The 57,671-nt window shown below is 56.0% G+C and carries 53 protein-coding genes, 1 tRNA gene, 1 other RNA gene and 6 pseudogenes (2 of these 61 only partly in view); 14 read left to right on the plus strand and 47 right to left on the minus strand.

Going from position 1 to position 57,671, the window contains the following annotated elements; translation table 11 throughout:
* The 23 genes from N6V40_RS13715 to argS form a co-directional block, all read right to left on the minus strand.
* A protein-coding gene (locus N6V40_RS13715; RefSeq protein ID WP_396267898.1) for an NAD-dependent epimerase/dehydratase family protein crosses the window boundary here: on the minus strand, positions 1-625 show its 5' portion. It extends 356 nt beyond the left edge of the window; only the first 625 of its 981 coding nucleotides appear in the window; the start codon lies at positions 623-625; the stop codon falls past the left edge of the window.
* Between the two features lie 252 nt (positions 626-877).
* Positions 878-1,306, minus strand: a complete 429-nt coding sequence (locus N6V40_RS13720; protein ID WP_262198011.1) for a DUF2550 domain-containing protein — start codon at positions 1,304-1,306, stop codon at positions 878-880.
* 8 nt (positions 1,307-1,314) lie between these two features.
* The gene (locus N6V40_RS13725; RefSeq protein ID WP_131087871.1) at positions 1,315-1,584 is read right to left on the minus strand and encodes a F0F1 ATP synthase subunit epsilon; all 270 of its coding nucleotides are present in this window, start codon (positions 1,582-1,584) and stop codon (positions 1,315-1,317) included.
* A gap of 2 nt (positions 1,585-1,586) precedes the next feature.
* Positions 1,587-3,032, minus strand: coding sequence for a F0F1 ATP synthase subunit beta (gene atpD, locus N6V40_RS13730; RefSeq protein ID WP_131087870.1), 1,446 nt, complete (start codon positions 3,030-3,032; stop codon positions 1,587-1,589).
* 35 nt (positions 3,033-3,067) lie between these two features.
* Positions 3,068-3,961: a F0F1 ATP synthase subunit gamma gene (locus tag N6V40_RS13735; protein ID WP_262198012.1), complete on the minus strand. Its 894-nt coding sequence runs from the start codon at positions 3,959-3,961 to the stop codon at positions 3,068-3,070.
* A 76-nt stretch (positions 3,962-4,037) separates the two neighbouring features.
* The gene (gene atpA, locus N6V40_RS13740; protein WP_131087868.1) at positions 4,038-5,675 is read right to left on the minus strand and encodes a F0F1 ATP synthase subunit alpha; all 1,638 of its coding nucleotides are present in this window, start codon (positions 5,673-5,675) and stop codon (positions 4,038-4,040) included.
* A gap of 123 nt (positions 5,676-5,798) precedes the next feature.
* Complete coding sequence (locus N6V40_RS13745; RefSeq protein ID WP_131087867.1) at positions 5,799-6,611, minus strand: F0F1 ATP synthase subunit delta; 813 nt, start codon at positions 6,609-6,611, stop codon at positions 5,799-5,801.
* On the minus strand, positions 6,611-7,165 hold the full coding sequence (locus N6V40_RS13750) for a F0F1 ATP synthase subunit B (RefSeq protein ID WP_131087866.1): 555 nt from the start codon (positions 7,163-7,165) through the stop codon (positions 6,611-6,613). Before N6V40_RS13750 ends, N6V40_RS13745 begins: the two co-directional genes overlap by 1 nt.
* Positions 7,166-7,245: 80 nt before the next feature.
* Positions 7,246-7,452: an ATP synthase subunit C-like protein gene (locus N6V40_RS13755; protein ID WP_022876338.1), complete on the minus strand. Its 207-nt coding sequence runs from the start codon at positions 7,450-7,452 to the stop codon at positions 7,246-7,248.
* Positions 7,453-7,557: 105 nt separating this feature from the next.
* A complete protein-coding gene (gene atpB / locus N6V40_RS13760) occupies positions 7,558-8,349 on the minus strand; it encodes a F0F1 ATP synthase subunit A (protein ID WP_131087865.1) in 792 nt (263 codons plus the stop codon).
* Positions 8,350-8,635: 286 nt separating this feature from the next.
* Positions 8,636-9,070: a hypothetical protein gene (locus N6V40_RS13765; protein WP_131087864.1), complete on the minus strand. Its 435-nt coding sequence runs from the start codon at positions 9,068-9,070 to the stop codon at positions 8,636-8,638.
* A gap of 166 nt (positions 9,071-9,236) precedes the next feature.
* Positions 9,237-10,355: an MraY family glycosyltransferase gene (locus tag N6V40_RS13770; RefSeq protein WP_131087863.1), complete on the minus strand. Its 1,119-nt coding sequence runs from the start codon at positions 10,353-10,355 to the stop codon at positions 9,237-9,239.
* A complete protein-coding gene (locus N6V40_RS17405) occupies positions 10,352-10,675 on the minus strand; it encodes an L-threonylcarbamoyladenylate synthase (RefSeq protein WP_315973693.1) in 324 nt (107 codons plus the stop codon). The genes N6V40_RS13770 and N6V40_RS17405 overlap by 4 nt, the downstream gene beginning before the upstream one ends.
* Positions 10,645-11,034 (minus strand): L-threonylcarbamoyladenylate synthase, encoded by a 390-nt coding sequence (locus N6V40_RS17410; protein ID WP_315973694.1) that lies wholly within the window; start codon positions 11,032-11,034, stop codon positions 10,645-10,647. The genes N6V40_RS17405 and N6V40_RS17410 overlap by 31 nt, the downstream gene beginning before the upstream one ends.
* A gap of 42 nt (positions 11,035-11,076) precedes the next feature.
* Positions 11,077-11,937, minus strand: a complete 861-nt coding sequence (gene prmC, locus N6V40_RS13780; protein ID WP_262198013.1) for a peptide chain release factor N(5)-glutamine methyltransferase — start codon at positions 11,935-11,937, stop codon at positions 11,077-11,079.
* Between the two features lie 8 nt (positions 11,938-11,945).
* On the minus strand, positions 11,946-13,019 hold the full coding sequence (gene prfA / locus N6V40_RS13785; RefSeq protein ID WP_131087860.1) for a peptide chain release factor 1: 1,074 nt from the start codon (positions 13,017-13,019) through the stop codon (positions 11,946-11,948).
* A 167-nt stretch (positions 13,020-13,186) separates the two neighbouring features.
* Complete coding sequence (gene rho / locus N6V40_RS13790; protein WP_262198014.1) at positions 13,187-15,091, minus strand: transcription termination factor Rho; 1,905 nt, start codon at positions 15,089-15,091, stop codon at positions 13,187-13,189.
* Positions 15,088-15,492, minus strand: a complete 405-nt coding sequence (locus tag N6V40_RS13795; protein WP_262198015.1) for a Rho termination factor N-terminal domain-containing protein — start codon at positions 15,490-15,492, stop codon at positions 15,088-15,090. Before N6V40_RS13795 ends, rho begins: the two co-directional genes overlap by 4 nt.
* Before the next feature lie 336 nt (positions 15,493-15,828).
* Positions 15,829-16,761 (minus strand): homoserine kinase, encoded by a 933-nt coding sequence (gene thrB / locus N6V40_RS13800; protein ID WP_262198016.1) that lies wholly within the window; start codon positions 16,759-16,761, stop codon positions 15,829-15,831.
* A 129-nt stretch (positions 16,762-16,890) separates the two neighbouring features.
* Entirely contained in the window at positions 16,891-17,991 is a 1,101-nt protein-coding gene (thrC, locus tag N6V40_RS13805; RefSeq protein WP_131087857.1) for a threonine synthase, read from the minus strand.
* Position 17,992: 1 nt separating this feature from the next.
* On the minus strand, positions 17,993-19,279 hold the full coding sequence (locus N6V40_RS13810) for a homoserine dehydrogenase (RefSeq protein ID WP_262198017.1): 1,287 nt from the start codon (positions 19,277-19,279) through the stop codon (positions 17,993-17,995).
* Entirely contained in the window at positions 19,280-20,701 is a 1,422-nt protein-coding gene (lysA, locus tag N6V40_RS13815) for a diaminopimelate decarboxylase (protein WP_262198018.1), read from the minus strand.
* A 5-nt stretch (positions 20,702-20,706) separates the two neighbouring features.
* Positions 20,707-22,350 (minus strand): arginine--tRNA ligase, encoded by a 1,644-nt coding sequence (gene argS / locus N6V40_RS13820; protein ID WP_262198019.1) that lies wholly within the window; start codon positions 22,348-22,350, stop codon positions 20,707-20,709.
* A 166-nt stretch (positions 22,351-22,516) separates the two neighbouring features.
* Here argS and N6V40_RS13825 point away from each other — a divergent pair.
* The 3 genes from N6V40_RS13825 (at position 22,517) to N6V40_RS13835 (ending at position 24,015) form a co-directional block, all read left to right on the plus strand.
* Positions 22,517-22,592 (plus strand) — tRNA-Arg (locus N6V40_RS13825).
* 120 nt (positions 22,593-22,712) lie between these two features.
* On the plus strand, positions 22,713-23,435 hold the full coding sequence (locus N6V40_RS13830) for a VIT1/CCC1 transporter family protein (RefSeq protein WP_131087853.1): 723 nt from the start codon (positions 22,713-22,715) through the stop codon (positions 23,433-23,435).
* A gap of 85 nt (positions 23,436-23,520) precedes the next feature.
* On the plus strand, positions 23,521-24,015 hold the full coding sequence (locus N6V40_RS13835) for a GNAT family N-acetyltransferase (protein WP_262198020.1): 495 nt from the start codon (positions 23,521-23,523) through the stop codon (positions 24,013-24,015).
* 60 nt (positions 24,016-24,075) lie between these two features.
* Here the strand turns inward: N6V40_RS13835 and N6V40_RS13840 are convergent, their stop codons facing one another.
* From N6V40_RS13840 to N6V40_RS13850, 3 genes and pseudogenes are all read right to left on the minus strand, one after another.
* Entirely contained in the window at positions 24,076-24,867 is a 792-nt protein-coding gene (locus N6V40_RS13840) for an ABC transporter ATP-binding protein (RefSeq protein ID WP_262198021.1), read from the minus strand.
* Positions 24,860-25,776 (minus strand): annotated as a pseudogene (locus N6V40_RS13845) (ABC transporter permease). The gene N6V40_RS13840 and the pseudogene N6V40_RS13845 overlap by 8 nt, the downstream one beginning before the upstream one ends.
* An 85-nt stretch (positions 25,777-25,861) precedes the next feature.
* Entirely contained in the window at positions 25,862-26,857 is a 996-nt protein-coding gene (locus N6V40_RS13850) for an ABC transporter substrate-binding protein (protein ID WP_131087848.1), read from the minus strand.
* A gap of 399 nt (positions 26,858-27,256) precedes the next feature.
* Between N6V40_RS13850 and hrpA the strand changes: the two are divergent.
* Positions 27,257-31,203: pseudogene (gene hrpA, locus N6V40_RS13855) on the plus strand (ATP-dependent RNA helicase HrpA).
* Positions 31,204-31,323: 120 nt separating this feature from the next.
* On the opposite strand, the gene N6V40_RS13860 reads toward hrpA, so the two are convergent.
* The 4 genes from N6V40_RS13860 to N6V40_RS13875 are packed head-to-tail and all read right to left on the minus strand — an operon-like array spanning position 31,324 to position 33,702.
* Positions 31,324-31,725 (minus strand): hypothetical protein, encoded by a 402-nt coding sequence (locus tag N6V40_RS13860; RefSeq protein ID WP_242632421.1) that lies wholly within the window; start codon positions 31,723-31,725, stop codon positions 31,324-31,326.
* Entirely contained in the window at positions 31,709-32,137 is a 429-nt protein-coding gene (locus tag N6V40_RS13865) for an HIT family protein (protein WP_262198022.1), read from the minus strand. The genes N6V40_RS13860 and N6V40_RS13865 overlap by 17 nt, the downstream gene beginning before the upstream one ends.
* 27 nt (positions 32,138-32,164) lie before the next feature.
* Positions 32,165-33,001 (minus strand): sulfurtransferase, encoded by an 837-nt coding sequence (locus N6V40_RS13870; RefSeq protein WP_262198023.1) that lies wholly within the window; start codon positions 32,999-33,001, stop codon positions 32,165-32,167.
* A gap of 5 nt (positions 33,002-33,006) precedes the next feature.
* The gene (locus N6V40_RS13875; RefSeq protein WP_262198024.1) at positions 33,007-33,702 is read right to left on the minus strand and encodes an MBL fold metallo-hydrolase; all 696 of its coding nucleotides are present in this window, start codon (positions 33,700-33,702) and stop codon (positions 33,007-33,009) included.
* 152 nt (positions 33,703-33,854) lie between these two features.
* Between N6V40_RS13875 and N6V40_RS13880 the strand changes: the two genes are divergently transcribed.
* Positions 33,855-34,262 (plus strand): Fur family transcriptional regulator, encoded by a 408-nt coding sequence (locus N6V40_RS13880; protein ID WP_131087842.1) that lies wholly within the window; start codon positions 33,855-33,857, stop codon positions 34,260-34,262.
* Positions 34,263-34,346: 84 nt separating this feature from the next.
* Here N6V40_RS13880 and N6V40_RS13885 read toward each other — a convergent pair whose 3' ends face one another.
* From N6V40_RS13885 to N6V40_RS13900, 4 genes and pseudogenes are all read right to left on the minus strand, one after another.
* Positions 34,347-35,207: a metal ABC transporter permease gene (locus tag N6V40_RS13885; RefSeq protein WP_262198025.1), complete on the minus strand. Its 861-nt coding sequence runs from the start codon at positions 35,205-35,207 to the stop codon at positions 34,347-34,349.
* An 8-nt stretch (positions 35,208-35,215) separates the two neighbouring features.
* The gene (locus tag N6V40_RS13890) at positions 35,216-36,049 is read right to left on the minus strand and encodes a metal ABC transporter ATP-binding protein (protein WP_262198026.1); all 834 of its coding nucleotides are present in this window, start codon (positions 36,047-36,049) and stop codon (positions 35,216-35,218) included.
* 130 nt (positions 36,050-36,179) lie between these two features.
* The gene (locus N6V40_RS13895) at positions 36,180-37,172 is read right to left on the minus strand and encodes a hemolysin family protein (protein ID WP_315973695.1); all 993 of its coding nucleotides are present in this window, start codon (positions 37,170-37,172) and stop codon (positions 36,180-36,182) included.
* Between the two features lie 72 nt (positions 37,173-37,244).
* A pseudogene (locus N6V40_RS13900) lies at positions 37,245-38,566 on the minus strand (hemolysin family protein).
* A 429-nt stretch (positions 38,567-38,995) separates the two neighbouring features.
* Between N6V40_RS13900 and N6V40_RS13905 the strand changes: the two are divergent.
* The 3 genes and pseudogenes from N6V40_RS13905 (at position 38,996) to N6V40_RS17770 (ending at position 43,750) form a co-directional block, all read left to right on the plus strand.
* Positions 38,996-42,759 (plus strand): annotated as a pseudogene (locus N6V40_RS13905) (multifunctional oxoglutarate decarboxylase/oxoglutarate dehydrogenase thiamine pyrophosphate-binding subunit/dihydrolipoyllysine-residue succinyltransferase subunit).
* 213 nt (positions 42,760-42,972) lie between these two features.
* Positions 42,973-43,577 (plus strand): annotated as a pseudogene (locus tag N6V40_RS13910) (GDSL-type esterase/lipase family protein).
* 98 nt (positions 43,578-43,675) lie between these two features.
* The gene (locus N6V40_RS17770; protein ID WP_369299107.1) at positions 43,676-43,750 is read left to right on the plus strand and encodes a 50S ribosomal protein bL37; all 75 of its coding nucleotides are present in this window, start codon (positions 43,676-43,678) and stop codon (positions 43,748-43,750) included.
* 73 nt (positions 43,751-43,823) lie between these two features.
* On the opposite strand, the gene rsrA is transcribed toward N6V40_RS17770, so the two are convergent.
* On the minus strand, positions 43,824-44,084 hold the full coding sequence (rsrA, locus tag N6V40_RS13915; protein ID WP_131087836.1) for a mycothiol system anti-sigma-R factor: 261 nt from the start codon (positions 44,082-44,084) through the stop codon (positions 43,824-43,826).
* Between the two features lies 1 nt (position 44,085).
* Positions 44,086-44,739, minus strand: coding sequence for a sigma-70 family RNA polymerase sigma factor (locus N6V40_RS13920; RefSeq protein WP_131087835.1), 654 nt, complete (start codon positions 44,737-44,739; stop codon positions 44,086-44,088).
* A 335-nt stretch (positions 44,740-45,074) separates the two neighbouring features.
* Here N6V40_RS13920 and aroA point away from each other — a divergent pair.
* The 6 genes and pseudogenes from aroA to crcB all read left to right on the plus strand — a co-directional run bounded on the left by aroA (position 45,075) and on the right by crcB (position 49,711).
* Positions 45,075-46,339, plus strand: a pseudogene (gene aroA, locus N6V40_RS13925) (3-phosphoshikimate 1-carboxyvinyltransferase).
* On the plus strand, positions 46,339-47,430 hold the full coding sequence (locus tag N6V40_RS13930) for a ribosome small subunit-dependent GTPase A (protein ID WP_131087833.1): 1,092 nt from the start codon (positions 46,339-46,341) through the stop codon (positions 47,428-47,430). Before aroA ends, N6V40_RS13930 begins: the two are co-directional and overlap by 1 nt.
* A 13-nt stretch (positions 47,431-47,443) precedes the next feature.
* Positions 47,444-48,247 (plus strand): inositol monophosphatase family protein, encoded by an 804-nt coding sequence (locus tag N6V40_RS13935; protein WP_262198027.1) that lies wholly within the window; start codon positions 47,444-47,446, stop codon positions 48,245-48,247.
* A complete protein-coding gene (locus tag N6V40_RS13940) occupies positions 48,247-48,882 on the plus strand; it encodes a metal-dependent transcriptional regulator (protein ID WP_262198028.1) in 636 nt (211 codons plus the stop codon). Before N6V40_RS13935 ends, N6V40_RS13940 begins: the two co-directional genes overlap by 1 nt.
* A gap of 6 nt (positions 48,883-48,888) precedes the next feature.
* Positions 48,889-49,326 (plus strand): fluoride efflux transporter FluC, encoded by a 438-nt coding sequence (locus tag N6V40_RS13945; RefSeq protein WP_262198029.1) that lies wholly within the window; start codon positions 48,889-48,891, stop codon positions 49,324-49,326.
* Between the two features lies 1 nt (position 49,327).
* Positions 49,328-49,711: a fluoride efflux transporter CrcB gene (crcB, locus tag N6V40_RS13950; protein ID WP_315973696.1), complete on the plus strand. Its 384-nt coding sequence runs from the start codon at positions 49,328-49,330 to the stop codon at positions 49,709-49,711.
* Positions 49,712-49,762: 51 nt separating this feature from the next.
* On the opposite strand, the gene N6V40_RS13955 is transcribed toward crcB, so the two are convergent.
* The 11 genes from N6V40_RS13955 to N6V40_RS14005 all read right to left on the minus strand — a co-directional run.
* The gene (locus N6V40_RS13955) at positions 49,763-50,236 is read right to left on the minus strand and encodes a DUF2568 domain-containing protein (protein WP_262198030.1); all 474 of its coding nucleotides are present in this window, start codon (positions 50,234-50,236) and stop codon (positions 49,763-49,765) included.
* Between the two features lie 230 nt (positions 50,237-50,466).
* Positions 50,467-50,836, minus strand: a transfer-messenger RNA (tmRNA) gene (ssrA, locus tag N6V40_RS13960).
* A 119-nt stretch (positions 50,837-50,955) separates the two neighbouring features.
* Positions 50,956-51,429, minus strand: coding sequence for an SsrA-binding protein SmpB (gene smpB / locus N6V40_RS13965; protein ID WP_131087828.1), 474 nt, complete (start codon positions 51,427-51,429; stop codon positions 50,956-50,958).
* Between the two features lie 54 nt (positions 51,430-51,483).
* A complete protein-coding gene (locus N6V40_RS13970) occupies positions 51,484-51,897 on the minus strand; it encodes a M23 family metallopeptidase (protein ID WP_262198031.1) in 414 nt (137 codons plus the stop codon).
* Complete coding sequence (locus N6V40_RS13975; protein WP_262198032.1) at positions 51,867-52,916, minus strand: coiled-coil domain-containing protein; 1,050 nt, start codon at positions 52,914-52,916, stop codon at positions 51,867-51,869. The genes N6V40_RS13970 and N6V40_RS13975 overlap by 31 nt, the downstream gene beginning before the upstream one ends.
* 55 nt (positions 52,917-52,971) lie before the next feature.
* The gene (gene ftsX, locus N6V40_RS13980) at positions 52,972-53,886 is read right to left on the minus strand and encodes a permease-like cell division protein FtsX (protein WP_262198033.1); all 915 of its coding nucleotides are present in this window, start codon (positions 53,884-53,886) and stop codon (positions 52,972-52,974) included.
* The gene (gene ftsE, locus N6V40_RS13985; RefSeq protein WP_131087825.1) at positions 53,883-54,680 is read right to left on the minus strand and encodes a cell division ATP-binding protein FtsE; all 798 of its coding nucleotides are present in this window, start codon (positions 54,678-54,680) and stop codon (positions 53,883-53,885) included. The genes ftsX and ftsE overlap by 4 nt, the downstream gene beginning before the upstream one ends.
* A gap of 280 nt (positions 54,681-54,960) precedes the next feature.
* Complete coding sequence (prfB, locus tag N6V40_RS13990; RefSeq protein ID WP_131087824.1) at positions 54,961-56,076, minus strand: peptide chain release factor 2; 1,116 nt, start codon at positions 56,074-56,076, stop codon at positions 54,961-54,963.
* 495 nt (positions 56,077-56,571) lie between these two features.
* Positions 56,572-57,018 (minus strand): TadE/TadG family type IV pilus assembly protein, encoded by a 447-nt coding sequence (locus N6V40_RS13995; RefSeq protein ID WP_262198034.1) that lies wholly within the window; start codon positions 57,016-57,018, stop codon positions 56,572-56,574.
* Positions 57,011-57,430 (minus strand): TadE/TadG family type IV pilus assembly protein, encoded by a 420-nt coding sequence (locus N6V40_RS14000; protein ID WP_315973697.1) that lies wholly within the window; start codon positions 57,428-57,430, stop codon positions 57,011-57,013. Before N6V40_RS14000 ends, N6V40_RS13995 begins: the two co-directional genes overlap by 8 nt.
* A 9-nt stretch (positions 57,431-57,439) precedes the next feature.
* Positions 57,440-57,671: the 3' portion of a hypothetical protein gene (locus N6V40_RS14005; protein WP_262198036.1), read on the minus strand. The gene runs 2 nt beyond the window's last position; 232 of the gene's 234 nt are visible here — the last part of the coding sequence; only part of the start codon is in view: it crosses the right edge, with 1 base visible at position 57,671; it ends in the stop codon at positions 57,440-57,442.

The following is a 57,671-nucleotide window of genomic DNA, read 5'->3' on the forward strand; positions in this document are numbered from 1 at the left end:
AGGTACCGGTCAATGAGCGCTCTGCGCCATCGATGATCCATGAGGCGAGATCTCTCACGTCAATCACCTGCACATAGCGGTTCTTGGTTCGCGGAACTAAAACTTGCCCGTCGCCTGCCAAAGCCAAGCGAGAGATCCAATAAGAAAAACGATCACTGGGATCTGCAGGTCCAGCGATCAATCCCGGACGAGCAATGAGCAGTCGCTCCCCTACTATGGCCGTGCTGACACGTTCTGCAGCAACTTTGGCGTGAGCGTAATCGCTCAGATCTACGGGATCATGCACTTCTGCTTCTTCATCCGCCCCGGGCTGCTGTTCATTGGCATAGACAGAAATCGAGGAGACTAGGGTCCAGTGTCCAGCGTTCTGCGAAAGTGCTGCCAACGCCTCCTGCACAAAGCGCTGGTCAAAGGAGAGCTCAATAACTTCATCAAAGTGTTCACTGCGCACCGCGTCATAAGCACCGGGTTGACTTCGATCAGAACGCACAAATCGCGCGGAGTCGACCACCTCACCTGACCTACCCCGGCTCAAACAGGTCACTTCATGACCACGTTGCACCAACTGGCCGGCGAGCTCACGTCCAAGCCAGGCAGTGCCTCCCAGTATCAAGGTTCGTTTCATAGCTACAGTCAACTACCGCGTGCGCTTCACGCCTAGCCTTTTCGCACAGGGCACAGTTGATGCAGGCCGTTACGGTCAGCCTTCTTGTGCGATCTACTTAATGGCCCGGATGATCCGCAGAATCCCAAGGATGCGGCATCCCTCCTAAATACTTGCGTCAGACCCTGCTCATACGAACAATCCAGCCTGGTCTAAAATACGCAAAAGCCGTCGTTACCCACTGGGTAACGACGGCTTTTGGTTTATGAAGATCTAGATCTGCCAGCTTCCGGCAATCGGCCCGGCTTCAAGCCAGGCCGAGAAACCGGTGTAGTCACGGTAATCCATGGCTAGCAGCAGTTCTTCTCCGTTTCGGGTGAGCATCACGATGATAAATCCTGGCGGAATACGCGAAGATTCATCATCGGTGGCCTTACGGGTCCCGGTAATGTCTAAACCTCGACGGTTCAGCTGGAACCGCGGTACCGGCGAAACAGAGAAAAACCGCAACAGATCTACATGTCCCCCGCCATAGCGGGCAATGACCATCATCCATTTGCCCTGAGGCGTACAGATGGAGGCATCAAAGGTGCCCAGCGTGCGTCGCAATTGAATGCGGCGCACAGCCATGGCTCCAAAGAACATGGCGATGCCGATCAAGATCAGCAAAGCGACCAGAACTGGTGCGGTTATCTCAAACAATTCATCGCCTACGCTGCGGTACCAAGCACAGCGTTGTCAGCAACGATCACTACACGGTCCGATTCAACGGAGAAGAATCCCCCATCAACCTGAACCGAGAAGCGTGACTCGGAAACTGGATCGATTTCCAGATCCCCAGCGGCAAGCACCGACAGCATCGGAACGTGACCGGGCAGAACGCCGATCTCGCCGTCAACCGAGCGAGCCTTGACCAGCTTCGCAGCGCCTGACCACACAAAGTGGTCAGCCGCGACGATTTCGACCTGAAGCTCAGCCATAATTAGCTAGCCTTCTGGATTTCGGCCCACTGGCGCTCGACGTCGTCAAGTCCGCCAATGTTGAAGAACGCCTGCTCAGCAATGTGATCCAAGTCGCCATCGCAAATAGCCTTGAAGCCTTCGATGGTGTCCTTGATGGCCACGGTCGAACCCTCAACACCGGTGAACTGCTTTGCGGTGTAGGTGTTCTGCGAGAGGAACTGCTGGATACGACGTGCGCGAGCAACGACAATCTTGTCTTCTTCGCCCAGTTCGTCGATACCAAGAATCGCGATGATGTCCTGGAGTTCCTTGTTCTTCTGCAAAATAGCCTTCACGCGGATGGCAACATCGTAGTGAGCCTGGCCAATGTACTGAGGATCAAGGATTCGCGAGGTCGAGGTCAGCGGATCGATCGCTGGGTACAGACCACGCGACGCGATTTCACGCGAAAGCTCGGTGGTTGCATCCAAGTGAGCGAAGGTCGCTGCTGGAGCCGGGTCAGTGTAGTCATCGGCCGGGACGTAAACAGCCTGCATCGAGGTGATCGAGCGGCCCTTAGTCGAGGTGATGCGTTCCTGAAGCAGACCCATTTCATCGGCCAAGTTCGGCTGGTAACCCACGGCGGAAGGCATACGGCCCAACAGGGTCGACACCTCGGAACCGGCCTGGGTGAAGCGGAAGATGTTGTCGATGAACAGCAGCACGTCCTGGTTCTGAACATCGCGGAAGTATTCCGCCATGGTCAGTGCCGACAGTGCCACGCGCAAACGAGTTCCAGGTGGCTCATCCATCTGACCGAACACCAAGGCGGTGTCCTTCAGAACGTTAGCCTCATCCATTTCGACCCAGAGGTCGTTACCTTCACGGGTGCGCTCGCCAACACCGGCGAATACCGAAGTACCACCGAAGTTACGTGCAACACGGGTGATCATTTCCTGGATCAGAACGGTCTTGCCAACGCCAGCGCCGCCGAACAGGCCGATCTTTCCACCCTTGATGTATGGGGTAAGAAGGTCGATCGACTTGATGCCGGTTTCCAGCATTTCGGTCGAGCCCTCAAGTTCATGGAACTTAGGTGGCTGGCGGTGGATTGGCCAACGCTCGGTGACCTGAATCTCCGAGTTATCAACGTCCAGGGCCTCGCCCAATACGTTGAAGATGTGGCCCTTGACGCCGTCGCCTACTGGGACGGAGATAGCAGCGCCGGTGTCGGTCACGGAGGTGCCGCGTACCAGGCCGTCAGTGGCCTGAAGCGATACCGCACGAATCAGACCTTCACCGAGGTGCTGGCTGGTTTCGAAGGTGATCTTCTTGGTTTCGCCGTTGAGGGTCAGCTCAGCGGTCAGTGCGTTGTAGATAGCAGGCAGTGCGTCGGCTGGGAACTCGACGTCCACGACCGGGCCAGTCACACGCGCGATGCGACCGATGGCCCCTGCGGTAACCTGCTCGTTGAGTTGGGCAGTCATCTTTCTCACTTCTTGTCTGGTCGGAACTAGGGGAATTAGCCGTTCAGCGCGTCTGCGCCGGCGATAATTTCCGATAGCTCCTGGGTGATTTCAGCCTGACGGGCATTGTTGAGCAATCGTGTGTACTTCTTGATTAGTTCGCCTGCGTTGTCGCCTGCGGCCTTCATAGCGCGCTGACGTGCAGCAAGCTCGGAGGCTGCGGACTGCAGCTGGGCATTGAACAATCGAGATTCGATGTAGCGTGGAAGCAGTGCGTCAAGCACTTCTTCCGCCGATGGCTCAAACTCGTACAGTGGCAAAAGCTCGTCGGTTGCGGTCTCGGATTCATCCTCGACAACCTCCAACGGCAACAGACGGATGACCGTCGGTTCCTGCGTGACCATCGACTTGAACTGGGTGTAGACGACGTGAATTTCTTCTACGCCACCCGCTTCATAATCGGTGTCGAAGTCCTCTAGGAGAACGTCGCGCAGCTCGCGTGCGGTTTCGAAACGCGGAGAATCAGTTTCTCCGGTCCACACTCGTGCGTACTCACGTGAACGGAAATCAAAGTAAGCCTGAGCCTTACGGCCGACCAAGTAGGTCTTGACTTCTTTGCCTTCTTCACGAAGAAGTTCGACAAGGTGCTCTGCCTGCTTCAGAACGCTGGCGGAGTAGGACCCGGCAAGTCCTCGATCCGAGGTCAATACCAAGACCGCGGCGCGGCGTACCTGCGCCGGCTCGGTGGTCAGTGGATGCTCGACATCGGCCTGGGACGAGACGGCGGTTACTGCACGGGTAATCGCATTGGCGTATGGCAGTGAAGCCGCGACACGCGTACGTGCCTTACCAATGCGGGATGCAGCGATCAGTTCCATCGCCTTGAAGATCTTGCGCATCGACTTGGTCGATCCGATCTTCTGGCGGTAGACCCGAATCTGGGCTCCCATGTGTGTCCTTTCCTTATCCCCTGTGCTGTTGTTACGGCGCCGTTACCGGCGCCGCAACTTCAACACAAGAAGATTGTCAGCGCTTCTGCTTGACGATCTTTTCCTGGTCAACGGACTCGGCGTTCAGAGCGTCATGCTCTTCGTGGCCGGCGGCAACCAGCTGGTCGCTGCCTGCACCGAAGAAGCCAGCCTTGAAGTCGGCGACGCCGGCCTTCATAGCTTCCAGGGTCTCGTTCTCCAGCTTGCCGGTCTGGCCGATAACGGTCAGAACGTCAGTGCGGTGACGCAGGTAGTCGATGAATTCAGCTTCGAAGCGGCGTACGTCCTCAACTGGAACATCGTCCAGGTAGCCGTTGGTGCCGGCCCAGATCGAAACGACCTGATCCTCAACAGCGTAAGGGGTGTACTGACCCTGCTTGAGCAGTTCCATCAGACGTGCACCACGGGTCAGCTGCTGCTTGGAAGCGGCATCCAGATCCGAAGCGAACATAGCGAATGCCTGCATGTCGCGGTACTGAGCCAATTCAAGCTTCAAAGTACCGGAGACCTTCTTCATGGCCTTGACCTGTGCCGAACCACCAACGCGGGATACCGAGATACCCACGTCGACAGCTGGACGCTGGTTGGCGTTGAACAGGTCCGACTGCAAGAAGATCTGACCGTCGGTGATCGAGATAACGTTGGTCGGGATGAACGCGCCCACGTCGTTTGCCTTGGTTTCGATGATTGGAAGACCAGTCATCGAACCTGCACCGAGCTCGTCAGAAAGCTTGGCACAACGCTCAAGCAGACGGGAGTGTAGGTAGAAGACGTCGCCTGGGTATGCTTCGCGTCCTGGTGGACGGCGTAGCAACAGCGACACGGCGCGGTAAGCTTCAGCCTGCTTGGACAGATCATCAAAGACGATCAGTACGTGCTTGCCACCGTACATCCAGTGCTGGCCAATGGCCGAGCCTGCGTATGGTGCGAGGTACTTGAAGCCTGCTGGGTCAGATGCTGGGGAAGCCACGATGGTGGTGTATTCCAGTGCACCCTGCTCTTCGAGGGTCTGGCGTACGGCAGCGATGGTCGATGCCTTCTGGCCGATTGCCACGTAGATGCAACGAACCTGCTTGGTCTCGTCACCGGTTGCCCAGTTATCACGCTGGTTCAAGATGGTGTCAACCGCAATGGCGGTCTTACCTGTCTGGCGGTCACCAATGATCAGCTGACGCTGGCCACGGCCGATCGGGATCATGGCGTCGATAGCCTTCAGACCGGTCTGCATTGGTTCGTGAACGCTCTTGCGCTGAGTTACGCCAGGTGCCTGGAGTTCCAGTGCACGGCGGCTTTCAGCCTCGATTGGGCCAAGGTTATCCATTGGCTCGCCCAGTGGGTCAACAACGCGACCCAGGAAACCGTCGCCGACTGGAACCGAAAGGATCTCGCCGGTGCGCTCGACCTTCTGGCCGTCTTCGATGCCGGTGAAGTCACCAAGCACAACGACACCGATTTCACGGGTATCGAGGTTCTGGGCCAAGCCCAGGGTGCCATCTTCGAACTTCAGCAACTCGTTGGCCATGACGGAAGGAAGACCTTCCACCTTGGCGATGCCGTCGCTCGCGGCGACGACGCGTCCCACCTCGGTGCGCTCTGCCTTACCCGGTTCGTAGGAAGATGCGAACTCGTTTAGGGCATTGCGGACGTCGTTGGCATTGATGGTCAAATCGGCCATCTGCAGTCCCTGCTCTCCTAAATTGTGATCCACCCTCAAAAGCGGTGGATCGATGTGAATGAAGTCTGTGTTGGTCCCGGAAAGCCGGAACCTCTGCCAGGAGTAAGCCACCTGGCAAAAGTTCTAGCCAACCAGTGTGCGGCGCAAATGGGCCACACGTGATGCCACGGAAGCGTCGACTACTTCGTCGCCAACCTTTACTACTACTCCACCGATCAACGATGGATCAATAGTGGAGTTGAGCTTTAGCTGACGACCATATAGCTTGTTCAGGCTGGTCTGCAGACGTGAACGCTGAAGTTCCGAAAGCTCTACAGAGCTGGTCACCGAAGCGATCCAACGCTGCTGGCGCTTGGCCACAAGCTCAACAAAACGTTCTGCCAACGTTGCAGGCTTCAAACCACGTGGGTTTGAAACAGCCTGAGCGATCAAAACCTGCGAGGTCTGCGACGCGGTAGGCACAAGCTTCAGCGCAAGAGCGCGCTTAGCTTCAACTGGGGCCTGTGCATCATCCAACGCACGCTGTAGTTCGTGATTACCACGCACTACCTCGATGAAGGAGAACAGATCCTGCTCCAGCTTGTTCAGCCCTGAAGCGCCGTTCTGCTGTTCAGCTACTGCGGTAACCGCGGTAACTGCCAGCGTTTCAAGCGCATCGCTAATGCCGCGTTCCGAGCTCCAGCGGGTTGAAGCCAACTGAGCGAGGGTTTCCTCAGCAGTAGCCGAGACCTTTCCACGCAACAGCTGAGCCAAAAGGCCTGCCTTTTCGGCATCTTCACGGGCTGGATCAGTCAATGCTCGGCGAAGACCGGCATTTGCATCCAGTACTTCCAGGACCGCGAACAGTTCCTTTGGCAGCTCAATAGATGCCAGTGCCAACTTGGGTTCTAAGAACTCCAAGGCCTTTGCCAATGACTCGCTCGATACAGTTGCCATTAGTTCGATGCACCTGCGCTCTGCTGAGTCTCCAGATCATTCAGGAACTGATCAACCACGTGCTGTGCACGGGCATCGTCCTTCAGAGCTTCGTCAACAATCTTGCTTGCAAGCTCGGTGGCCAAAGTGCCCACGTCGTTGCGAAGCGACGACTGAGCAGCAACGCGCTCAGCCTGGATCTGACGCTGAGCCTGCTCGCTGATGCGAGTAGCCTCGTCGGTTGCTTTGGTCTTCAGATCTTCAAGGATCTGAGCGCCTTCGCTGCGAGCTTCCTCGCGGATGCGGTTCGCTTCAGTGCGTGCTTCCAGAAGCTGAGCCTTGTACTGTGCCAAGGTCTCCTCTGCTTCCTTCTGCGCTGCTTCGGCCTTCTCCAGACCACCTTCGATCGCGGTAACGCGATCTTCATAGGCCTGCTCGAACTTCGGAGCAATCACCTTGATGACGATGAACAGGAGCACCGCGAAGCCAACGCCTGTGGCGAGAATTTCCCACGGGTTAGGCAGCAGCGGATTGACCGATTCTTCCGCAGCGAGGATGAAGTCAGTGCTATTCATTCTCACCATTCCTTATCTAATAGTTTCCACTTGTGTGTATGCCTCGCGATAGTGGCGAGGCCACTACAGCCGGGAAGGACTTACTTGATAACGAAGGCGAAAACCAGGCCAAGGATGGCCAGTGCTTCGGCAAGTGCGAAGCCAAGCATTGCGATTGGCTGCAGGATACGCTGTGCTTCAGGCTGACGTGCAACGCCGTTGATGTAAGCAGCGAAGATCAAGCCCACGCCGATAGCCGAACCAATTGCTGCCAGACCGTAACCGATCATGTTCAGGGAGCCGCTCATGCGATTTTTCCTTTCAAGATACCGTGCTTCTTAGCCGGTAGGTTGTGAGGTTTTCCTTGAAGGATCCAAGGAAGAACTTTTGGGATTTAGTAAATAAGAAATGGCCTAGTGGGCGTCAGCTTCAATTGCACCCTGGATGTAGATCGCGGTCAGCAGCGTAAAGACGAACGCCTGCAGAACCATGATCAACAATTCAAGGAAGTACATTGCTACGTAACCGACGATTACCAGAACACCAACACCATTCAGTGCCAGCTGATCCTGGACGACAATCAAGTAACGAGCACCTGAGGCTGCCAGCATCACAATGATATGGCCTGCCAGCATCGTCGCCATCAAACGCAACGAGTGCGTCAGTGGGCGAACAATGAAGTTAGAAATGATTTCCAAAGGCACCAGCAGGATCAGCATCACTGGGCTGACACCTGGTGGGGTGACTGCCAACTTGAAGTAACGGATACCGTGGTTCTTCAGACCTACAGCAATCCAGGTGCCGTAGATAATGATGGCCATTGCGTATGCAGAACCAGCGTGTGAGAACGATGGAAGCTGCAGGAACGGAATCGCACCGAAGAGGTTGTTGAGCAGTACGAAGAAGAAAGTCGCGAACAGCAGCGGAATCCATGGGCGGAAGTTTTTCTCGCCAATGATGTCGCGGCCGATACCGTTACGCACAAAGGCGTAGCCGGATTCAGCGAGGTACTGCATCTTGCCTGGAACCAATTTCGGGTTCTTGATGGCCATGGTGAAGAACCAAGAGATAAGCACAACCGACAAAGCGATCATGAGCATCTGCTTGCCGAAACCAGTGCCGTACTCAGCCGCCCATGGGAAAATTTCCGGGAGGTGGGTATCGTGCACGGTTGGCGGAATGAAGCCGCCTTCTTCGGAGGCCATTGGGAGCGCAAACGCGAACAACGCGCTGTCCTCTCTGCAGTAACGGTCACGGGCAAAAGGCGGTGACTGGCGGAAACTGCCTCTCACCGTGTGAAGAAAAGATCAAACGGGATCTCATCGCAGCTGTTGCCGGAGGCATCAACCTTGATGAGGAGCCATCAGCAAGTTTCCCTGCGACAGCATTAACTATTCAGCCTCACGCTTTTGGGCGCTTAGCTAAAAATGACCCGTAGTAAGCTTATCAAACTCACAGCATCCCCTGAGACATATCGCCTTCGGGAACTCTCTAGTCCTCGTTGTAGATAGCTAGCCGAGCCTTCATGAAGGCTCGCACTTCACCAATCTGCCAGGCAACGAGTGAGATTGCTGCTGCAAGAACGAATCCCTGTCGGTTTACCCACTCGGGCAAACCCAGGTTCAACAACACGAAGGCGATACCAAAAACCTTGATGACATATGCGCCCAAAAACGCGGGCATAGCCCACGTGCGGCGAATTCGTCCCGCTACTTCGGCGATCAGGATGCCAATAGCAAAAAAGCTAATGACAATCACTGCCGCCAATGCGCCCGACTGTGCGTAACGAAGATCGGCGGCCAACCACGAAATCAGGAAAAATGCGGCTGTTGCGATCAACGAATACATCAGTGACAAAGCCAGAATCGGCAACCAGATGGATTTCGGAGCTGACGAAGTACTGATGCGGGCAGAACTAGAAGCCACGACCGCAACCTTTCTTCGTCAAATCCGAGGAACCATCAAGCACCCACGATGCTGATGAAACTTGAAACTTCCGCTCACCCAAAAGAGCGTCCGGAAGAAGATCCATACTGAATTCTACACGAGATAGAAAGACATTGCTCGCGAATTGCTTGGCCAATTGGCCGGGTTAGGCCTTGCGCAATCGTTTGAGTAATGCATTGATTCTGCGCAACACCAATGGCCACCATGTACCAATAGCCGCAGCAAGGAAGAGTACCAAGGCCACAGGGACCACCAGGGCCACTGGGATGAAGGCAATTGCGACCACGGACACAGCAATCACGGCGGCCCAAATATAGAGCAAGATCACTGCCCTGCGCACTGAGTGCCCCTGAGCCAACATGCGGTGATGGATGTGTTTGGAGTCCGGAGAAAAGGGTGAGCGTTTGTTAGCCAACCGGCGCAGTACTGAGAGTACAAGGTCTAGTACTGGTAGGAACACAATAACCATGGGCAAGACCACTGGCATGTACGCCGGGATGTTTCTGAACCGTTGAGCTTCCAGCCCACGCACGTCACCGGTGACCGCAATTGCTGATACCGAGAGGATCAACCCGATGGCTAGTACGCCACTCTCCCCCATGAAGATATTCGCGGGGTTGAAATTATGTGGCAAGAATCCGAGGCAAGCACCCAGGAGCAGTGCACACAACAAGGCGCCAACGTTCGCGTAATCATCCGCGCTGACATGTGTGGCCAGTACATAGGAATAGACGAAGAAGGTGGCAGCGCCAATGGCTGCGAGGCCGGCAGCTAGACCGTCAAGCCCATCGGAGAAGTTGATGGCATTCATGGTCAGTACAATCAAAAATACTGTCAGTACAATCTGTAGCCATTGTGCGTTGATATGCCACGACCCCACAGGCAGAGACTGAATCAGCACACCGTGAGTGGCCATGATGAATCCGACGAAGATCTGGCCTAAGAGTTTGATCCACCAGCGCAGATCAAACATGTCATCTGCCAGTCCAAGAATCAGGATGACAATTAAGGCGTAACTCAGACCTTGAGGTACGTAGCCGCTGAAGACTCCCCTGAAGAAGTGGAAATTACTGGCCAGCCATAACCCCATGGCAAAAGCGGCAATAATTGCCACGCCGCCAAACTTCACGATGGGTACCTGATGCTGATCGCGGTCACGCAACATCTGGTTGTTCGTAAACCTGTGTCCCACTGACCGAACAATCGGAGTCAGCAGGTAGGAAGCGGTGAAGCTAAAGGCGATAAGCAGTAGGTATATTCTCATGCGTCCTGGCCCGGGGCATCCTGTCCCAAGTCGAGCACTTCAGGAACTACAACGCGCAACTCCTCGATGGAAATCGTTCCAGCACGGACAACCTTGAGCTGTTCACCGGTGCAATCGATAATTGTTGACGCTGCTACGTCTTCGCCGGTTTCGCCGCGCGGACCACCATCGAGGTAGACGTCTACCGATTCACCAAGCTGATCCATCGCGGACTCAATATCCAAGGCTGCTGGTTTGCCGGTGCGGTTAGCCGAAGATACGGCCAATGGTCCGGTTTCGCGCAAAAGTTCTAGGGCGGTGTCATCGTTGGGAACACGCAATCCAACAGTTCCGCGGGTCTCCCCAGATCCCAGGTCAGCGAGGGCTGCGCTTGGAGGATCAGGGTCAGTCCGCCAGGCCAAAAAGCCTCAGCAAGTTTGCGGGCAGCATCTGGGATATCGCGAGCCAGCCCATCCATGGTGGCGCTTTGCGCGATCAGTACTGGAGGTGGCATGGTGCGGTTCCGGCCCTTGGCCGCCAACAACATGGCTACTCCCTGAGCGCTGAAGGCGTCAGCGCCAATCCCGTAAACGGTGTCCGTAGGCAAAACGATGCATCGTTTATCGGCCAGGGCAGCTTTAGCTGCTGCGATGCCGTCAGCGTGTTCTTGCTCGTTGCTTACCAAAAATCTTGTGCTCACGGGATCATTCTTTCATGCACTGTGCGTAGTAGGTGGTACTGGTTAGCGGTGTGGTGCGTACCCACAGGTGGCGCGGGCTCGTCCAGTGAGGTCTTCGTGACCGGAAACTTGGGTGAACCCTGCTTCTCTGAGCATCGTCGCCGCCGAGTCTTGCTGCACTTCAGCGTGCTCCATCACAAAATATCCACCGGGACGCAATAGCTTCATGGCCTGCCCTGCCACGGCACGCGGAATCTGCAGACCATCATCGCCTAGACCGTAGAGTGCCATGGCCGGATCATGGTCTCGAACTTCGGCCTCGCGCGGGATAGCGTTAGGCGGAATATACGGCGGATTTGAAACTACCAAATCCATGATGCCTTCCAAGTCCTCAGGAAGCGTGGTGGCATCTTGATGCAGGACGGTAACCTGATGTGGCAGGCAATTAGCTTTGGTGTACTGGATAGCATCATCGGAAAGCTCCACCGCCCAGACCTTGGAGCCGGGCAGTTCACTGGCCAATGCAGCAGCAATCGCTCCTGAGCCGGAGCACAGATCAATGCAATTTGGTGCTTCTAGTGCCTGTTGGACCACAAAATCCAGCCCCAACTGCACGACCGTTTCAGTCTCTGGACGCGGCGTAAATACACCAGGGCCAACTTTGAGCTCCAGGTAGCGGAAATGTGCCACCCCGGTGAGGTGTTGCAATGGGATGCGAGTGCGCCGGGCAGCCACTAGCTGTGTGAACTCTTCGCGGTGGCTAGCTTCAAAGCTATCCCCGCGTAGCTCGCGAAGCTTGAGTTCGGAACGACTAATGCCCAGGACATGGCAAAGCAGTAGGTCGACGTCGACGCCGGGGCTTGGCACCCCGGCGTCGGCCAATGCCGCGATCGCCTTGTGGCGGACGGCAGACAGTTCTTCCAAGACGATGCTTACTCGCCCAGCGCTGCCAAGCGCTCTTCTTCGTCCATCTGGATGCATGATTCGATCACTGGCTGCAGTTCGCCACTCATGACGGCATCCAAGTTGTACGCCTTGTAACCGGTGCGGTGATCAGCAATGCGGTTTTCTGGGTAGTTGTACGTACGGATACGCTCGGAACGATCCATGGTACGGATCTGGCTTGCACGAACTGCCGAGTTTTCGGCGTCGATGATTTCCTGCTGGTGAGCCAGCAAGCGTGAACGAAGCACACGCATGGCCGCTTCACGGTTCTGGATCTGCGACTTTTCGTTCTGCATGGCGACCACAATGCCGGTCGGGATGTGGGTCAGGCGAACCGCGGAGTCGGTGGTATTCACCGACTGGCCACCAGGACCTGAGGAACGGTATACGTCCACCTTCAGGTCGTTCGGGTGAATGTCGACTTCTTCGGGCTCGTCAACCTCGGGCAGGATCAGCACGCCGGCAGCCGACGTGTGGATACGTCCCTGAGATTCGGTCACTGGAACACGCTGCACACGGTGCACACCGCCTTCAAACTTCAGCTGTGCGTAAACACCCTCAGCTGGGTCATTGGACTTGCCCTTGATCGCAACCTGAGCATCTTTGTAACCGCCAAGGTCAGACTCGTTGAAGGAGATCATCTCCACCTTCCAGCCCTTGTTCTCAGCAAAGCGGGTGTACATGCGCAAGAGGTCAGCTGCGAACAGTGCTGCCTCATCACCACCTTCACCACCCTTAACTTCAAGGATCACGTCACGTGCATCGTTAGGGTCACGTGGGATCAGCAGGCGACGAAGCTTTTCTTCCAGCTCCGGAAGAGCTGCCTTGATGGTTTCGACTTCCTCGGCGAACTCTGGATCTTCATCCGCCATTTCCTGCGCAGCTTCCAAATCATCGGTAGCGGTGTGCCAGCGGTTGTAGGCTTCAACGATGCCGTTGAGCTGGGCAGAGCGGCGTCCGAGCTTGCGGGCCAGCGACTGGTCGGCGTACACCGCCGGATCCGAGAGCTGCGCCTGAATCTGGGCATGCTCTTCTAGTAGCGTCTTGACGGATTCGAACATGGTGATGTGCTTTCCTTGTCGGCGGTGCCCGCACAATCAGGCTCTTTTCGGGCCTGCGGGCTGCTGAGATTAAATTCTAGTGGGTTAAACGGTCACTACGCGCCGATGGCGTCCAGCCAGCTGCCCGGGTGGGGCAAACTGGCTGGACGCCATGGCGAGTAGGGCAACTAATCCTTGTTTGGGGTGGTCTTGTTGACCAGCATCAAGAATTCAGCGTTGGATTCGGTTTCGCGAATCTTTCCGGTCAGCACTTCCAGAGCCTGCTGTGGATCGATGCCCGAAAGCATACGACGCAGACGCCACATGATGCGTACCTCTTCGGCACTCATCAGCTGCTCTTCACGGCGGGTGGAGGATGCATTGACGTCCACCGCTGGGAAGATGCGCTTCTCGGCCAGCTGGCGTGAGAGGCGAAGCTCCATGTTGCCGGTGCCCTTGAATTCCTCGAAGATGACCTCGTCCATCTTGGACCCGGTCTCCACCAGTGCGGTGGCAAGGATGGTCAGCGAGCCACCGTTTTCGATGTTGCGAGCAGCACCGAAGAAACGCTTTGGTGGGTACAGTGCAGCCGAGTCGACACCACCGGAGAGGATACGGCCCGAGGCTGGAGCAGCCAGGTTGTAAGCACGGCCCAGACGGGTCATCGAGTCAAGCAGAACCACAACATCCATGCCCATTTCCACCAGGCGCTTAGCGCGCTCGATGGCTAGTTCAGCCACGGTGGTGTGGTCATCAGCTGGGCGGTCGAAGGTCGAAGCAATAACTTCGCCCTTGACGGTGCGCTGCATGTCGGTGACTTCTTCGGGACGTTCATCAACCAGCACCATCATCAGGTGTACTTCTGGGTTGTTGATGGTGATCGCGTTGGCGATCGCCTGAAGGATCAGGGTCTTACCGGCCTTTGGAGGCGATACGATCAGGCCACGCTGGCCCTTACCGATCGGGGCAACCAGATCGATAACACGTGGGCCGACCAGCTTTGGATCGGTTTCCAGGCGCAGGCGCTCGGTTGGGTACAGCGGAACGAGCTTGTTGAACTCAACACGTTCGCGGTTATCTTCTGGCTTCTTGCCGTTGACGCTGGTCAGCTGCACCAGTGCGTTGAACTTTTGGCGTGGGTTAGGGGTCTCGCCCTCGCGTGGCTGGCGGATCGCACCAACAATGGCGTCACCCTTGCGCAGGTTGTACTTCTTGACCTGGCCCAAGGTGACGTACACGTCGTTTGGACCTGGCAGGTAGCCGGAGGTGCGAACAAATGCGTAGTTCTCCAGCACGTCCAAGATACCGGCGATTGGCAACACAACATCGTCTTCGCTCAGCTGTGGCTCGTCTTCATCACGACGGTTGCGACGGTTGCGGTTGTTGCGATCGTTGTTGCGCTCGTTGCGGTCATTGTTGCGCTCGCGACGGTTGCTGCGATCATTACGATCGTTGTTGCGCTCACGACGGTTGCTGCGATCATTACGATCGTTGCTGCGTTCATCGGATTCGTTCTCTGACGCTTCGTTGCGCTCGTTACGATCGTTACGGTCGTTGTTGCGCTCATTGCGCTCGCCACGATCGTTATTGCGCTCGTTGCGGTCATTGTTGCGCTCGCGGCGATTGCCACGTTCACGACGCTCTTCGCGTGCTTCGCCGTTGGACTCAGACTCGCTGACTTCGTTGCGCTCGTTACGATCATTGTTGCGATCGTTGTTGCGCTCGCGGCGGTTGCCACGTTCACGACGCTCTTCGCGTGCTTCGCCGTTGGCCTCAGCCTCGTTGGCCTCGCCACGCTCAGTGCGCTCGCCACGGTCGTTGTTACGCTCACGACGGTTGTTGCGGTCACGACGGTTGTTATTGCGTTCGCGACGCTCTTCGCGTGGCTCAGCGTTGTTATCAGTAGCTTCGGTCTGTGGCTCAGCGTTCTGAGCTGCAGGCTGTTCAGCGTTGACTTCAGCCTTGGCCCTCGAGTTGCGGCGCTGGCGTGGTGCCTTCTGCTCAACTGGTGCGGCTTCAGTTTCAACTGTTGCTGCAGGTGCAGGTGCTTCAGTCTGCTCCTGCGCAACTGGAGCCTTGCCCGAGTCGGTCACTCGACGCGATGGGCGACGGGTGCGTGCAGGCTTCTGTCCTGCGGTCGAGTCGTTCGCTGCTTCGGTAGCTGGCTGCGCCTGTGGTGCAACTTCAGCTTCTGCTGCCGGTGCGTTTTTGGTGCACGGCGCGAGCGCGCCTTGGTTTCGGTTGGCTGCTGTTCGGCAGCTGGTGCTGCTTCGCTCTTAGCTGCCTTTGCTTCCTTCGCGGCGACAGATCCGCCACGCTGATGCTCGCCGATAGCCTTTACCAGGTCAGCTTTGCGCATTCGCGATCCGCCGGTAATTCCCAGCTGCGAAGCCAGCTGCTGAAGCTGGGTCATCTTCAAAGAGGCCAGACCGGCACTCTTGTTTTCGGAAGTCTTGGTGTCCACGCCTTCGTTGAGGCTCGTGGTTTCGGTCACGAAAGTTCCTTCTGACTCGTAGGATGGGCCGCTTCAAGGCAGGCCCACTATGCCGTTAATGTTTTGCCTTAGCCGAAGATTTCATGGCTAGTGCGCATTCCACCGAGCGAGCCCAAAAAGCAGGTCACTAAACTGCGGTGGAATATATAAGGAGACTGATATCTCGACGGCACGAGGCTGTGCATGAATGTGGGATATCAAAGTTGCTGCGACGGCAGGAAGAACCGGAACGACTGGACGGAGAAAGTAGGGTTCAAGAACCGAACCATTCCGTATCAACACTGGCCAATGGGATTTGAACCGGGTAACTACCCAACAATCCGGCCTGCCATAGTGTTACAGCACTTCTACTGTAACACCGTTGTTAGCCAGCGCAGGAACTTCAGCACGCCACGACACTGTAGATTCCGCAGAAAACTCTTCAATCTTGGCCAAGACTTGGGCCACCTGCTCTTCGCCCGCGACCAAGGTCAAAACCGTTGGGCCTGCCCCGGAAACCACAGCGGCCAGTCCTGCCTCACGCAATGAAGCGATCAAGGACGCACTTTCGGGCATAGCTACAGCACGGTAATCCTGGTGCAGATAGTCCTTGGTGCCTGCCAGCAAGACCGATGGATCGTTGCTGAGAGCATGAATAAGTAGGGCTGCACTGGCGCTATTGGCGGCCGCAATACTGTGATCAACCTGCGCTGGTAGTGCTCCACGCGCTACCTCGGTTGATAGCCCGTTGGAAGGAATGGCCAGTACAGCACGCAGCTGTGATTGCAACGGCACCTGAACCGAAGCAAAGCTACCGTCTGGTTGCGTTGATGAAATGCTCAGGCCACCGTAGACCGCCGGCGCTACGTTGTCTGGATGCCCCTCCCAGGCTGCCGCGGCTTGGAAAATTGCTTCGGTGCCACCGCGTGATTCTTCAGGCAGCAACGCATCGGCTGCTGCGTACGCGGCAACAATGGCTGCCGCGGAGGAACCCATACCGCGTGCGTGAGGAATATTGTTCTCTGCCTCGAGGTGAACACCAACCGGTTCAAAACCGGCACGGCTCCAGTAGCGGTGCATCTCCTTGATGATCAGATGTGATTCATCTTTGGGAAGATCCTCGGCACCTTCCCCGGTGATCTCAACGCAGCTCGTCGACGCAGTGCGCACCACAAGCCGGTCCCGGTATTCCAAAGCCAAGCCGAGGGAATCGAAGCCTGGGCCAAGGTTGGCGGAAGTGGCTGGTGGGCAAACAATTACGTGCTGGCCCAAGGCGATCTGCTGCGTCATAGTTCCTTCAGTTTCAGAACAGGAAATGTGAAAAATGGACAATGGCCCGTCACGGTTGACCTAACTCCCCTACGGGAACTTGCCAAGGCGCGACGGGCCATATTCAGCCGGCGAAATCCGGCAGAGGTTCTAGGCCAGGCCCAGTGCGCCGGCTACCTCGACAACGTCGAAGCCGACCTTCTTTGGGGTGACTGCTGAACCATCGGCCTGCTTCAAGGCCCAGTCTGGGTCCTTGAGTCCGTGTCCGGTGACGGTGATGACAATCTTCTTGCCGGTTGGCACATTGCCAGCAGCGTGGTGCTTCAGCAGACCGGCAACACCGGCAGCCGAAGCAGGCTCCACAAAAACGCCTTCACGGCTCGAAAGCCAACGGTGCGCTTCTAGGATCTGCTCGTCAGAGACCGAATCGATCTGTCCGCCGGACTCGTCCCGCGCTGCTTCAGCCTGTTCCCATGATGCTGGGTTACCAATGCGGATAGCGGTAGCGATGGTGTCTGGTTCGGTGATTGGGTGACCTGCAACGATTGGCGCCGCGCCTTCAGCCTGGAAGCCCCACATGATTGGAGTTTTGGTGGACACTGGTTCCAAAACCTTGCCGGCTTCATTGGTCCACTCGGAGGAGTACTCCTTGTAGCCCTTCCAGTACGCGGTGATGTTACCGGCGTTGCCAACTGGCAGCATGTGGTAATCCGGTGCGTCACCCAAGAAGTCAACCACTTCAAAGGCGCCGGTCTTCTGACCCTGAATACGGGCAGGGTTCACGGAGTTCACCAAGAAGACTGGGTAGTTTTCGCTCAGTTTGCGAGCAACCTCAAGGCAGTTATCAAAGTTGCCATCAATCTGAATGATGTCAGCACCGTGAGCGATAGCCTGGGACATCTTGCCCATGGAGATCTTGCCGTCCGGAACAAGCACCGCACACTTCAGGCCAGCCTGAGTTGCGTAGGCGGCAGCTGAAGCCGAGGTGTTACCGGTCGAAGCGCAAACCACAGCCTTGGCACCGGCGGCTACCGCGGCGGTCATTGCCATGGTCATGCCGCGGTCCTTGAAGGAGCCGGTTGGGTTCATGCCTTCAACCTTGAGGTACACATCGTTGCCGGTGTGTGCCGAAAGGGCCGGGGCGTAAACCAACGGGGTTCCACCCTCGCCCAAGGTGATGACCTTGGTGTTTTCGTCTACTGGTAAACGGTCGGCATATTCGCGGATTACTCCGCGCCACTGGTGAGCCACGTTAGTTTCCTTCAACTCGCATAACGGATAGAACTGAATGCACAGCGTCCAAGGCTTCGAGGGCCTCAACGGTGCTGGACAGGGCCGATTCGGTGCCCTGGTGGGTGAGGATACGCAACTGCGCACCAGAATCTGCGTCACCTTGTTGGCTCATCGATTCAATCGAGACCCCATGCTCACCAAAAACGGTGGCAATGGAAGCGAGCACACCGGACTGGTCCTTAACCGACAGGCCAATCCAGTAGCGGGTGGTGATCGCATCAAAGTCGAGCATCCGTGGGCTGCGCTGGATCGAACCATTGGGCAGTGGTGCACCGGCGGCGATCTGTCGAGCCACAGCGACCACGTCGCCCATCACGGCGCTGGCGGTGGCGTTGCCACCGGCACCGGCGCCGTAGAACATGAGGTCGCCAGCGTTTTCTGCTTCAACAAAAACGGCGTTGAAGGCACCGTGCACTGTTGCCAGTGGGTGCGAACGACGAATCAATGCTGGGTATACGCGCACCGAGATGCCCGCTTCACTCTGCTCAGCGATAGCCAGAAGCTTGATGACGTAGCCGGCCTCGGCGGCTGCTGCTACATCTTCTGCGCTGACCTCGGTGATACCTTCGGTAGAAACCTGTTCCGAAGAGACAGTGGTGTGGAAAGCCAATGAAGCCAAGATCGCAGCCTTCGCGGCAGCGTCGTGTCCGCCGACGTCGGCAGTTGGATCGGCTTCGGCGTAACCCAAATCTTGGGCCTGCTTCAATACGTCGTCAAAAGCCGCACCGGTGGTATCCATGGCGTCCAAGATGAAGTTGGTGGTGCCGTTGACGATACCCATCACCTTGGTGATGTGATCTCCAGCCAGCGAATCAGCGATCGGGCGAAGGATCGGGATGGCACCGGCCACTGCCGCCTCGTAGCGCAACTGCGCTCCGGACTGTGCAGCAACTTCATTAAGATCTGCACCCTTAAGCGCAATCAGTGCCTTGTTGCCGGTGATTACGCTGGCACCCTTGGACAGGGCGGCAGCGATGTACTGGCCGGCTGGGTCCAAGCCACCGAGTAGTTCGATGACCACATCGGCCTTTTCGATCAACGCGAGTGCATCCGTGGTGAAAAGCTCCTTGGGCAAGTCCACGTCGCGCTTGGTATCAAGGTTCCGCACGGCAATGCCGATCAGCTGCAGACCAGCACCCGAACGGGATGCCAATTCATTCGCGTCTTCCAGCAGGATTCGGGCCACTTGGGCTCCGACCGTACCGCAACCCAGCAGGGCTACCTTCAGGTTCTTTTCGCCGCTCAATTAAACTCCCATGTCGCGGGCTAGCAAGTCGTCTTCGGTTTCCCTGCGTACGATCAAACGGGCTTGGCCATCGCGTACAGCTACCACCGCTGGGCGGGTGAGGTAGTTGTAGTTGCTCGACAGGGCCCAGCAGTATGCGCCGGTGGCCGGAATCGCGAGCAAGTCGCCAGCCGCCACGTCGTCGGGCAGGTAAACGTCCTTCACGACTATGTCACCTGACTCGCAATGTTTCCCAACTACACGAGAAATAATTGCGTCGCTTTGCGTCATACGACTGGCCAGAACGGCGGTGTATTGCGCGTCGTAGAGCACCGGACGAGGGTTATCGCTCATCCCACCATCAACGGCAATGTAACGGCGCGGGTGCAGGGTGCCGGCTTCGTCTTCAACCTGAACATCTTTGAGCACACCGGTCTCGTACAGGGTGAAAGTGGTCGGACCGACAATGGCGCGGCCTGGCTCAATGGAGATGCGAGGGCAAGCCATATCCAATTGCGCGCAGGTAGCCGAAACAACTTCGGCCATCTGGCCGGCAAGCTTCGCCGGGGTGGAGGGGTGATCCTCGGAGGTGTAGGCAATGCCGTAGCCACCACCCAAGTCCAGTTCAGGCAGCTCAACGCCGTGAAGTTCACGAACCTTTGCAAGCAGACCCAGCATGGTGCGAGCCACCATGGCAAAACCGTCGGCTTCAAAGATTTGTGAACCAATGTGAGCGTGCAAGCCCAAGAGGTTCACATTCTTCGCTTCAATAGCGCGGGCTACCGCACGCAAAGCCGGTGAGGTGCCAGTGGCATCGGGAAGAATGGACAAGCCAAACTTCTGGTCCTCGTGCGCGGTGGCAATGGCTTCATGAGTTGATGCGTGAACACCAGGGGTAATACGCAGCATCACTTCTGCGGTCAGGCTTAAAGAATCAGCCAAGGAGATCACACGTTCCAGCTCATCAAGTGAGTCGATAACAATGCGGCCAACACCCATTTCAAGGCCGCGGATGATCTCGGCCTTGGACTTGTTGTTTCCGTGCAGCGAGAGATTCTCTGCCGGAACGTTAGCTGCCTTAGCTACTGCCAGCTCTCCGCCGGAGCAGGTATCTAGGCGCAGACCCTCGTCGGTAACCCAGCGGGCTACCTCGGTGCAGACAAAAGCTTTGCCGGCGTAGTAAACATCTACTCCCCCGCACAAGTCCTTAAACGCTTCATCAAAAGCGGTCTTGAACCCGCGGGCTCGGGCGCGGAAGTCATTCTCGTCAAGCACAAACAGTGGCGTGCCAAATTCTTCGGCGAGAGCACTGACCCGAAGGCCCTGGACGGACAGTTCGCCGTCAGCCTCGCGGGAAACCCCCGAAGCCCATTCGATCTCGCGTAGTGCGTTAATGTTTTCGGGGAATTGCAGCCATTGCGGGGCTAGCGGCGATACAGCCATACCAGTTACATCCTCTCTGGGGCAGAAACGCCCAGCAGTTCCAATCCATTTGCCAAGACGGTGGTGGCAGCGTCGTTCAGCCACAGGCGGGTGCTGTGCACTGCTGAGATCGTTTCGTCTTCACCAACCGGGGTGATACGGGTTGCGGCGTACCACGAGTGGTATGCACCGGCTACCTGCTCCAGGTAACGGGCAATGCGGTGTGGTTCGCGGAATTCTGCAGCACCAGCCACGACCGATGGGAACTGTCCGAGTACGGCCAGCAGTTCGTTTTCGGTCGGATCGGTCAGCAGGGTTGCTTCAAAGTCATCACGGGTAATGCCCTTGGCTACAGCGTTACGGGCTGCGGCAGCCGAACGTGCGTGAGCATACTGAACGTAGAAGACCGGGTTGTCGTTGGTGTTCTTTCGCAGCTGCTCTGGATCCAAGGCAATTGGAGAATCGGCTGGGAAACGAGCCAGCGAGTAACGCAGTGCGTCAGCACCGATCCAGTTGATCAGATCGCGCAGCTCAATGATGTTGCCAGCACGCTTGGACAGCTTGGCACCGTTGACGCTGATCAGCTGACCGATCAACACCTCGATATTCTTTTCCTTGTCATCTCCTGCGCAGGCAGCGATGGCCTTCAGTCGATTAACGTAACCGTGGTGGTCGGCACCGAGCAGGTAGATCTTTTCTTCGAAGCCGCGGTCCTTCTTGGACAGGTAGTACGCGGCGTCGGCAGCAAAGTAGGTTGGTTCGCCGTTGGCACGGATCAGCACACGATCCTTGTCGTCACCAAAATCGGTGGTGCGTAGCCAGACTGCGCCTTCCTGATCAAAGATATGACCCTGTTCGCGTAGGCGAGCCACGGCGTCAGCCACAGCACCGCCCTCATGCAAAGCGGTCTCTGAGAAGAACACGTCGAAGGTGACACCGAAGTCAGCAAGGGTCGCCTTGATATCAACCAACTGTGCTTTGTACGAAGCTTCGCGCAGGGCAGGAATGGCTTCTGCTTCTTCCAGCTTGCCAAGCTCAGGGTTCTCAGCGAGTACTACGTCGCCGAGTTCCTTGATGTATTCACCTGGGTAACCGCCCTCAGGTACGGGCAGGCCGTGGATGCGGTTGTATACGGAGCGGGCAAAGACGTTCATCTGGTTGCCGGCGTCGTTGATGTAGTACTCGGTGGTGACCGTTGCGCCAGAGGCACGCAGGACGCGCGAGATGGCATCGCCCAGTGCGGCCCAACGGGTGTGGCCAATGTGTAGGGGTCCGGTTGGGTTCGCGGAAACGAACTCCATGTTGACCACGTGGCCGGCCAGGGCTTGGTTGTGACCGTAGGCAGCGCCGGCATCAACGATGCTGCGGGCTAGCTCACCGGCTGCGCCGGCTTCTAGGGTGATGTTGAGGAAGCCTGGACCAGCGATGTCGACTGCGTCGACTCCTGGAACCTCTGCGAGTCGTCGGGCAAGGAGCTGCGCGAAGTCGCGGGGTGCCATTCCGGCTTTTTTGCCCAGCTGCAGCGCGATGTTGGTTGCCCAGTCACCGTGCTCACGGCTCTTTGGACGGTCAACACGTACGGTCTCTGGCACCTCAACGGAGATATCACCAGCGGCTACGGCTTCGGTGAGGCATGCGGATATTGCTGCGGAGAGTTCTTCAGGAGTCACCGTTCAAGAATACCGGTAATTGCCCTAAATAATGATCATTCATGACTCCCCCGGACTGTGAGACTGAGCAGTCCCGGTGACTTTTGCACCACATTCTTGAGTGCTTTCTCCAATTGCGCAGATCAGCGCACCACCTGATAGTATTTTTTCTGTTGCTCAGCAACCCGCCTCTGTAGCTCAGTGGATAGAGCGTCTGCCTCCGGAGCAGAAGGTCGAAGGTTCGATTCCTTTCAGGGGCACCAGCAAATTGCAGGATCTGGAATTCCAGACCTGCAATTTTTTTGTTTAAATGTTGCCGATAACTATGGCGAAGATTTACTTGTCACTGGCGTCTATGTCTTGCTTAGTGATTATCTTGGCTCATGACCGAATCCACGAGTGCTCACCCTAACGAACCGCATCAGAAAAACTTTGCTGAACGTCTCAACTGGTTGCGCGCCGGCGTGCTTGGCGCCAATGATGGCATTGTTTCAGTAGCGGCCACGGTAGTAGGCGTCGCGGGTGTCACCAACCAATCGGCACCCATTTTTACTGCCGGCATGGCTGCCGTCATTGGTGGCGCGATATCCATGGCGCTAGGTGAATACGTATCGGTCAGTAGTCAGCGCGACTCACAGCACGCACTCATTGAAAAAGAACGCCAAGAACTTGCCGATGATCCGCAAGCAGAGCTTATTGAGCTTGCTGGGATTTACCAGTCGAAAGGGCTGAGCCAAGAGACTGCACTGCAGGTGGCCAATGAACTCACTGAACACGATGCGTTAGCAGCACACTTGTCGGCAGAGCTGAATATCGATGAAGAAGAAGTCGTCAATCCTTGGCATGCTGCTTATGCCTCTGCCGCTGCCTTTGTTATCGGCGCGATCCTACCCATGCTGGCCATCATGCTGCCGCCGGATTCGGTGCGCATTCCGATAACCTTCGCCGCGGTGCTCATTTCTCTTGCGCTGACCGGGACACTCGGCGCCTACATCGGTGGAAGTTCCAAACGTGTCGCGGCGCTTCGCTTGGTGATTGGTGGTGCGCTCGCTTTGGCGGCGACGTTCTTCATCGGCACCCTGCTTGGATCCAGCGGAATCTTTTAGTGCATTGTCCTAGATAGCCACTTGCCTAATCTGCGCTCTGCTTGCACTGACAAAGATGGAACACGTACCTCAGTAAGCTAAGACTATGGATGCCAAAAGTCCGTCAATAACTTTCGCAGTAGTGAAGCCTGAAGATCAAAAGTCTGTTGCCCAGGCTGCAATCATCTGGGCTCGCGCTGCCGCCCAGCGCGATCACCAGCCACTGCCCAAAGATGGCGCGCAAGCTCTCGCTGGCGTCCAACGTCGTTTAGCCCTTCCTAGCTCCCGGCTCGTCTTGGCTACGCTCGCTGATGAGCCTGCAGGTTTTACCCTCTGCGCTCCGCACGATGACTATCTGGAAATTTACTATGTCGCAGTCTCGCCAGAATTCTGGGGCCGTGGCGTTGCACGTCAGATGTTGGATGAAGTAGACCGCTACGCGCTGAGCGCAGGCTTCCACCACATCCGTTTATGGGTCATAGCCGAGAATTCCCGCGCCATGCAGGTTTATCTGTCTTGCGGCTACCAGCAGACAGGCCAAGAACTCGTTGATCAGAGTTCGGGACGCGTCGAGTGCCTATTGGAGAAAACTTCGACTTAAACCAGTTCAGGCTCCGCCAACCATTAGGATATGCGGAGCCTGAACTGTTGTTCTCAGTTTTTATTGCAGCATGGTGCGATCATCGAGCTGAGCGCCCTTGATCTTTTCAAATTCACCGAGCAATCCCTTAACAGTCATTTGCGACTTTTCTTCTTGATTCAAGTCCAAGATGATCTGCCCGTCATGCATCATGATCAGTCGTGTTCCCAATTGCAGTGCTTGTTCCATGTTGTGTGTGACCATCAGCGTCGTCAGCTGATGCCGTTCAACGATTTCCTTGGTCAAGCGAGATACAAGAGCTGCACGCTGCGGGTCAAGCGCTGCGGTGTGCTCATCCAGCAACAGGATCTTTGGCTTTGAGAACGTAGCCATCAACAGGCTCAATGCCTGACGCTGACCTCCCGAGAGCAATCCAACCTTGGTCTTCAGGCGATTCTCGAGGCCTAGTTCCAGGCTCTTGAGTTCCTCGACAAATAGCTCACGTCGCTTGGCTCCAACGCCCAAACCCAATCCGCGGAAACGGCCACGGGCGTAGGCCAAGGCCATATTCTCTTCAATGGTCATGGCTGGAGCAGTGCCAGCCATTGGATCTTGGAATACGCGGCCGATGTACTTTGCTCGACTGTAGTCCGCTAGCTTGGTGACGTTCTTTCCGGCGATGCTCACCGAGCCTGCGTCCGGCTGAAGTTTGCCGGCCACCATATTGAGCACTGTAGATTTGCCTGCGCCGTTGGAACCAATGACGGTGACAAATTCGCCGTCGGTCAGTTCCAGATTGATGTTGCGCAGAGCTTTACGTTCATTGACGGTTCCGGGGAAGAACGTACGCGATAGGTTCTGGATATTAAGCATTGGTGCGAACCTCTTCCTTGCCAGTCACGGTAGCCGGCGAGCGCTTGAAGGTCTTCACTATTTTCTGGAACCCCTTCCATTTAGGCAGCAACAACGCCACGACAACGAGCACTGCTGAAATCAGCTTCATGTCGTTGACTTCCAGGCCCGCAGACAAAGCCAGCTGAATCACCAGACGGTAAATCACTGCGCCGAATACGACTGCCAATGCAGCCAGCCAGATGTAACGCTGGGTGAAAATCGCTTGGCCAACGATGACCGAAGCCAAGCCAATCAGAATCAAACCGATACCCATGCCTACGTCAGCGAAGCCCTGGTACTGAGCAATCACCGCACCGGAAAGCGCCACAAGGCCGTTGGAAAGGGCAAGGCCCAGAATCTTCTGATTATCGGTACTGACACCGAAGGAACGAATCATTTCCTGATTATCGCCGGTGGCACGCATGGCCATTCCCACTTCGGTGTGCAGGAACCACACAATGGCAGCAACAAATACAAGACAGAGAACGAAGAGAATCGCAATCGATGTCCCAGTACCCAATAATCCCGCTTTGCGCAGGGGCTAAACAGAGTTTCTTCACCAAGCAACGGTGTATTTGCTTTACCCATGATGCGTAAGTTGATGGAATACAAAGCAATCATGGTCAAAATACCGGCCAACAAGCCGTCAATTTTTCCCTTGGTATGCAGTAGACCTGTGATGGTGCCGGCAACTAGGCCAGCGATAAAGGCCAGTGCCGTAGCGAGCCACGGGTTCACGCCGCTGACAATGCTCACCGAGGCGACAGAGGCTCCGGTGGTGAAGCTACCGTCGACTGTCAGGTCTGGAAAATCTAGGATACGGAAGGTCAGATACACGCCGAGCGCCATGATGGCGTAAATCAGGCCGAGTTCAACCGCTGTGATCATGTGGGGATCCTTGAGTTGTATTGTCACGACGAAAGGCGAGGCATCAGATCATGCGCCTCGCCTTACGTCGCTTGTGATGCAGGGTTTAGTAGACTTCGACGGCCTTTGACTTCATGTCCTCGGAGAATTCGATGCCGGAGTTCTTTGCGGCTTTCTCATTGAGGTACAGGTCAACCTTTGAGATGGTCTCTACCGGCAGGCTTGCTGGTTCGGCTTCGCCCTTGAGTACTTTGACCGCCATGGCAGCGGTCTGCTCGCCGAGCTTCTCGTAGTTAATGCCGTAGGTTGCGGTAGCACCACGCTTAACCGAGTCGCCGTCAGCGGCAATAACTGGAATCTTCTTCTTGTCAGCGGTCTGGATCAGACCTTCAAGTGCAGAAACCACAGCGTTGTCGGTCGGAACGTAGTAAGCGTCTACGTCCAACGATCCTGCTGCCTGCTGTACTTCACTGGAAGTTGAAATCGCAGACTTTTCGATGGTCAGGCCCAAATCTTTAGCAGCTTCTTCAGCCAGCTTGACCTGAACTTCCGAGTTCACTTCGCCCGAGGAGTAAACGATGCCGACCTTCTTAGCATCTGGTTTCAGTTCCTTGAGCAAAGCAAGCTGCTCATCAACCGGGTTCAAGTCCGAGGTGCCGGTGACATTGGCACCTGGTGCTTCATTGGATCCGACGAGCTTCGCGCTCACAGGGTCAGTGACAGCTGAGAACAGAACTGGAACCTTGGTGATGGTCTGGGCTACTGCCTGGGCTGACGGGGTGGCAACTGCCAACACCAAGTCAATATCCGAGTCCGCAGCAAGCTTGCCAGCAATCGAGGTATTGGTAGCCTGATCAGCTTCCGCGTTGTTCTCGTCGTAGGAGATCTTGTCACCGGTGTACCCGGCGCTCTCCATGCCCTTTTTGAATCCGGTGACGACAGCATCCAAGGATGGGTGCGTAACGTACTGTGCGATGCCGATCTTTACTGGCTCGTCACTTGCAGCCTTGTCGCTCGATCCATTGCTACCGCCGCAAGCGGTCAACGCGAGTGCGCTAGCTGCAGCTACTGCTGCAAATTTCATAGCTGTGAAGCTCTTCATTGAAATCCCCTTCAAAGTCCCCATAGTGCGAGTGATGTCATCAATGCAGTTGGTAGTTGGGCTGCAAGACCACTTGTGAAATGCATCCGGGAACCGTCCCAACACCACGTCGATGATTACCCTAGATCTTACATGTGAACGACCTCACTTTAGTCACCGGATAGGGCCATCGAGAGACGTTTTAATCTTGATATTGAACTTTATGGGCACAATTTCCGAGTAGTGAGACGAAATTGGTACGTTTTGTATTTTGTCTCCACAAGATGTCGACGTTTGCCTAGACGGACAGAAAATTTGACTAACCTCTTTCACACATCCTTGGACCGGATTAGGCCACAAATTTCGCCCTCGGCTCGGCGGCAAGTGGATTGGGCGCTACGCGAATAGAATAGAAACATCATGGCGCTTAGCATTACGTATCCAGAAGCCCTCCCGGTCTCAGCCCGTCGCGCAGACATCCTCAAAGCAGTGCGCGAAAATCAGGTGGTAGTGATAGCCGGTGAAACCGGTTCAGGAAAAACCACCCAGCTACCCAAGATGCTCATTGAACTCGGCCTGGCCGAAAAGGGCATGATTGGGCACACCCAGCCTCGTCGTCTTGCCGCGCGCACCGTGGCTGAACGAATTGCCGAGGAAATGGGAACCGAAATTGGTGACGAGGTCGGTTTCCATGTGCGCTTCACCGGTGAGGTCTCGCGCAATACCAAGCTAAAAGTCATGACCGATGGTATTCTGCTTGCCGAAATTCAGCGCGACCGTTTGCTGAAAAAATACTCTGCGATCATCATCGATGAGGCTCACGAGCGCAGCCTGAATATTGACTTCCTGCTTGGTTACCTCAAGCAGATCATGCCAAAGCGCCCTGATCTGAAGATCATCATCACCTCGGCTACGATCGACCCTCAACGTTTTGCCGAGCACTTTGGTAAGACGTTACCCTCGGGCGAGATTGAACCAGCACCGATTCTGGAAGTCTCCGGACGTACCTTCCCCGTTGAACTGCGCTACCGCCCATTGCAGGCTGAAGCAGCCCTTGACGATGAGTCAGATGATGAAAATTCATTAGAGGAAGAACGCGATCCCCTCGATGCAGTCACCGATGCGGTTAAGGAACTAAGCCGAGAAGCACCAGGCGACATCCTGATCTTCTTCTCCGGTGAACGAGAAATTCGCGATGCGGCTGAGGCGTTGCGAGCAATGGTCACCGCCAATAAGCGCCTGCCTCGTTATGAAGTATTGCCGCTTTTTGCTCGCCTCTCACTTGCTGAGCAGCACCGAGTCTTCCACCCGGGCAGTGCACCACGCCTGATCTTGGCTACCAACGTGGCTGAAACTTCACTCACCGTGCCAGGCATCAAGTACGTGATCGATACTGGCACCGCCCGCATCTCGCGATACTCTCATCGCACCAAGGTGCAACGTCTACCTATCGAACGCGTTTCACAGGCCAGCGCCAATCAGCGTTCGGGCCGTTGTGGTCGTGTCTCCGAGGGCATCGCCATCCGCCTGTACGCGGAATCAGACTTCGAGGCTCGCCCCGAGTTCACTGACCCAGAAATCCTGCGTACCAACCTAGCTAGCGTCATTTTGCAGATGATTTCCATGGGCGTAGTTGCGTCAGCCACCGAGGTGGGAAAGTTCCCCTTCGTTCAGCCTCCCGAAGCAAAGGCCATCACCGATGGTGTGAACCTGCTGCGCGAACTTGGTGCGTTGGAATCCAACAAGTCCGCCAAGCTCACCCCGATTGGTCGCAAGCTGTCCCAGCTGCCACTAGACGTACGTCTGGGACGAATGATCGTCGAGTCTGCGGACCGCGCAGTGGCTAAGGAAGTCATGGTGCTCGCCGCAGGTCTGAGCATCCAGGACCCACGAGAGCGTCCAAGTGAAGATACCGGCATGCGCGAAAGAGCTGCCGAGCTACACAAACGATTCACCGATGAGAAGTCTGACTTCATTGCCTTGCTTAATCTCTGGGCATACCTGCAAGAACAGCAGAAGGAACTCTCTTCCTCGGCCTTCCGCCGCATGTGCAAGACAGAGCACATCAACTACCTGCGCGTGCGTGAATGGCAAGACTTGTTCACACAGTTGCGTCAGCTTGCTAAGCCGTTGGGCATCACCGTAGCGGCTGCCCCGATTGACCCGGCTGCCAACGAAGACCAAGTTCACAAGTCACTACTGGCTGGTTTGCTTGGACATATCGGTATGTACGATGAGCGCAAACGAGATTATCTCGGTGCGCGTGGCACTCGCTTTGCCATCTTCCCTGGCTCCGGACTTTTAAGAAGTCGCCAACCTGGGTCATGTCCGCCGAGCTCGTGGAGACCTCACGCCTATGGGCGCGAATGAACGCAGCCATCTCCTCCGAATGGGTGGAAGAACTCGCGCCGCATCTGCTTAAGCGAACGCACTCGGAACCGCATTGGTCTAAGCGCACCGGCTCTGTCATGGGATATGAAAAGGTCACGCTCTTTGGCCTGCCAATCATCCCCCGCCGTCAGTTCCACTACTGGCGGGTTGACCCGATTCTGGCGCGCGAACTATTTATTCGTCACGCGCTGGTTGAGGGAGATTGGCGTACCCACCATAAGTTCTTTGCCAAGAACCGGGCTCTGCTTGAAGAAGTTGAAGAGCTTGAGACACGTATGCGCCGTCATGATCTGCGCATCTCTGATGAAGATCTATTCACTTTCTATGATGCGCGGGTGGGCTCCGAAGTTTATTCTGAGCGTCATTTTGACCGTTGGTGGAAAAATGCACGGGCAACTGACCCAACGCTTTTGGACTTTGACCCCGAAGCTTTGTTGGCCGACGGTGAAGAACTCGATGAAAGTAACTTCCCCACCACGTGGCAACTGGGCAATATTCACCTGCCCCTGAGCTACGAATACAATCCGGCCGCCAGTGCGGGTGAAGGCGACGGCGTTTCGCTTACCGTTCCTGTGGTGTTCTTGAATCAGCTGGACCCTGCTCGCTTCGCTTGGCTCATTCCAGGCCTGCGTCACGAGCTGATTACTGCGCTGATCCGTTCCATGCCGAAGGCCATACGTAAAAACTTCGTTCCGGCCCCGGATGTTGCAGGTAAAGCTCTAAACATGCTGGATCAAGACTTTGATCCAGCTACTGATGATCTGGCGGAATCACTGGCGCTGGTCTTGCGTCGATTGCGCGGCATGGTGGTTGAACCTTCGGTCTTTGATTTTGCTGCATTGCCAGCGCACTTGCGCTTCGGTTTCACTGTCACGGATGCCTCCGGCAAGGTATTGGGTCAGGGTGATGATCTGGCCGCCCTGCAATACAAGTTTGCGGCTGCCAACCGCGCAGCGCTGGCTAGTGGAGTCAATAAGCCGGGCAAACCTGGCGCATCGGTGGCATCACCTTCGAACAAGTCGAACAAGTCGAACAAGAAGGGTGCCAAGGCCTCGGCCGCACCAACTCAGGGCGCTTGGGACCAGCAAGGTCTTGATCACTGGCCTGAGCTAGAGGCCGCTGGCGATACCCTAGGCGACACTCTGCCTGCTAAGGTCACCACCACGGTTATGGGCCAAGAGATCACTGCCTTCCCCGGACTGAACGACACCGGGTCGGCCGTAGATCTTACCGTCTTCCGTAGCGAGACCGAACGCGATGCTGCGCATCGTAGTGGTGTCATTCGACTGCTGATGTTGCGTTTGCCGTCGGCGGCAAAGTTTGTCGTCTCGCACCTGAAAAATGCGGAAAAGCTGGTGTTTACGCAGAATCCGCACGGATCCATCGACAAGTTAATTGCTGACTGCACCATGGCCGCCGTGGATCAGTTGGTTCCGGCCACGCTTCCGATGAACCGAGCTAGTTTTGAAGCACTCTTCGAATCTGTGCGTGCCGAGCAGATTGACACCGTCTTCACCATCACCGCAGTGGTGGCTAAGGTCTTTGGATCTTCGACCCGGATCAACAAGGATCTAAAGAGCACAAAGTCATTGGCGATGTTTGCTGCAGTCACCGATATCCGTTCGCAGCTTGAGCAGTTGATTTATCCGGGATTCATTGCTGCCACCGGTGCCGCGAACCTCATGCGCCTACCGCGTTATGTACAAGGCATTGAAGTGCGTTTGGAGAAGTTGCGCGGTGGAGCGGTCACCCGTGATTCACAGGCATTGGTGACCATCCAAAAACTGGAAGATGAGTACGATACTGCTCTGGGTAAGGTTCCACAGGGCGCACGTGTTCCTGCGACTTTGGGCCAGGTGAAATGGATGCTGGAAGAAATGCGCATTTCGCTCTTTGCCCAAGAACTGGGCACTGCGTATTCGGTCAGTGAAAAGCGCATCCGTAAAGCAATGAAGGATGGGCTCGCTGAGCTTTAGCCATACTCGTTACAAAGTTTGAAGCGGGACGAATCCCGAGTCAGATGCCGCGGGGTACTGGACATCATGTTGGCGCGCCATATCGGTTCTGAACGCCCAACCACGCAGGTCCAAGGCTAACTATCTGGCTGGTGGAACGACGATGATTTGCACGTCGTCCTCGTAGATGACCGTGCCAGGAGACTTTGACTGTAGTTTCTCCCAACCGATCTGGTGCGCGTCGAGCAACTTGAGATACGGCTCGACGCGCTCCAGCAGGTGGTGTGCACTGTCCTTAAACCAAGCCACTGCCCCGGGATTGAGCTCATGATCATAAATTTCGGGGTCAGTGCTGCTTGGGTTTGGATAGGCTGCGTCATACCAATCATTGCCCGCACGCCAAATGACGTGCTCTTCTTCGCTGAGCTCACCGCCACGGCCGAGCGAATTGACGAGGGCAAAAATTCCTAGATTTACGCCGCGATGGTTAGGCGACACAGACTGGTAGCGCAGGTACAGCAAGGTTTTAGGCCTCTGGGACAAATTCGCTGTGGCCGTCCTGAACCAAGCCATCGCGCAAGAGCTGAGCGTTTTTATCCAAGGCCACTGGGTCTGGGTTCTCCGTCGCATTAGACAGATCAAAATCAGCCAGCGAATTGGTTGGCCAGACATGCACATGTAGATGAGGAACTTCAAAGCCTGCAATCATCAGTCCGGCACGCTGCGCACCAAATACGCGCTTCTGGGTCTGTCCGATTTTTCTCGCCACCAGGGTCAGATGGGTTACTAATTCTTCAGAAGCATCCGTGAATTCATCGACTTCCTCACGTGGCACTACCAGTGCGTGTCCGTCGGTCAGTGGGCCGATAGATAAGAAGGCAACGCATTTTTCGTCTTTCCAGACGAAACGGCCTGGGATCTGACCTTCAATAATCTTGCTGAACAGCGTACTCATTGCTGCCTTTCTCTAGCTGCAGTATTTTTAGTTGCGATGCTTTTCGTCGCTCGTGGCCACTGGTGCTTGCGGGTATGAGCAATATTCGGACCAGCTACCCGGGTATAAGCCCAGTTCAATGCCTGCGCTGGCTGCAGCGAGCACCTGATGCGCGGCGGTGATGCCGGAGCCACAGTAGGCTGCAGAACCGGGCCGCTGCGCTCCGAGCTTGGTAAAGCTTGCTTGCAGATGTTCGGGTGTGTGGAAGCGCGCCTGGGCGTCCAAGTTGTCGGTGGTCGGCCGGTTCAAGGCGCCGGGAATGTGTCCGGCCACCGGGTCAATCGGCTCTTCGATCCCCAGATAGCGGGCGGTAGCGCGCGAATCGATTAGCACTCCAGTTAGGGATTCCAATTCGCCGAACTCGACTACCGGCATTCTGCCCCAGGAGAGCATCACCGTCCCGGGTGCTGCTTCTTCGATGCCATCCGAGATCGGGCCATCGGCTTGCTTCCAAGCTTCCAGTCCGCCATCAAGTACCTGAACGTTTTCAAATCCTGCATGGCGTAACAACCACCAAGCGCGGGCTGCGGCGAGGGCACCAGAATCGTCGTAGGCCACGACGCGACTGTCTGGGTTGATGCCCCAACTGCGCGCGGCAGCTTCAAAATCTGCAGGCAGTGGTAATGGGTGACGTCCGGTATGTTCACCGACGGTGCCCGATAATTGCGTTTCCAAATCCACAAAGATGGCACCCGGAATATGACCGGCAGCGTACTGCTGTGCGCCGTCGTTCTTTCCAAGCACCCAGCGCACGTCTAAGAGCACGGGAGAGGCCTCGCCCTGAAGCAAGGTTGTGAGTTCATTGGCGGATATCAAAGGATTCATATGCACTACCTTGCTAACAGTTCCTCGACCTTATATTCGGTGCCCTGCTCTAGTCGCTGATAGGTGCTGCCGGAACGCTCAGCAATGGTGCCCAACTGACGGTCGAACAAGCCCACGCCGATCTCGTTGAGCAACCCGTCGTGGATTGGCGCCCACGTTTTTGCCTTGGTTGCCGTAGCAAAGTCAGCAGCTTCAGACATCTTGCCCCACGGTGCCATCACCGGCAGTAGCAGTAAATCTACTGGCACGCCCACGGGAACTTGGTAGCTGTCTCCGGGGTGGAAAACTATCGGTTGACCAACTGCATTATCCCCCAGCACGTATCCGACGTTGGCAACCAAGTCGATGGATTGGTGGATCGTCGCGTGGGTGCCGCCTACTGCGCGCACACGAATCCCGCCGACAATGAAGTTGGCTCCAGCGCACACGGGGTGCACCTGGGCAATGGTGGCGGCCGGTAGTTTTTCCTTCAGGCTCTTAGCCAACGCCGCTGGCGCGTAGACCTCCAACACCGGATTAGAACTCAGTGCTTGGACGATAGCTTCGAGATCCGCATGGTCCGCATGCTCGTGGGTGATCAGCACTGCGTGCTTGTCTTCGAAAGCCCCGGTCAGTTCAGAAAAACTTCCAGGATCAAGCAGCAGCGAACCGTCTACGGTGCTCAGTTCAATACAGGAATGGCCTCTGGTTTTGATGCGCATGTCTTTAGCGTAGGCTCCACGCCCCGCCCGTGCCAGCGCCTGACACGCATCATCCAGAAAAGTTGGCTAAAATTGAGTGACAGTACAGGTGAACTGCGCAGTTACATGAGCGGTTGCCTGTCCGCAACGAAGTCAAGGAATGGTGCACGTAGATGTCCCAGCCAGAAACCCGGATTACCAAGCAGCGACTGGCTGTAGCGCAGGCACTGGGCGAGATCAATGATTTCGCCACCGCACAGCAGCTGCACCGTTGGTTGCAGGATTCCGAAAAGAAGGTTTCGCTGGCCACCGTCTACCGCCTGTTGCAATCCATGGCAGATGACGGCTTGGTTGACGTCCTGCGTAGCGGTGACGGCGAAGCACGTTTCCGTCAGTGCATCACCGACACCCACCACCATCACTTGGTCTGCCGCTCTTGCTCTAAGACCGTAGAAGTACAGGCCCCGTCCGTAGAACGCTGGGCCGCACGAGTCGCAGCCGAGCATGACTTTTCTGAGCCTGAACACACCGTTGAAATCTATGGTGTGTGCGCCGAATGTCGCGCTAAAGCCAGTAGCTAATCACCGAAGTTGGAATTCAAAATCTCTGTGAACATGACAATCGCCCCAGATCAATGATCTGGGGCGATTGTCATGTCTGAAGTTCTATACCTGGTGACGTCTGCGCGGTGAACGAACGTATTCAATGCTTCGGCAGATCACGTAAATCAAGAATGAAATCGTGGTGACGTAAGGGCTGATTGGTAGCGAACCGGCTAGGGCCAGCAAGATGCCACCAACAACGGCAAGTTCTGCAAACGCAATCGAGAGCACTACGGTCAGTACCGGATTGGATGTCACCCTCATCGCGGCAGCGGCCGGTGTAATCAGCAAGGCTAGGACCAGCAGTGCGCCGACAACCTGAATAGTCACCGCAACGGCAAGTGCCAAAATCACCATGAAGATAATCGACAGCCCGGAGGTGCGTACGCCTCGGGCATTAGCCACGACCGGGTCCACCGAAGCGAAGGTTAGTGGGCGCCAGATCAGAATCAGCGCAAGCACTACGACCAGTGAAAGTATCAGCATGCCGTTGAGCTGAACATCGTCCACAGCAACAATCTGGCCGGTCAGCAGGCCGAATTTATTTGCGCTTCTGCCCTCATAGAGAGACAGGAACAAGATGCCCAGTCCCAAACCAAATGGCATCAGGACACCGGTAATTGAATTTCTGTCTCGTGCTCTGGTGCCTAGGAATCCAAGGATCAACGCGGCAATGAGTGAGCCGAGTACCGAGCCAGTGACCACATCGGCGCCAATGAGCAGCGCAAAGGCCGCGCCAGCAAAGGACAGTTCAGCAATGCCGTGCACAGCGAAGGCCATATCGCGCATCATGATGAAGATGCCAATCAGTCCGCCCACAACGCCCAGAACCGCTCCGGCGATCAGTGAGTTGGACACTAGGGGCAAGAGTAGGGCGTAGTCGTCAAAGTTAAATGCCTTGTCGATGAAATCGGAAAAGTTCACAGTTAGCCCTACTTCCCGGTCTCAAGTTCAATATCATGTGCGTGATCATGCCCATCGGCAGGTAGCGGTCCAGCGCCGTCACCGGCAACCACCACAATGCGTCCATTCACTCGCAGCACTTCAACCGGTGCACCATAGAGCTCGGTGAGCACCGAAGTCTGCATGACCTCATCTACGGTCCCCAAGTGGAACTTGCCCTGTGCCAAGTACAGAACTCGGTCAACGTACGGCAGGATCGGGTTGATCTCGTGAGTGACAAAAATTACCGCACTATTGCGTTCAACGGCCTGGCGGTGAATGACTTCACTGATGGCCTGCTGATGGTGTAAGTCCAGGGACAGCAACGGTTCATCGCACAGCAGCACTGCCGGGTTACCAGCCAAGGCCTGGGCTGCACGAAGCCGCTGCTGTTCGCCGCCAGAAAGATCTGACACCGCACGATTGGCGTATCCGCTGGCTCCGACCATGTCCAACAGTTGATCGACCTGTTTGCGCACCGAGTTGCGGCCAATTCGGATGCCTAGCTTAGAACCATCTAGTCCAAGGGCCACAAGATCCCTGGCACGCAATGGAACGTTATCGCCAAAGGGCCGCTGCTGTGGAATCAATCCGACAGTTGCTGATCCTCGACGCACGGCTTCTCCCGCGATCGATACCGAGCCACGATTCAGCGAGGTTGTTCCGAGCATGGTGTTGATGAAGCTGGTCTTGCCTGAGCCGTTAGGCCCCAAGACTGCAAGGAACTCACCTTTATCGATGGAAAGACTAAGTTCATCCCAAAGCACTCGGGACCCGTAGGCCAAGCGTGCGTCTTGAAAACGGACGATCGGGCTAGATGACATGGAATACTTTCTAAACTGCACGGTTTGCGGAACAGCCGCGACGAAAAACTGCGGCACCCATGATGGGCACCGCAGTTAATCCTACCAGTTGCGATTCATTCGCAATACGCACTCACCAAGTGAGCTTCGCCTAGTTTCCTTGGCGCTCACCACGAGGTAGCGAGGCACGCTTTCGGGTGGTGTCGGTAATTTCGCCGACCAGCACCTCGATCACGTCCTCCAAGAACACCACGCCAATGACCGAACCCGAAGCATCAACAACCACCGACAGATGGTTGCCTTCTTGACGCATCTCTTCCAGGGCCGCTTCAATCTCAGTGTCCTGACTCAGCTGACCCAAGGGGTGCAGTGGCAAATCAATCAATGGCTGAGTTGAGTGAGCGTCGTCAATGAGCATGACATCCTTGACGTGCCAGTAACCCACCGGGATCTCGTTCTTCGTGATCAGCATGCGCGAGAAGCCGGTCTTACCAACCTTCTTCTCAAATTCACGTGCGGTGGTCTGTCCCCATTCAAGGGTGAACAAATCATCGATGGGAACCATGCAACTACGTGCGGTGACCGAGGAAAATTCCAAGGCCTTGGTCAGACGCATGGCATTGTCTTCGTCCAGCGTGCCCTCTTCTGAAGAGGTGTCGATGATCGAACGCACTTCATCAGCGGTGTATGAGCTGGTCACTTCATCCTTCGGCTCAATACCAAAGACGTGCAGGACAATATTTGCCATGCCGTTGAGCATCGAAGTGATTGGCTTGAGTACCTTTGAAAGTCCCACCAATGGCATGGCCAGCAGCATCACTGCCTTATCTGCCACAGACACCGAAATGTTCTTTGGCACCATCTCACCAAAAGTCACGTGCAAGAAGGTCACCAAGACCAGAGCAACAAGGAACGCCACGGTATCCGCTGCCGACTCAGACATACCCAAATGGACCATCGGTTCAGCAAGCAGGTGGTGAATAGCTGGCTCAGAGATGTTCAAGATCAGCAGCGAGCACACGGTAATGCCCAACTGGCAGACCGCGAGCATCACCGAAACGTGCTCCATGGCGTACAACGCGAGCTTGGCGCGCTTGTTGCCTTCGTCCGCCAACGGCTCGATCTGCGAACGACGCGCGCTCATTACCGCGAATTCGCCGGCAACAAAAAAGCGTTACCCAGCAACAAGACAACGAGCCAGATTAGACCCATAAAATCATGCATCGTCGGCCTCCGATTCCGGTGCCGATGGTTCGAACTTCACCTGGGCGATACGACGACCTTCCAATTCGGTGACAGTAAACGTACCGTGCTCGGTCACCGCCTGATCGTCGAGTTCTGCCAGGCGGCCCAACTCAGCGAGCATGAATCCACCAATGGTTTCGTAGGAAGACTCTTCGGGGATTACCTCGTGGTCAAAGTTTTCATTAACCTGATCGGGGCGGAACATTCCGGGGAACAACCAGCTGCCGTTGGGCTGCGTGATTGCTTCCTCTTCGTCCTCATCGTGTTCGTCAGATACTTCACCGACGATTTCTTCGACCAAGTCCTCAAGGGTGACCAGACCGGCGGTTCCACCGTATTCATCCATAACGATGGCGATCTGGAATTCAGCTGCACGCAGTTGTTCAAGAAGCACGTCAAGGTGGATGGTCTCAGGAACGTAGAGTGCATCGCGGGCGAATTCACCCACCTGCAATGCTGCCCGGCGTTCGCGAGGCACCGAGACAACAGCCTTCACGTGGCAGATGCCCTGGATCTCGTCACTGGATCCCTCAATGACCGGGAATCGTGAGAAACCGGTATCGGCGCTGACTTCGATCAGTTCCGAAAGTGGGGCCTGCGAATCTATGGTGGACATCGAAGTACGTGGAGTCATCACATCAGCTGCGGTGCGCTCTGAGAACTCAATAGTGGATTCCACAAAACGCGCGGTCTGCACGTCCAAGGTTCCCAACTGAGCTGAACGTCTCACCAGCGAAGCCAATTCTTGCGACGAACGGGCTGCGGAAATTTCTTCCTTGGCCTCTAGTCCGAAGAAGCGATGCAGGATTGCGTTGGAAAAACCGTTAAGCACCATGATGGCGGGCTTGAAGATCGCGGTAAAAACTAGCTGCGGGCGAGCCAGCAACTTTCCGACCCGCATTGCCTGAGCGATAGCCATGTTCTTTGGAACTAATTCACCAATCAGCATTGAGAGCAAGGTTGCCAGAACGAGGGCCACGATGACGGTAACTGCTACCGAGCTGGCCTCCGGGACACCCAAGTTTTCCAACAGTGGCTCCAGCAGGGCGCTGATGGCCGGTTCAAGAACATAACCGGTGAGCAAAGTGGTCAGGGTAATGCCCAACTGGCAGCTAGAGAGCTGGGTGGACAGTGAAGTTAAGCATTGTAGGAGCGGCTTTGCGCCAGCTTCCCTCGATCAACGGCATTTTGCACCGTACTTTTATCGAGCGCGACAAGTGAGAATTCCACCGCCACGAAAAAGCCTGTGCCAAGAATAAGTAGCAGGCCAAAAAGAATGTAGAGCCAATCCATGGGTGGTTACCGCCACCTGTTCGTTGACATCAAAGTAAGAGGTTCGGTGCCGATCAGGCGGCAACTAGAAGGCTCCAATCGCGAGCCAGAACCTGCTGAACATGAACTGTGTTGGCCGGCACTGCGCCCGTGGGCGGCACGCCGGCTTGGAGAGTGTGATTCCATAGTGCTTTTTAGTCTATCGAACGATGACCTTTTGTGCACCACATCGATTTTGTGACGTTCAACGGTAGCGCAATGACGCTAAACGGACTGTTATACACGACACTTTCGTGAGATTACATACGTGCCGTGGCCAAGCGGCCGTAAAAGTAACTAGACTGGTGCGCAGGTCTAGAAATCTTGTGAGCCGAAGTGGTCGATTCACGTCCTCGGAAGACCACCGGCTCAAGCTAGAACAACGTAGAAATCAGGGAAGAGGCGTTGCACGTGCCAGAGCAAGCACACCACCGACTTACTGAAGAGTTTGGTGGAAACGAGTGGCTAGTAGACGAGCTGTTCGAACAGTATCTCGTCGACAAGAACTCGGTAGATAAGAAATGGTGGGATATTTTCGAATCTCTCGCCGCCGACAAAAAGGCACCGGCAGCGCAGCCGACGCCTGCGGCGCCAGCAGCTCCTGCTGCGGCTCCGGCTACCAATGGGCAGGGCGCACCACGCGCTGCAGCCCAGGCTCGCACTTCTGAGCCAGCACCAGCACCAGCTTCAAAGCCAGCCGCCGCTCCAGCACCAGCTGCTGAAGAAAAGAAGGCTGAGCCAGCACCGAAGACCACGCCAATTCCGGCGCAGGCTCCGAAGGCTACCCCTTCCACCGAACTTTTCGGTGAGGAAAAGCGCACCCACTGCGTGGGCCAATGAAGGCCATCGCAACCAACATGGATGCCAGCCTCACCGTGCCGACTGCAACCACCGTTCGTGCGGTTCCAGCCAAGGTGATGATCGATAACCGTATCGTCATCAACAACCACCTCAAGCGCTCGCGCGGTGGCAAGATCTCCTTCACCCACCTGATCGGCTTCGCCGTGATTCGTGCATTGAAGCAGATCCCTTCGATGAACGTCACCTACGACGTCATCGATAAGAAGCCAACCGCCATCCAGCCAGCACACGTGAACTTCGGTATCGCCATCGACATGCCAAAGCCAGATGGCACCCGCATGTTGGCTGTACCAAACGTCAAGGCCGCGGAGACCCTGAGCTTCAACGAGTTCTGGGCCACCTACGAAGACTTGATCAAGCGCGCTCGTGCCAACAAGCTGACCGCTGATGACTACGCAGGCACCACCGTGTCGCTGACCAACCCAGGTGGCATCGGTACCGTTCACTCGGTCCCACGTCTGTCCAAGGGCCAGGCAGCCATCATTGGTGTGGGCGCACTGGAATACCCAGCTGAGTTCCGCGGCTCTTCAGAGAAGACCGTTTCCGGCCTTGGCATCGGCAAGCACATCACCCTGACCTCCACCTATGACCACCGCGTCATCCAGGGTGCCGGTTCGGGCGAATTCCTGAAGCTAGTTGAATCCCTCTTGCTCGGCGAGCAGGGCTTCTACGACGAAATCTTCGAACAGCTTCGTATTCCTTACGAGCCAGTTCGCTGGGCCGTTGACAACCAGGTTGATATCGACCTGCAGGTCAACAAGGTTGCACGCATCCAGCACCTGATCAACTCCTACCGGGAGCGCGGCCACCTGATGGCCGACATCAACCCATTGGAATACGTTCAGCGCAAGCACCCAGATCTGGACATCAACAACTACGGTCTGACCCTGTGGGATCTGGACCGCGAGTGGATCACCGGCGGACTGGGCGGCACCGACCGCGCTCTGCTGCGAGAGATCCTCGGCACCCTGCGTGATGCTTACTGCCGCACCATCGGCACCGAGTACATGCACCTGCAGAACCCAGAAGAGCGTGAGTGGTTCCAGGCCAAGCTTGAATCCCGTTACGCAAAGCCAACCCGCGAAGAGCAGCTGCGCATTCTTTCGAAGCTGAACTCCGCTGAGGCTTTCGAAACCTTCTTGCAGACCAAGTTTGTTGGACAGAAGCGCTTCAGCCTCGAAGGTGGCGAATCGCTGATTCCACTGTTGGACGCCATCATCTCTGATGCTGCGGACGCTCAGCTGGACGAGGTAGCCATTGGTATGGCCCACCGCGGACGCCTGAACGTACTGACCAATATCGCAGGCAAGACCTACGCACAGGTCTTCCGCGAATTTGAAGGCACCGCTACCCCAGGCTCGGTTCAGGGCTCGGGCGACGTGAAGTACCACCTGGGCACCGAAGGTTCTTACACCTCGGACGCTGGCAACCAGACCAAGGTTTACTTGGCTGCTAACCCTTCACACCTGGAAGCAGTTGATCCGGTACTCGAAGGCATCACCCGCGCCAAGCTTGACCGCTTGGGTTCGAAGAATGAAGTACTGCCACTGTTGGTTCACGGCGATGCTGCATTCGCCGGCCAGGGTGTCGTCTCCGAGGTTCTGGCCATGAGCCAGCTGCCTGGTTACAAGACCGGCGGTACCGTGCACGTGATTGTGAACAACCAGATTGGTTTCACCACCGCACCTAGCTCTTCGCGCTCCTCGGTTTACGCTTCGGACGTTGCTCGTACCGTTCAGGCTCCGATCTTCCACGTCAATGGGGATGACCCAGAGGCAGTGGTTCACGTAGGTCAGTTGGCTTTCGAGTACCGCCAGAAGTTCGGCAAGGACGTTGTCATCGACCTCGTGTGCTACCGCCGCCGCGGTCACAACGAAGGCGACGATCCTTCGATGACCCAGCCGATCATGTACAACCTGATCGAAGCTAAGCGCTCTACCCGCAAGCTGTACACCGAGGCCCTGGTTGGTCGCGGCGACATCACGCAGGAAGAAGCCGAGCACGTTTTGGCCGAGTACAAGGAAAACCTGGAGCGCATCTTCGCTGAGACGCATGCCGCCCAGACTTCCCCGATCCCAATCATCACCCCGGGCTCGACCATCAACGACCTAGAGAAGCCATTCGCTCAGGCTGCCGACGAGAACACCGTCGACGGCGCACGCGCATCGGCCATCTCCGCTCAGACCTTGGCCCACATCGGTGCAGCTCACCTTCAGTTCCCTGAAGGCTTCACCATGCACACCAAGCTCAAGTCGTTGCTCGAGCGTCGTGAGAAGATGTCCCGTGAAGGCGGCATCGACTGGGGCTTCGCCGAAATCGCTGCCCTGGGCTCGCTGTCCATGGAAGGCGTACCAGTACGTCTGGCCGGCCAGGACTCACGCCGTGGTACCTTCGTTCAGCGTCACTCGGTCTTCCACGACCGCGAAAACGACAACGAGTGGTACCCACTGCACAACCTAAGCGATGATCAGGCTCCACTGTGGATCTACGACTCGCTACTCTCCGAATACGCAGCACTCGGCTTCGAGTACGGCTACTCGGTGGAGCGTCCAAATGCACTGGTGATTTGGGAAGCCCAATTCGGCGACTTCGTCAACGGCGCACAGACCGTCATCGATGAGTTCATCTCCTCGGCAGAGCAGAAGTGGTCACAGTCCTCCTCGCTGGTTATGCTTCTTCCGCATGGCTACGAGGGCCAGGGCCCAGACCACTCCTCGGCTCGCATCGAGCGCTTCTTGCAACTTTGTGCAGAGAACAACATGGTTGTGGCTCAGCCATCGACCGGTGCCAACCACTTCCACCTGTTGCGTCGTCAGGCTTACGCCCGTCCACGCAAGCCACTGATTGTCTTCACCCCGAAGCAGCTGTTGCGCCTGAAGGCCGCAGCAAGCACCGTGGAAGAATTAACCACCGGTGGTTTCCAGGAAGTCATCGGCGACGCATCGATCACCGATGCCAACGCCGTAGAGAAGGTACTGCTGTGCTCGGGTCGTGTTTACTACGACTTGATCGCTACCCGCGCCAAGGCTCAGGACACCAAGACCGCGATCATCCGCGTTGAGCAGCTCTACCCTGCACCACTGGAGCAGATCGCTGCCGAGCTGGCCAAGTACCCGAACGCCAAGGCAACTTGGGTTCAGGACGAACCAGCCAACCAGGGTCCATGGCCGTTCTTCGGTCTGTATGTGGCACCGCAGCTTGAGCAGAAGATTGAATTGGTCTCCCGCCCAGCTTTGGCCGCTACCTCTGCAGGTACCGCAAAGCGCCACGACGCAGAAAACGCAGTGCTGATGCAGCAGGCTTTCGCCCGCTAATCTTTCGCCGCTTTGATCGCTAAGGCTTAGTTGCCGGCGAGTATTTTCCAAGATTTTATGGTCAATACCCGCCGGCAACAGCTCTTTAACCACAAACTCACACTGCACAGTAACTTGTTGCCTTTTCCAGCATGAATCTCCCGGAAAGCAACCCATAGGACTGCTAAGGTTGGGATCGATTCATATTCTTGTAGCCAACGAAAGGTCGCCCAGTTGGAGTTACGCACAATCCGAATTACCGCAATCGGAGATGAGCTACTGGCCGGACATGGGGACCCGCGCGGACTGGGCTGGTTCGGCCGTGTTATGGCCCGAACCCAGGACCCTGCCTTGCGACTTCAGTCCTTCGTTCTGGCTGCCCCCGCTGAAGGATCCGAAGCCCTAGCCGAGCGCTGGATGGGCGAAGCATCTCGACGATTCAGCGACCAGTATGAAAACCGCCTGGTTATTGCACTCTCAGATCGCGATGTTGACCTCGATGTCTCCACCGCACGCAGCCGTTTGAACCTGGCCAACATCCTTGATTCAGCCTCACAAATGAGCATCAAAGCTTTGCTTGTTGGCCCAGCCCCGGCTTGGACGACGCTCGCAACCAGCGCGTGGCAGAATTAAACCGCGTGTACTCGGATGTGGCACTGCGCCGCAACCACCACTACGTGGATACGTTCACTCCCCTGCGCGGTCACGCTCAATGGCGTAGCGACCTGAACGCCTCGGGCGGTGTACCTGGGCAAGCCGGTTACGGACTGATGGCCTGGTTGGTACTACACCGAGGCTGGTACTCATGGCTAGACTTGCCGGAGCCAGGCGAGGGCTAAACCACCTTTGCGCGTTAGGAAAATGGACGCAAAGTATGAAAGACTATTAGTCGGCCCGAGCTATCGGGGAAAACCATTGATCCCTTAAAGGAGTCACCATGTCGAAGCGCGCTCGTAAGCGTCGCGATCGCAAGCGTGGCGGTGCCAACCACGGCAAGCGCCCAAACAGCTAAGCGAAGCGAACATAAAAAGAACCCCGTACCATTCGAGTTTTTACTCGAAAGCTACGGGGTTTCTCTTTGCCTGTTAGTGACCTGATTCGAGGCGAACCTGCGAAATCTTGGCAAAGATACTGGCTTTCAAATTATGCGGCGCCTGCTCTTGGCAGCTACGTCGCACCACCGAACGGATAATGCACTCAAGGTCATATTCCTCGGTGCACTCCGGGCAGCCATCAAGGTGCGCTTTGACCTCTTTGATGTCATTCAGCGTCAATGCACCATCGAGGTATTCATAGATGCGTACCATGCGGTCATCGGCGCAATCACCCAATGAATTGCAATCCATCTTATTTCGCTCCTCCATCAGCCTTCGCGGCGCTCTTGGCACGAGCTCCGGTGGCTATCCCACGGTCTGCTGCATAATCTGCCAACAGTTCCCTCAAATTCTTACGTCCACGGTGCAACCGGGACATCACGGTGCCGATCGGCACACCCAAGATGTCGCTGGCTTCCTTGTAACTGAAACCCTCAACATCAACGAAGTACACGGCCATCCTGAAATCTTCACCGATGGACTGCAAAGCCGCCTTCACATCCGAATCCGGAAGGTGATCCAGCGCCTCAACCTCAGCCGAACGCAAACCCGTAGGCGAATGCTCCATCGCTGAAGCCATCTGCCAGTCCTCGACGGTGTCGGTGCTGGTGCGCAAAGGCTCGCGCTGACGCTTGCGGTACAAGTTGATATAGGTGTTGGTCAGAATGCGGTACAGCCAGGCCTTCAGATTGGTACCTGGCTTGTACTGGTGGAAGGCCGAGTACGCCTTGGTGTAGGCCTCCTGCACCAGATCCTCAGCATCCGTAGGGTTTCGAGCCATCCGCAGGGCAGCTGAATACAGCTGATCCACATACTGCATGGCGTCACGTTCAAAACGCTCGCGACGCTGTGCCTCGGACTCAGTGGCCGCATCGGGCAAATTCTCGTCCACACTCTTGTTGTTCATCACGCCTGAGTCTACGCGGTTACTAGCGCTATTGCGCGAATTCGAACGCGACCGGGTAACGGTACGGGCCCCGCGAGGTTCCTCGTCCACCACACAAGTGGTGCCGCTTGCTGTTGAAGTCTGCTCTCTGATCGTCACACTGGGTACAACCACGGGATCCAAAACCTTATTCCCCCATAGATCTCCGCTAAGATTTAACTAAAATCGCACAAGCCTAAGGATCAGCAATCAACACCGCAAGCGCCTCTGGAAGCCAGCACCACCCACCGCAGCACAACGCAGAGAACTGGTGGCCCGCGCCCTACACCGGCACCGGGGTTCACGCCACCGTCACCGTGCCAGCTTCCAAGTCGTTAACCAACCGCTATCTGATCCTTGCGGCCTTGGCTTCTTCGCCATCCACCATCCACAACACCTTGATCAGCCGCGATACCGAGCTGATGCTCGGGGCGCTGGAAAAGTTCGGGGTGGGAATCGATCGCACCGAGCAGCCCGATGGCTCCACCACGGTAGTGCTCACTCCTGCCAGCGAACTAAAGCGCGCTGAGTCCGATGGCACCGAGCTGACCATTGAGTGCGGCCTGGCCGGAACCGTGATGCGTTTTGTTCCGCCATTGGCTGCTGTCGCTAAAGCACGGGTCCACTTTGATGGCGACCCGGCCGCTCGAGTGCGTCCCATGGCCCCGGTACTTAATGGACTTCAGGCTCTGGGCGCACGCCTGAGCTACGGACAAACACCTGGCATGCTGCCGTTCACCATGGATGCCAGCGAAGTACAAAGCACCGGAGAAGTAGTGGTTGACGCTTCGGGTAGCTCGCAATTCATCTCCGCACTGCTGCTTGCCGGACACGCACTGCCCGGCGGACTGCGACTGCGCGCTGCACCCGGCCCGGTGGCCTCCCCGGATCACATCGCCATGACCGTGGAAACCTTGCGCGAATTAGGCGTAGCGATCACCGTGGATGACGATGGCCGCGGTTGGCAGATCGCCGAAGCACCCATTGCCGGCTTCACCGTGACCGTTGAACCTGACCTGTCCAACGCTGGGCCTTTTTGGCTGCAGCTCTGGCGACCAACGGCTCGGTGGGCATCCGTTTCTGGCCCGAAAAGACCACCCAGGTCGGCGGTAAGTGGGTGCAGATCTTGAGCCAAATGGGGGCCGAGGTCAGCCATGGCACCGACGGGGTGCTCACCGTGCGCGGCACCGGAAAGATCACCGGCATCAACTACGCCGATGCCTCCGAGCTCGCGCCAACTCTGGCTGCTCTCTGCGCACTGGCCGATTCCCCGAGCAAGCTCACCGGCATCGGACACCTCCGCGGACATGAAACCGACCGGCTCGCAGCGCTGGAAATTGAACTAGCCAAAATCGGTGCCAGCGTCACCGCGACCGACGACGCGCTGGAAATCATTCCCGGGGTGCGTACCAGCGCAGATCTGAACAGCTACGAGGATCACCGCATGGCGACCGCCGGTGCGCTGTTGGGTCTGGCCATCAAAGGCATCCGCGTAGAAAATATTGCCACCACCGCCAAGACCATGCCGCAGTTCCCCGAACTGTGGACACAAATGGCCAAAACCGCTAAGGATCGCGGCTAATGCACTACTCAGACTATGACGAATCCTCAGTGCGTGTCCGTCCGAACAAGCGTGGCTCCCGCCCGCGCACCAAGGACCGTCCCGCCTACGAAAAGGCCGTCATTGGCCGCATCATCACCGTGGACCGCGGCCGCTACACGGCCATCTTGGATGAAGACACCGCCAATGAGCGCATCGTCATCGCAGCTCGCGCCCGCGAACTTCGTCGCCAGGCGATCGTCCCGGGCGATCTAGTAGCACTGGTCGGTGACACCACCGGCAAGCCTGACACCCTGGCACGCTTGGTGCGCATCGAAGAACGCCGAACCCTGCTGCGCCGCAGTGCCGATGATACCGACGCTACCGAGCGTGTTGTGGTGGCCAACGTGGACAAGCTAGTGATTGTGGTGGCCGCAGCCAACCCTGAGCCACGCACCGGCTTTGTTGACCGCGCACTGGTGGCCGCCTACGATGCCGGCATTCAACCGGTCTTGTGCGTGACCAAAGCCGATGTGAAGGACCCGGCCGAATTCCTCAAGCACTATGAGGGTCTGGATTTCCCCGTGGTCATTTCCCGCACCACCACCGAAGAGGCCTCCGGCGTTGATGCCCGAGGCGCCGACGGGTCCAGTGCAAGGCTGGATGTGCGTGCACTGGCAGAACTTGATGAGCTGCTTGGCGGCTGCGTTTCGGTCGTTTTAGGACACTCTGGTGTTGGCAAGTCCACCCTAGTTAACGCGTTGACTGGTTCAACCCGAGCAACCGGGCACGTCAACGCAGTGACCGGGCGCGGACGCCACACCTCCTCAAATGCGCTCGCGCTACGCCTGGGACAGGTTCCGGGCTCGTGGCTCATTGATACCCCTGGTATTCGTTCCTTCGGTTTGGGCTTGGTGGATCCGGATAATATTCTGGCCGCCTTTGAAGACCTGGCCCAGATCGCGACCGACTGCCCGAGAGGTTGCACCCACGCCGCCGGTGAAGCTGGCTGTGCTTTAGAAGCCTGGGCGCTGAGCGCAGATACTGCTCAACCTGCAGATCGTCTGGCCTCGTACCGGCGGTTAGTGACCACCAAGGAAACCACGCACGAAAAGGAGCTCGGCGCTCAGTAGGCGCCGGAACACCATGGCAGAATTTACCTTGCAAGAAGATCTTGAATTTGCGCTGGCTTTGGCCGATAAGGTTGATGCGCTCACCCTGGCCCGCTATGGATCCAATGACTTGGTGGTCGAATCCAAGCCGGATATGACCCCGGTCTCTGATGCAGACCGTGGCGCAGAGCAGTTGATCTTGAACGAACTTGCTGCCCACCGCCCGGATGATTCGGTACTGGGCGAAGAATTTGGTGTGCACGGTACCGGTTCACGACGCTGGGTGATCGACCCGATCGACGGCACCAAGAACTTTGTGCGTCGCGTGCCTGTCTGGGCTACGTTGATCGCTCTGTTGATCGATGACGAGCCAGTGCTTGGTGTCATTTCTGCCCCAGCGTTGAGCCGTCGCTGGCACGCCGCCACCGGTTTGGGCGCCTACGTCACTGAACCGGGCACCAGCGTGGGCTCCACCGCCACCCGGGCCATTTCGGTCTCCTCGGTGACCGATTTGACCGATTCATCGCTGGCCTACGCCTCGCTGAGTGGTTGGAAGGAAGCCGGAAAGCTTGATGGTTTCCTCGACCTGTTGGACACCGCTTGGCGTACCCGCGGTTACGGAGATTTTTACTCCTACGCGTTACTGGCCGAAGGCGCCGTGGACGCGGCTTTTGAGCCCGAGCTTGAACTCTACGATATGGCCGCACTGGTCCCCGTGGTTCGTGAAGCCGGTGGTCGCTTCACCTCGGTAGCTGGAGAAGAAGGTTGCCATGGAGGCAACGCGCTGGCCAGCAACGGCAAGCTGCACGAGGCGATCCTGCCATATCTAAACCGCTAATGAGCACCCCACACCCCACCGGGTCGCTGACCACCAGCGAAGAGGACTATCTCAAAGCGCTCTACACCCTGACCGAGTGGGACGACTCCGAAGTAAGCACCGGGGTCCTGGCCGATCAGCTGGGCCTGTCCCCTGCATCGGTGACGTCAATGATCCAAAAGCTTGCGGGTAAAAATCTGGTCCATCACGTCCCACGCAAATCTGTTTCGCTCAGTGATAGTGGCAGGCGCGAAGCACTGCGGATGGTCAGACGTCATCGGCTATTGGAAACCTTTTTGCGCGATGAATTAGGTTATGGCTGGGACGAGGTCCACGACGAGGCCGAGGCGTTGGAGCATACGGTCAGCGACCGATTTATTACCGCCCTGGACGCGCGCCTTGGCCACCCTCGCCGCGACCCACACGGGGACGCGATCCCTGCTGCCGATGGCACCCTGCCCGTCTCTAAAGCGATCAGGCTTGACCGTTTTGCCGGCAAAGAAGCCATCATCGATCGGATCAGCGACGAAGATCCCGAGTTTTTGCGACGCGCAGCCGCCCAGGGGCTGGTACCCGGGGCCAGAATCAAACTCCCACACCAGTTGGACTACATCGAGGCCTCACTTATTTGGGTCCATGCTGGCGCAGGGGTGTGAACCAAGATGAGTACTAACTCCGGGGCGCGCATCCCAAAATTTCGCAGGGTCGACTTAGCCTTGGTCTTTGTTGGCGGAACGCTGGGCACAGCCAGCCGACTGGCCCTGAGCCTGCTTCAGCCCCAAGGACTCAACCTTCCTGTGATGGTAATGCTGGTCAACGTCGTTGGCGCGTTCGCCTTGGGTTGGTTACTCACTTCCCTCTCGGCTCGCGGACCAGAAACGTCAGCACGCCACAGAATTCGTTTGCTTGTTGGCACCGGCTTCATGGGAGGCTTCACCACCTACAGTGCCTTGGCAACCGACTCCATGCTGCTCACCAACAACGGATCGGCGCTACTAGGCCTAGGCTACGGGCTGGGGACAGTTCTCGTCGGAGCGCTGACCACATGGTGCGGCATGCTGGTGGGAACCAAACGTCGCACCTCGGCGAAGGGGAACTGAGATGGCCATAACCCCTACCCTATTTCTCACCATCGCTCTGTGCGGTGGTTTGGGCGCGGTACTTCGCTTTACTGTTGATACCTTACTCACCGCACGCTTCGGCTCACGAATGCCTTGGGGAACCATCGTTATCAACCTCTCCGGCTCCTTCGTACTGGGTTTTCTCACAGGCCTACTGACGCATTCCTTGTTGCCTGAGCCCTGGCTTCTCGCCGTGGGAACTGGATTGCTTGGCGGCTATACGACTTTCTCCACAGCAAGTTTTGACACCCTGAGATTGCTTCGAGAGGGCCGGACGGTCGCCAGTTTGGCCAATGCCTTCGGTACGCTTTTCGGCGCAATCCTCGCTGCTTATCTGGGCTTCCTGCTAGCTACTTTGTTCTAAGAGACAAGAAAACCCCAGCCGTTGGCTGGGTTTTTCTTGTAGGAAAAACTTTTATCGTGCAGCTCGCCGGCCTTTGGGAGCGCCTGAGCTTTCGGCTTGAGGAAGTGGTTGGGCCTGCTTTGGCGTTCGGTCGTGCGGCACGGCGTAACCGCCGGTGGCAACGACAAGAATCGCGCTGATGCCGGTCAAGGCGAGCATGGCAATGGCCCAGATTTGTGACTGTTCATAGAACGAGTGATCAACGCTGAGCCACAACGTATAAGCTCCACCGATGTAGATCAGGTGAATCAAAAGCATGCGCGTTCGTAGCCTGAACTTGACCACGGCTTTCGGGGAAAAGAAGATTCCCCAGAGGATCAGAAGCGGGATAACCACTACCAAGATCGCCGGAATGGTGGGCCATGGGATGAAGGCGATGGCGGCCAATGCTGCTGCGAAAAGCAAACCGACTTCGAGCAGAAAAGCGACGACTGCATAGATTGCTGAAAGGACAGGCGACACCCGTTGGGAACTGTTTTTACCCATCGATTCTTCTCTCACTCCAATTCTGCAAAGTCCACCGCATGAAATTCTTCGGCTTTCATCTCAAGTCTATGTGTAAAACCTCCAAGCCGCGAATGGACTCGCAATTTTTGCACAGTGTTTAGTCAAGGCTCGCGAGTGTTATCCGAGCGGACTCCCCCAATGCGCGACAGGTTCAGCACAAACGAAAAAGCTCCGGAACCAAGCGGTTAGCCTGATTCCGGAGCTTAGATACGTGGAGATGGGGAGAATTGAACTCCCGTCCGATGTGGTGTTGCCAGGTCTTCTCCGGGCGCAGTTTGCTGCGGATTTTCTCTGCCCCAACCATCACGCAAACATGTGGTTGATCCAGGCACAGTTACCTAAATATGTACCCAACAGCGGTAACGGCCGCTGGATACAGTGGCTATCTAAATGACGTTAGGATCAGAGGCGATAGCAAACCTCTGGCTAACGGACTGTCTGGCTGCTTAGGCAGCGAGAGCGAAGTCAGTGCGCTTTGATTCGGCACTTATTGTTTTGCAAAGAGCGTTTACGAGATAACTTTGCATCCTCGGCCCGCTTCATCTGTCGCGACTCACACCGTCGAAACCGATCATCCCCGTATTTTGTTGTCAGTCCCAGTTTCCCAGGTACAACCACGCCCAAGAGCGTATTTTTCAATCATAGCGCATTACCTTGAGCTAACCCAACGCAAGATACGCCACAATCTAGTCTTTAAACTAGCCGCGATTACGCTCACGCATGGCGCGTAGTGCCTCGCGATTGTCTTGCTGCTCACGCAAGGTCTGGCGCTTGTCGTACTCGCGCTTACCGCGTGCAACACCGATTTCGATTTTCGCTCGGCCCGACTTGAAGTAGAGACTCAATGGAACGATGGTGAGACCAGCTTCGCCAACCTTTCGCTCAATTTTCACTAATTCTTGACGGTGCAACAAGAGCTTACGACGTCGGCGTGCAGCATGATTGGTCCACGATCCGTTGAGGTACTCAGGGATGTAGACGTTCTCGATATAAAGCTCATCACGGTAGAACTGTCCGAAGCCGTCAATTAGCGAGGCTTTACCTTCGCGTAGTGACTTTACTTCGGTGCCACTGAGCACCATGCCAGCTTCAAAAGTGTCGAGGATTTCATAATCGTGGCGTGCCTTGCGATTACTCGCAATCACCCGATCTTCTTGATTCTTCTTAGCCACGTTACTCCTTGCATGTCGTGGGCGGACTCCCGCGCACAGATTACAAGTCTAGCGCTAGAGAAGTCCCAATGGGTTCACGGCATTGCCGTTTACGATAGTTTCAAAGTGCAGATGGCAGCCAGTCGAGTTGCCAGTAGTGCCGACATAACCGATTACGTCGCCCTGCTTCACGTGTTGCCCGACGCTTACAGCAACGCGCGACATGTGGTGGTAACCGGTAGCAAGGGCCTTGCCCTTGACGACGCCGTGGGAAATGATGACCTTGTTGCCAGCAGTTCCGCCCCAACCAGCGGTCCAAACTTCGCCGTCAGCCGCAGCGGTAATCGGTGCACCGCATTGTCCGCCAAAGCCCCAGTCAATTCCGGCGTGAACGTATCCACCCTGTCCACCGTAATCAATCGTTCCGGCAGGAGTCGGACGCCATCCGAAGGTTGAGGTCAGGTTATTACTTGGTGTCGGCTTAACCAATCCCCAAGCACTTGAACCCGCTGACTTGCTAACCGTAGGTTCGGAAACTGGCGCAGGAACGAAAGCTTTCTTTTGTAAGCTTTCTTCTTTGCTGCCGCTTCCTCAGCTAGACGCTTTTGCTCTGCTTCGTAGGCAGCCTTGCGCTTTGCTTCAGCTTCAGCAGCTTTACGCTTACGTTCGGCTTCCTCACGCAACAAACGCTCCTGGCGTTCCTTGATATCGGACTTAACCTGAGCGTACTCTTTTTGCTGTGCCGCTAGCTTGGCCTGAATCTGTGGTTTCTTCGCTTCGAGCTCAGCGCCCAACTTCTCGGTGCTGGCGACCAAAGCATCAAGCTCATTCTTAGCGTTTTGGGCCTGGTTTCGAGCGGTCTGCTCTTGCGCCAAGGCTTCTTCCGCCTGCGATTTGAGCGAGGAGATTTCCTTCTCGACAGCGCTCAAGCGAAGCTTGTTGTTTTCGTTATTGGCCTGCTCTTGCGCAAGATCGTTATAAGTGTTGCTCTGCGATTCCATGGCACGGTTCGCCAAGTCTAGGCCGTCGGCCATCTGCTGGGTCGAATCCATGTTGAGGATCATGTCCAGTCCGCTGGAAACGCCACCGCGCTTATAAGCTTCGGAAGCGATGGAAGCCATGGCGGCTTTCGCTTCGGAGATCTTTTTGGCGTTCTTCTCGATCTCGGCAGTTACCTGATCACGAGTCGACTGAGCAGCGATCAATCGATCATTCAGATCAGCGACAGCGGATTGGGCATTAGCGACACGGCTTTGCGCGTCGGCCAATGCCTGTTCAGCGGCAGGTACTTGAGCCTGCTGATCACGTAGCTTCTTGTCGGTTGCCTGGATATCGGAATCCAAGAATTCCATGTCCTCTTCCAGGTTGTTGATATTTCCTTCAACCTGGGTCTTCTTATCATCAAGATCATCAGCGACAACTAGGCCTGCTGGCAACGTTAAAGCGAGAGCCATTGCCCCACCGAGGGTGGCGCGCAAGAACTTACTTCGCACTGCGTTGGACAGCATGTGGCTCCTTCGAGAAAGATGTCGTGCTACGGGTCTACCGACGATGAGGGGTCGATTAAACCTTCAGGTAACGCTTCAACGTTACCACTGATGAAATTGTGGCCAAAACGATACCAATAATCAAGAGGCCAGGCGCAACTAGCCAAACTTCATTGGTAGAGATGAATGCAACGCCGACGTTTTCACTGGCAAGTTTGTCTTCGACAAGGAACTTGAGTAGGAGCCATAGCGTGCCTGATGCCAGCACACCACCAATCAGTGATGCGATAACACCTTCGATAATGAACGGTAACTGAATGGTTGCTTTCGAGGCACCGACCAAACGCATGATCGTGGTTTCCAGCCGCCTGTGCATTGCAGAGAGTTGGATGGTGGTACCGGTCAACAACACGGCACAAACAATCATCACGATTGCAACGACTGCTGCAGCAGCAGAAGCCACGCGGACCAGTTGGAATACCTTTTCCAAAAGTTCACGCTGATCCACTACAGAGTCAACGCCATCAACGGTCGACAATGCTTCGTTGATAACTGGGTACTTCTCCGGATCAACCAGTGCGACTCGGTACGACTCAGGCAACTGCTCTGGAGTGATCTGGTCGACGAGCGAGGAGTTCTTGTACTGATCCAAGAAGTTCTTGTATGCCTGGTCTTTCGACTCGTAGGCATATTCCTTGATGTACGGCGCTAGCTGCTCAGACTTGAGAACTTTTTCAATGTTCTGACGCTGGGCGTCGGTGACTTCTTTGCCAGCACAGTTTGTTGAAGAGCTGGAGTCGTCACAGAGGTAAACAGCTACCTCCATGCGGTCGTACCAGTAGCCCTTCATCTGGTTGATCTGGAGCTGCAAAAGAGCTGAGGCGCCGACGAAGGTCAACGACACAAAAGTCACCAGCACTACGGAAACGACCATGACAACGTTCTGGCGAAGGCCCTTGGCCGCTTCGCGAAGAATAAATCCTAGTTTCACTGGTCCTCGTCCTTCTGGTCCTCAGTAAACTGCGAATCTTCATCATGCTCAACAGCGGAATCGCCCACGAGCAGCTCACGCGAGCCGTCTTGGTTCACCACTGTGGTCATTGGCATGTACTGGCCGTCAATCTCATCACGGATAACTTGACCGCGCTGGAGTTCGATCACACGATGACGGTATTCACTAACAAGTTCGTGTGCGTGGGTCGCCATCAAAACGGTTGTACCGTTTTGATTGATGCGGTTGAGCACGTTCATAACCTCAACGCTATTTTTGCGATCGAGGTTACCGGTAGGCTCATCCGCCAAAAGAATTGATGGCCTATTGACGATGGCACGCGCTATGCCCACGCGTTGCTGCTCACCGCCGGAAAGTTCAGTTGGCTTACGACGAGCCTTGTCTTCAAGGCCGACAAGCTTCAGCGCGTCTGGCACGCGCTCTCGAATCTGAGCACGCGAGGCACCAATGACCTCCATGGCGAATGCGACGTTGTCAAAAACCGTACGCTCGCGCAAGAGTCGGAAGTCCTGGAACACGAAGCCGATATCGCGACGCAGCTTTGGCACGCGATGACTCGGGATACGGTTCAGGTTCTGTCCGGCCACGTACACAGCACCATCAGTGGAACGCTTTTCGCGTAGCACCAAGCTGAGGAACGTCGACTTTCCGGAACCGGATTCACCAACAAGGAAGGCGAATTCGCCACGGTCAATCTCGATGTTTATGTCATCCAAAGCAACGTTCTGCTGCTTTGGCTCGTAAACCATCGAGACATTTTCGAATTTAATCATGTCTTCAATCGCTAGTTTTCGTCGGGGCGCGACCCACGAATACCAATCTCGAGATCAAACGTCAATAGATGCGCCAGTATTCCAAACACTATCGGTGCAGGCGCTAGAACACGCCTAAATCCTAGGCGTGTTGCCAGATTCATCCAATAAGCACAGCCTCCAGAAATGGCTGAAGACCAACGTGACTTGAACGGTTTTACTTGTAGTCAGTTGCCTTGGTGATGATACTTACACAGTTTGTGACAAGTTTGCCCAGCTCGATTGGTATTCGCATGATCTGCTACTTCCTCGGACGGCGCTGGCCTGCGCGCCATCGAATTCCTGCGTCAATAAAGTCATCGATTTCGCCGTCAAACACAGCTTGAGTATTTCCAACTTCGTGCTCTGTACGCAGATCCTTAACCATCTGGTAAGGATTGAGTACGTAGGAACGCATCTGGTCACCCCACGATGCCTTCACATCTCCGGCGAATTCCTTCTTCTGTGCATTTTCTTGCTCTTTTTTCAATAGCAGAAGTCGGGACTGCAGGACGCGTAGCGCAGCGGCTCGGTTCTGAATCTGCGACTTTTCGTTCTGCATCGAAACTACGACACCCGTTGGAATGTGAGTCATTCGCACGGCAGAGTCGGTGGTATTCACGCTCTGTCCACCAGGGCCCGACGAACGGAAGACGTCGACTCGAATTTCCGACTCTGGAATTTCAATCGTGTCAGTCTGCTCAATCAACGGCACAACTTCCACGGCCGCAAACGACGTTTGGCGGCGGCCTTGGTTATCGAACGGTGAGATTCTGACAAGCCTGTGAGTGCCGGCTTCTACTGACAACGTTCCAAAAGCGTATGGCTCGTCGATTTCGAAAGTCGCAGATTTAAGTCCAGCTTCTTCGGCGTAGGAAGTATCCATGACTGTTGCCTTGAAGCCACGTTTCTCAGCCCAACGCAGGTACATGCGCATCAGCATCTCGGCAAAATCGGCTGCGTCCACGCCGCCAGCGCCGGAGCGAATCGTCACCACTGCCCCGCGAGAATCAAATTCTCCGCTGAGCAAAGTCACGATTTCTAACTCATCGAGAGCCTTATGGATGCTGACAAGTTCTCTGTCCGCCTCTTGAATGGTCTCTTCGTCGGCTTCGAGCTCCGCCAGTTCTACCAAAACTTCTAGATCATCAATACGAGTCCTGATCTTGGTCAATCGTTCAAGTTCAGACTGGCGATATGAAAGTTTACTGGTAACGATTTGCGCGGCAGCGGGGTCATCCCAAAGATCGGGAGCTCCGGCTTCCTCGGAGAGCGTCACGATGTCAGCTTTAATCTGATCAACATCGCTCACGTCTTCAATCGACGAGAAAGTTGAGCGCAGTGTGCGGATTTCTGCAGAGAAGTCAGTTTTTGCCATGGTCATCTAAGACTACGTCATTTCGCTTCCGATTCCTGAGCCCACGGTCATCTGCTAAGTACGGTCTGAGCCGTTGAATTCACTGAAATCGGCACACCCTCGGGCACGATCCACCCCACCATCGGTGGTTGAACTGAACCTGAAAGTTCTAGTGTGGCGCCTTGCCCATCGGGACGGATTTGGACGGCTCTGATCTGAAGATTGTCAACGCGACCGCTGGCACCTACATCGCTAAGATACTGAGCCACAGCTTGCTGTACGCGTTGCTGGCTGAGCTGTATCCGCGGGTTCGGTCCATCAGCCACAAACTCAAATTCGTCGACCGAAGCAACGACGGCACCATCAGCAATCGACAGGAGTTGTCGAGCTTTCAGTTGTACAGCGCTAACCGCCAAAACCACCGAAATCGTCAGCAGCGTGATGGCACATAGACCAATAGCAAGGACTAGCGACTGCCCATCTTCCCTCGTGAAATAGGCTCGGAACCGTCTGATGTTACCCAAATCGATCAACTCGCTGGGACGCTGAGGAATCAACGGAGAACGCCGAAGCATCAAATATCTCCGAGACGAAGGGCAAAGGTACATCCAGCTCTACGGTCACCGTAACGACGCTTCCAGGACTCAGACAGGTGGAATCGCACGATATGGATGTCTTTGCCGATGAATATCCGAAATTGTTCATGGCCCGATTTACTGCTTCGTGCGCTTGGGCACGTGCCTGCACCGGAGTCTCGGCAACGGCAAAAACCTTGGCCGCTTGATCTGCTGCGCCAACCACGGCGTAGCTTCCAGCCTGCAGCTGGCTCGCCGCAAGAATGAGATAGATCATCGGAATCAGCAGCACGGTCGCTGCGAAAATGAACTCGACAATTGCACTTCCGCCCTCATCACGAGCCATTTGGCGCAAGGCAGCGATTGAGGATCTCAGATTTTTAGCCATATCGCACGGCCTCACCCTGAACATGTAGGTCCCAACCATTCGGAAGAAGACCAATCAGTGGCACGCGCGTATCTACTGACACGGTAATCACCTGATTTTTCCCAACATTGGCCGAGCTGACGCCCACATTGTCTGCAAACCCGCCATGCAGGCTTTCAGTGATCAGGAGTTGGGCACGGCCTCGTGCATCCGCTTCAGATCGGTTTGCGAGAGCCCCATAGTGAGCGCCATTGGCCGCAGCATCAATCAAGGTATTGCGCACGTGCAGGACCAGAGCGAGTTGAATCAAGGTCATCGCGATCAGCACAAGCAGAGTAGTAATCATGACAAATTCTGCGACTGCCGACCCGCGAGTTTCCTCGCGTAGCAATTGCATAGTTGGTCGCTTGCTACATCTTCCTGGCTGTCGCATCTAGTTCGACTATCCCAAACCAGATACCCGGTCTATGGCCTGATTGAAGAGATCTTGTAATCGAGGTCCGGCTATCGCCAGCAAAGCGGCAACCAGGACGGCGGACATCAAGGTGATCATTACCCATCCAGGCACATCTCCCCTGCTGTCTTTCAACTTGGGCATGAGCTTGTCCCACACCGATTGTGCCCGGGCGGTTGCCCCAAGGACCAAACGAACCATCAATTCTTGAATAGTGAAC

Origin of the sequence: Glutamicibacter sp. M10 (assembly GCF_025452055.1) — a bacterium.
In the GTDB taxonomy this organism is placed as follows: Bacteria; Actinomycetota; Actinomycetes; order Actinomycetales; family Micrococcaceae; genus Glutamicibacter.

Bases quoted from the DNA above. Each gene is read 5' to 3' on its own strand.
- rsrA (WP_131087836.1), bottom strand. From the start codon at position 44,084: ATGGATTGCAATTCATTGGGTGATTGCGCCGATGACCGCATGGTACGC.
- atpB (WP_131087865.1), bottom strand. From the start codon at position 8,349: ATGGCCTCCGAAGAAGGCGGCTTCATTCCGCCAACCGTGCACGATACC.
- ftsE (WP_131087825.1), bottom strand. From the start codon at position 54,680: ATGATTAAATTCGAAAATGTCTCGATGGTTTACGAGCCAAAGCAGCAG.
- N6V40_RS13770 (WP_131087863.1), bottom strand. From the start codon at position 10,355: ATGAGAATATACCTACTGCTTATCGCCTTTAGCTTCACCGCTTCCTAC.
- N6V40_RS13830 (WP_131087853.1), top strand. From the start codon at position 22,713: ATGACCGAATCCACGAGTGCTCACCCTAACGAACCGCATCAGAAAAAC.
- N6V40_RS13750 (WP_131087866.1), bottom strand. From the start codon at position 7,165: ATGAATAGCACTGACTTCATCCTCGCTGCGGAAGAATCGGTCAATCCG.
- N6V40_RS13725 (WP_131087871.1), bottom strand. From the start codon at position 1,584: ATGGCTGAGCTTCAGGTCGAAATCGTCGCGGCTGACCACTTTGTGTGG.
- atpD (WP_131087870.1), bottom strand. From the start codon at position 3,032: ATGACTGCCCAACTCAACGAGCAGGTTACCGCAGGGGCCATCGGTCGC.
- N6V40_RS13935 (WP_262198027.1), top strand. From the start codon at position 47,444: ATGGCAGAATTTACCTTGCAAGAAGATCTTGAATTTGCGCTGGCTTTG.
- N6V40_RS13755 (WP_022876338.1), bottom strand. From the start codon at position 7,452: ATGAGCGGCTCCCTGAACATGATCGGTTACGGTCTGGCAGCAATTGGT.
- N6V40_RS13975 (WP_262198032.1), bottom strand. From the start codon at position 52,916: ATGCTGTCCAACGCAGTGCGAAGTAAGTTCTTGCGCGCCACCCTCGGT.
- N6V40_RS13895 (WP_315973695.1), bottom strand. From the start codon at position 37,172: ATGAGCGCGCGTCGTTCGCAGATCGAGCCGTTGGCGGACGAAGGCAAC.
- N6V40_RS13835 (WP_262198020.1), top strand. From the start codon at position 23,521: ATGGATGCCAAAAGTCCGTCAATAACTTTCGCAGTAGTGAAGCCTGAA.
- N6V40_RS13940 (WP_262198028.1), top strand. From the start codon at position 48,247: ATGAGCACCCCACACCCCACCGGGTCGCTGACCACCAGCGAAGAGGAC.
- lysA (WP_262198018.1), bottom strand. From the start codon at position 20,701: ATGGCTGTATCGCCGCTAGCCCCGCAATGGCTGCAATTCCCCGAAAAC.
- N6V40_RS13930 (WP_131087833.1), top strand. From the start codon at position 46,339: ATGCACTACTCAGACTATGACGAATCCTCAGTGCGTGTCCGTCCGAAC.
- N6V40_RS13880 (WP_131087842.1), top strand. From the start codon at position 33,855: ATGTCCCAGCCAGAAACCCGGATTACCAAGCAGCGACTGGCTGTAGCG.
- N6V40_RS13920 (WP_131087835.1), bottom strand. From the start codon at position 44,739: ATGAACAACAAGAGTGTGGACGAGAATTTGCCCGATGCGGCCACTGAG.
- N6V40_RS13875 (WP_262198024.1), bottom strand. From the start codon at position 33,702: ATGCGCATCAAAACCAGAGGCCATTCCTGTATTGAACTGAGCACCGTA.
- prfB (WP_131087824.1), bottom strand. From the start codon at position 56,076: ATGGCAAAAACTGACTTCTCTGCAGAAATCCGCACACTGCGCTCAACT.
- N6V40_RS13735 (WP_262198012.1), bottom strand. From the start codon at position 3,961: ATGGGAGCCCAGATTCGGGTCTACCGCCAGAAGATCGGATCGACCAAG.
- prfA (WP_131087860.1), bottom strand. From the start codon at position 13,019: ATGTTCGAATCCGTCAAGACGCTACTAGAAGAGCATGCCCAGATTCAG.
- N6V40_RS13890 (WP_262198026.1), bottom strand. From the start codon at position 36,049: ATGTCATCTAGCCCGATCGTCCGTTTTCAAGACGCACGCTTGGCCTAC.
- N6V40_RS13955 (WP_262198030.1), bottom strand. From the start codon at position 50,236: ATGGGTAAAAACAGTTCCCAACGGGTGTCGCCTGTCCTTTCAGCAATC.
- crcB (WP_315973696.1), top strand. From the start codon at position 49,328: ATGGCCATAACCCCTACCCTATTTCTCACCATCGCTCTGTGCGGTGGT.
- N6V40_RS13745 (WP_131087867.1), bottom strand. From the start codon at position 6,611: ATGGCAACTGTATCGAGCGAGTCATTGGCAAAGGCCTTGGAGTTCTTA.
- N6V40_RS13870 (WP_262198023.1), bottom strand. From the start codon at position 33,001: ATGAATCCTTTGATATCCGCCAATGAACTCACAACCTTGCTTCAGGGC.
- thrB (WP_262198016.1), bottom strand. From the start codon at position 16,761: ATGACGCAGCAGATCGCCTTGGGCCAGCACGTAATTGTTTGCCCACCA.
- N6V40_RS13850 (WP_131087848.1), bottom strand. From the start codon at position 26,857: ATGAAGAGCTTCACAGCTATGAAATTTGCAGCAGTAGCTGCAGCTAGC.
- N6V40_RS14000 (WP_315973697.1), bottom strand. From the start codon at position 57,430: ATGCGACAGCCAGGAAGATGTAGCAAGCGACCAACTATGCAATTGCTA.
- N6V40_RS13945 (WP_262198029.1), top strand. From the start codon at position 48,889: ATGAGTACTAACTCCGGGGCGCGCATCCCAAAATTTCGCAGGGTCGAC.
- N6V40_RS13865 (WP_262198022.1), bottom strand. From the start codon at position 32,137: ATGAGTACGCTGTTCAGCAAGATTATTGAAGGTCAGATCCCAGGCCGT.
- atpA (WP_131087868.1), bottom strand. From the start codon at position 5,675: ATGGCCGATTTGACCATCAATGCCAACGACGTCCGCAATGCCCTAAAC.
- N6V40_RS13840 (WP_262198021.1), bottom strand. From the start codon at position 24,867: ATGCTTAATATCCAGAACCTATCGCGTACGTTCTTCCCCGGAACCGTC.
- N6V40_RS13995 (WP_262198034.1), bottom strand. From the start codon at position 57,018: ATGGCTAAAAATCTGAGATCCTCAATCGCTGCCTTGCGCCAAATGGCT.